The sequence below is a fragment of the Sphingopyxis sp. J-6 genome, from assembly GCF_046603995.1.
In the GTDB taxonomy this organism is placed as follows: Bacteria; Pseudomonadota; Alphaproteobacteria; order Sphingomonadales; family Sphingomonadaceae; genus Sphingopyxis.
Window position 1 is genome coordinate 1747805 of sequence record NZ_CP145810.1, and the last position, 55174, is coordinate 1802978.

59 protein-coding genes (2 of these 59 cut by a window edge) are annotated in these 55174 nt (G+C 66.1%); 33 read left to right on the forward strand and 26 right to left on the reverse strand.

The window, feature by feature from the left end; all coding sequences use genetic code 11:
• A protein-coding gene (gene cpaB / locus V6U71_RS08355; protein WP_054587545.1) for a Flp pilus assembly protein CpaB crosses the window boundary here: on the reverse strand, window positions 1–570 show its 5' portion. The gene continues 471 nt to the left of window position 1, outside the view; 570 of the gene's 1041 nt are visible here — the first part of the coding sequence; its start codon is at window positions 568–570; its stop codon lies beyond the left edge, outside the window.
• A 48-nt stretch (window positions 571–618) separates the two neighbouring features.
• On the reverse strand, window positions 619–1107 hold the full coding sequence (locus V6U71_RS08360) for an A24 family peptidase (protein WP_054587546.1): 489 nt from the start codon (window positions 1105–1107) through the stop codon (window positions 619–621).
• A 95-nt stretch (window positions 1108–1202) separates the two neighbouring features.
• Here V6U71_RS08360 and V6U71_RS08365 point away from each other — a divergent pair, with 95 nt between their 5' ends.
• Window positions 1203–2333, forward strand: a complete 1131-nt coding sequence (locus V6U71_RS08365) for an NAD(P)/FAD-dependent oxidoreductase (protein ID WP_411341806.1) — start codon at window positions 1203–1205, stop codon at window positions 2331–2333.
• Between the two features lie 75 nt (window positions 2334–2408).
• Window positions 2409–2585 (forward strand): YegP family protein, encoded by a 177-nt coding sequence (locus tag V6U71_RS08370; protein WP_411341807.1) that lies wholly within the window; start codon window positions 2409–2411, stop codon window positions 2583–2585.
• A 17-nt stretch (window positions 2586–2602) separates the two neighbouring features.
• Here the strand turns inward: V6U71_RS08370 and rnhA are convergent, their stop codons facing one another.
• From rnhA to ispH, 3 genes are read right to left on the reverse strand one after another with little or no spacing between them, the layout of a single operon-like run.
• Complete coding sequence (gene rnhA / locus V6U71_RS08375; RefSeq protein WP_054587547.1) at window positions 2603–3061, reverse strand: ribonuclease HI; 459 nt, start codon at window positions 3059–3061, stop codon at window positions 2603–2605.
• Window positions 3058–4017: a homoserine kinase gene (thrB, locus tag V6U71_RS08380; protein ID WP_411341808.1), complete on the reverse strand. Its 960-nt coding sequence runs from the start codon at window positions 4015–4017 to the stop codon at window positions 3058–3060. The genes rnhA and thrB overlap by 4 nt, the downstream gene beginning before the upstream one ends.
• Window positions 4017–5003, reverse strand: a complete 987-nt coding sequence (gene ispH / locus V6U71_RS08385; protein ID WP_411341809.1) for a 4-hydroxy-3-methylbut-2-enyl diphosphate reductase — start codon at window positions 5001–5003, stop codon at window positions 4017–4019. Before ispH ends, thrB begins: the two co-directional genes overlap by 1 nt.
• A gap of 209 nt (window positions 5004–5212) precedes the next feature.
• Between ispH and V6U71_RS08390 the strand changes: the two genes are divergently transcribed.
• The 9 genes from V6U71_RS08390 to tatC all read left to right on the forward strand — a co-directional run bounded on the left by V6U71_RS08390 (window position 5213) and on the right by tatC (window position 12442).
• Entirely contained in the window at window positions 5213–5824 is a 612-nt protein-coding gene (locus V6U71_RS08390; protein WP_411341810.1) for a hypothetical protein, read from the forward strand.
• Window positions 5825–5963: 139 nt separating this feature from the next.
• Window positions 5964–7691 carry an arginine--tRNA ligase gene (argS, locus tag V6U71_RS08395; RefSeq protein ID WP_411341811.1) on the forward strand — a complete coding sequence of 576 codons (1728 nt, stop codon included), beginning with the start codon at window positions 5964–5966 and terminating at the stop codon, window positions 7689–7691.
• Window positions 7691–8470, forward strand: coding sequence for an SPOR domain-containing protein (locus tag V6U71_RS08400; protein ID WP_411341812.1), 780 nt, complete (start codon window positions 7691–7693; stop codon window positions 8468–8470). The genes argS and V6U71_RS08400 overlap by 1 nt, the downstream gene beginning before the upstream one ends.
• Before the next feature lie 108 nt (window positions 8471–8578).
• Complete coding sequence (gene nagZ, locus V6U71_RS08405; RefSeq protein ID WP_411341813.1) at window positions 8579–9586, forward strand: beta-N-acetylhexosaminidase; 1008 nt, start codon at window positions 8579–8581, stop codon at window positions 9584–9586.
• The gene (locus V6U71_RS08410) at window positions 9586–10353 is read left to right on the forward strand and encodes a segregation and condensation protein A (protein WP_411341814.1); all 768 of its coding nucleotides are present in this window, start codon (window positions 9586–9588) and stop codon (window positions 10351–10353) included. Before nagZ ends, V6U71_RS08410 begins: the two co-directional genes overlap by 1 nt.
• Window positions 10350–10949, forward strand: a complete 600-nt coding sequence (scpB, locus tag V6U71_RS08415; protein WP_411341815.1) for an SMC-Scp complex subunit ScpB — start codon at window positions 10350–10352, stop codon at window positions 10947–10949. The genes V6U71_RS08410 and scpB overlap by 4 nt, the downstream gene beginning before the upstream one ends.
• Before the next feature lie 25 nt (window positions 10950–10974).
• Window positions 10975–11208 (forward strand): twin-arginine translocase TatA/TatE family subunit, encoded by a 234-nt coding sequence (locus tag V6U71_RS08420; protein ID WP_411341816.1) that lies wholly within the window; start codon window positions 10975–10977, stop codon window positions 11206–11208.
• Window positions 11209–11240: 32 nt separating this feature from the next.
• Window positions 11241–11639 (forward strand): Sec-independent protein translocase protein TatB, encoded by a 399-nt coding sequence (gene tatB, locus V6U71_RS08425; protein WP_411341817.1) that lies wholly within the window; start codon window positions 11241–11243, stop codon window positions 11637–11639.
• A 47-nt stretch (window positions 11640–11686) separates the two neighbouring features.
• Window positions 11687–12442: a twin-arginine translocase subunit TatC gene (gene tatC, locus V6U71_RS08430; protein ID WP_411342327.1), complete on the forward strand. Its 756-nt coding sequence runs from the start codon at window positions 11687–11689 to the stop codon at window positions 12440–12442.
• 21 nt (window positions 12443–12463) lie between these two features.
• Here the strand turns inward: tatC and V6U71_RS08435 are convergent, their stop codons facing one another.
• Together V6U71_RS08435 and mgtE are read right to left on the reverse strand one after the other, a co-directional pair.
• Entirely contained in the window at window positions 12464–12559 is a 96-nt protein-coding gene (locus V6U71_RS08435) for an entericidin A/B family lipoprotein (protein WP_407696738.1), read from the reverse strand.
• Window positions 12560–12821: 262 nt separating this feature from the next.
• Complete coding sequence (mgtE, locus tag V6U71_RS08440; RefSeq protein ID WP_411341818.1) at window positions 12822–14279, reverse strand: magnesium transporter; 1458 nt, start codon at window positions 14277–14279, stop codon at window positions 12822–12824.
• A 178-nt stretch (window positions 14280–14457) separates the two neighbouring features.
• On the opposite strand from mgtE, the gene V6U71_RS08445 reads away from it, so the two are divergent.
• Window positions 14458–14907, forward strand: coding sequence for a peptidylprolyl isomerase (locus V6U71_RS08445; RefSeq protein WP_054587559.1), 450 nt, complete (start codon window positions 14458–14460; stop codon window positions 14905–14907).
• 35 nt (window positions 14908–14942) lie between these two features.
• Here the strand turns inward: V6U71_RS08445 and V6U71_RS08450 are convergent, their stop codons facing one another.
• Complete coding sequence (locus V6U71_RS08450; RefSeq protein WP_411341819.1) at window positions 14943–16067, reverse strand: NAD(P)H-dependent flavin oxidoreductase; 1125 nt, start codon at window positions 16065–16067, stop codon at window positions 14943–14945.
• Between the two features lie 97 nt (window positions 16068–16164).
• On the opposite strand from V6U71_RS08450, the gene nadC reads away from it, so the two are divergent.
• The 3 genes from nadC (at window position 16165) to V6U71_RS08465 (ending at window position 18027) form a co-directional block, all read left to right on the forward strand.
• Window positions 16165–17013 carry a carboxylating nicotinate-nucleotide diphosphorylase gene (nadC, locus tag V6U71_RS08455; protein WP_411341820.1) on the forward strand — a complete coding sequence of 283 codons (849 nt, stop codon included), beginning with the start codon at window positions 16165–16167 and terminating at the stop codon, window positions 17011–17013.
• Entirely contained in the window at window positions 17000–17719 is a 720-nt protein-coding gene (locus V6U71_RS08460; RefSeq protein WP_411341821.1) for a ribonuclease T2 family protein, read from the forward strand. Before nadC ends, V6U71_RS08460 begins: the two co-directional genes overlap by 14 nt.
• Before the next feature lie 83 nt (window positions 17720–17802).
• On the forward strand, window positions 17803–18027 hold the full coding sequence (locus tag V6U71_RS08465) for a hypothetical protein (protein WP_411341822.1): 225 nt from the start codon (window positions 17803–17805) through the stop codon (window positions 18025–18027).
• A gap of 9 nt (window positions 18028–18036) precedes the next feature.
• Here the strand turns inward: V6U71_RS08465 and V6U71_RS08470 are convergent, their stop codons facing one another.
• Window positions 18037–19308 carry an MFS transporter gene (locus tag V6U71_RS08470; RefSeq protein ID WP_411341823.1) on the reverse strand — a complete coding sequence of 424 codons (1272 nt, stop codon included), beginning with the start codon at window positions 19306–19308 and terminating at the stop codon, window positions 18037–18039.
• A 147-nt stretch (window positions 19309–19455) separates the two neighbouring features.
• Between V6U71_RS08470 and pgsA the strand changes: the two genes are divergently transcribed.
• The 3 genes from pgsA to V6U71_RS08485 are packed head-to-tail and all read left to right on the forward strand — an operon-like array spanning window position 19456 to window position 20726.
• Window positions 19456–20028 carry a CDP-diacylglycerol--glycerol-3-phosphate 3-phosphatidyltransferase gene (gene pgsA / locus V6U71_RS08475; protein WP_411341824.1) on the forward strand — a complete coding sequence of 191 codons (573 nt, stop codon included), beginning with the start codon at window positions 19456–19458 and terminating at the stop codon, window positions 20026–20028.
• 3 nt (window positions 20029–20031) lie between these two features.
• On the forward strand, window positions 20032–20289 hold the full coding sequence (moaD, locus tag V6U71_RS08480; protein ID WP_411341825.1) for a molybdopterin converting factor subunit 1: 258 nt from the start codon (window positions 20032–20034) through the stop codon (window positions 20287–20289).
• Window positions 20286–20726 carry a molybdenum cofactor biosynthesis protein MoaE gene (locus V6U71_RS08485; protein ID WP_411341826.1) on the forward strand — a complete coding sequence of 147 codons (441 nt, stop codon included), beginning with the start codon at window positions 20286–20288 and terminating at the stop codon, window positions 20724–20726. The genes moaD and V6U71_RS08485 overlap by 4 nt, the downstream gene beginning before the upstream one ends.
• Here the strand turns inward: V6U71_RS08485 and V6U71_RS08490 are convergent, their stop codons facing one another.
• Window positions 20727–21632 (reverse strand): hydrogen peroxide-inducible genes activator, encoded by a 906-nt coding sequence (locus V6U71_RS08490; protein ID WP_411341827.1) that lies wholly within the window; start codon window positions 21630–21632, stop codon window positions 20727–20729.
• Between the two features lie 136 nt (window positions 21633–21768).
• Between V6U71_RS08490 and V6U71_RS08495 the strand changes: the two genes are divergently transcribed.
• Window positions 21769–22236, forward strand: a complete 468-nt coding sequence (locus V6U71_RS08495) for a hypothetical protein (RefSeq protein WP_411341828.1) — start codon at window positions 21769–21771, stop codon at window positions 22234–22236.
• Here V6U71_RS08495 and trmFO read toward each other — a convergent pair.
• A complete protein-coding gene (gene trmFO / locus V6U71_RS08500; protein WP_411341829.1) occupies window positions 22233–23582 on the reverse strand; it encodes a methylenetetrahydrofolate--tRNA-(uracil(54)-C(5))-methyltransferase (FADH(2)-oxidizing) TrmFO in 1350 nt (449 codons plus the stop codon). The two genes, V6U71_RS08495 and trmFO, sit on opposite strands and share 4 nt — an antisense overlap.
• Before the next feature lie 51 nt (window positions 23583–23633).
• Here trmFO and V6U71_RS08505 point away from each other — a divergent pair, with 51 nt between their 5' ends.
• Entirely contained in the window at window positions 23634–24323 is a 690-nt protein-coding gene (locus V6U71_RS08505) for a lysoplasmalogenase family protein (protein ID WP_411341830.1), read from the forward strand.
• On the opposite strand, the gene V6U71_RS08510 is transcribed toward V6U71_RS08505, so the two are convergent.
• A complete protein-coding gene (locus V6U71_RS08510; protein WP_411341831.1) occupies window positions 24324–24785 on the reverse strand; it encodes a host attachment family protein in 462 nt (153 codons plus the stop codon). It lies immediately after the preceding gene.
• A gap of 50 nt (window positions 24786–24835) precedes the next feature.
• Window positions 24836–25678, reverse strand: coding sequence for a TauD/TfdA dioxygenase family protein (locus tag V6U71_RS08515; protein WP_411341832.1), 843 nt, complete (start codon window positions 25676–25678; stop codon window positions 24836–24838).
• A 164-nt stretch (window positions 25679–25842) separates the two neighbouring features.
• Here V6U71_RS08515 and V6U71_RS08520 point away from each other — a divergent pair, with 164 nt between their 5' ends.
• The 3 genes from V6U71_RS08520 (at window position 25843) to V6U71_RS08530 (ending at window position 27843) form a co-directional block, all read left to right on the forward strand.
• Entirely contained in the window at window positions 25843–26226 is a 384-nt protein-coding gene (locus V6U71_RS08520) for a glycine zipper 2TM domain-containing protein (RefSeq protein ID WP_411341833.1), read from the forward strand.
• A 147-nt stretch (window positions 26227–26373) separates the two neighbouring features.
• The gene (locus V6U71_RS08525) at window positions 26374–26934 is read left to right on the forward strand and encodes a peroxiredoxin (protein WP_411341834.1); all 561 of its coding nucleotides are present in this window, start codon (window positions 26374–26376) and stop codon (window positions 26932–26934) included.
• Between the two features lie 120 nt (window positions 26935–27054).
• Entirely contained in the window at window positions 27055–27843 is a 789-nt protein-coding gene (locus V6U71_RS08530; RefSeq protein WP_411341835.1) for a hypothetical protein, read from the forward strand.
• A gap of 15 nt (window positions 27844–27858) precedes the next feature.
• Here the strand turns inward: V6U71_RS08530 and V6U71_RS08535 are convergent, their stop codons facing one another.
• The gene (locus tag V6U71_RS08535; protein WP_411341836.1) at window positions 27859–28167 is read right to left on the reverse strand and encodes a DUF952 domain-containing protein; all 309 of its coding nucleotides are present in this window, start codon (window positions 28165–28167) and stop codon (window positions 27859–27861) included.
• On the reverse strand, window positions 28164–30878 hold the full coding sequence (gene gyrA / locus V6U71_RS08540; protein ID WP_411341837.1) for a DNA gyrase subunit A: 2715 nt from the start codon (window positions 30876–30878) through the stop codon (window positions 28164–28166). Before gyrA ends, V6U71_RS08535 begins: the two co-directional genes overlap by 4 nt.
• A gap of 371 nt (window positions 30879–31249) precedes the next feature.
• Between gyrA and V6U71_RS08545 the strand changes: the two genes are divergently transcribed.
• Genes V6U71_RS08545 through V6U71_RS08555 form a run of 3 tightly spaced genes read left to right on the forward strand, consistent with a single transcriptional unit; the run spans window position 31250 to window position 34833 of the window.
• Window positions 31250–32461 carry a hypothetical protein gene (locus V6U71_RS08545; RefSeq protein WP_411341838.1) on the forward strand — a complete coding sequence of 404 codons (1212 nt, stop codon included), beginning with the start codon at window positions 31250–31252 and terminating at the stop codon, window positions 32459–32461.
• Window positions 32462–32521: 60 nt separating this feature from the next.
• A complete protein-coding gene (locus tag V6U71_RS08550; RefSeq protein ID WP_411341839.1) occupies window positions 32522–33463 on the forward strand; it encodes a hypothetical protein in 942 nt (313 codons plus the stop codon).
• Window positions 33460–34833 (forward strand): sensor histidine kinase, encoded by a 1374-nt coding sequence (locus V6U71_RS08555; protein WP_411341840.1) that lies wholly within the window; start codon window positions 33460–33462, stop codon window positions 34831–34833. Before V6U71_RS08550 ends, V6U71_RS08555 begins: the two co-directional genes overlap by 4 nt.
• 59 nt (window positions 34834–34892) lie before the next feature.
• Here the strand turns inward: V6U71_RS08555 and V6U71_RS08560 are convergent, their stop codons facing one another.
• The gene (locus V6U71_RS08560; RefSeq protein WP_411341841.1) at window positions 34893–36176 is read right to left on the reverse strand and encodes a citrate synthase; all 1284 of its coding nucleotides are present in this window, start codon (window positions 36174–36176) and stop codon (window positions 34893–34895) included.
• Window positions 36177–36212: 36 nt separating this feature from the next.
• Entirely contained in the window at window positions 36213–37667 is a 1455-nt protein-coding gene (gene gltX, locus V6U71_RS08565; protein ID WP_411341842.1) for a glutamate--tRNA ligase, read from the reverse strand.
• A 68-nt stretch (window positions 37668–37735) separates the two neighbouring features.
• On the opposite strand from gltX, the gene V6U71_RS08570 reads away from it, so the two are divergent.
• Window positions 37736–39910 carry a ComEC/Rec2 family competence protein gene (locus V6U71_RS08570; protein ID WP_411341843.1) on the forward strand — a complete coding sequence of 725 codons (2175 nt, stop codon included), beginning with the start codon at window positions 37736–37738 and terminating at the stop codon, window positions 39908–39910.
• Here V6U71_RS08570 and lexA read toward each other — a convergent pair.
• The 9 genes from lexA to V6U71_RS08615 all read right to left on the reverse strand — a co-directional run bounded on the left by lexA (window position 39864) and on the right by V6U71_RS08615 (window position 49245).
• Window positions 39864–40541, reverse strand: coding sequence for a transcriptional repressor LexA (gene lexA, locus V6U71_RS08575; RefSeq protein ID WP_054726550.1), 678 nt, complete (start codon window positions 40539–40541; stop codon window positions 39864–39866). The two genes, V6U71_RS08570 and lexA, sit on opposite strands and share 47 nt — an antisense overlap.
• Before the next feature lie 66 nt (window positions 40542–40607).
• A complete protein-coding gene (locus V6U71_RS08580; protein ID WP_411341844.1) occupies window positions 40608–41798 on the reverse strand; it encodes a molybdopterin molybdotransferase MoeA in 1191 nt (396 codons plus the stop codon).
• Window positions 41795–42265, reverse strand: coding sequence for a cyclic pyranopterin monophosphate synthase MoaC (moaC, locus tag V6U71_RS08585; RefSeq protein ID WP_411341845.1), 471 nt, complete (start codon window positions 42263–42265; stop codon window positions 41795–41797). Before moaC ends, V6U71_RS08580 begins: the two co-directional genes overlap by 4 nt.
• Window positions 42262–43056, reverse strand: coding sequence for an indole-3-glycerol phosphate synthase TrpC (trpC, locus tag V6U71_RS08590; protein ID WP_411341846.1), 795 nt, complete (start codon window positions 43054–43056; stop codon window positions 42262–42264). The genes moaC and trpC overlap by 4 nt, the downstream gene beginning before the upstream one ends.
• Entirely contained in the window at window positions 43053–44051 is a 999-nt protein-coding gene (gene trpD / locus V6U71_RS08595) for an anthranilate phosphoribosyltransferase (RefSeq protein ID WP_411341847.1), read from the reverse strand. Before trpD ends, trpC begins: the two co-directional genes overlap by 4 nt.
• Entirely contained in the window at window positions 44048–44638 is a 591-nt protein-coding gene (locus tag V6U71_RS08600; RefSeq protein ID WP_411341848.1) for an anthranilate synthase component II, read from the reverse strand. The genes trpD and V6U71_RS08600 overlap by 4 nt, the downstream gene beginning before the upstream one ends.
• Before the next feature lie 69 nt (window positions 44639–44707).
• Complete coding sequence (locus V6U71_RS08605) at window positions 44708–45715, reverse strand: NADP-dependent oxidoreductase (protein ID WP_411341849.1); 1008 nt, start codon at window positions 45713–45715, stop codon at window positions 44708–44710.
• A 64-nt stretch (window positions 45716–45779) separates the two neighbouring features.
• Window positions 45780–47291, reverse strand: a complete 1512-nt coding sequence (locus tag V6U71_RS08610; protein ID WP_411342328.1) for an anthranilate synthase component I family protein — start codon at window positions 47289–47291, stop codon at window positions 45780–45782.
• Between the two features lie 13 nt (window positions 47292–47304).
• Window positions 47305–49245 (reverse strand): peptidylprolyl isomerase, encoded by a 1941-nt coding sequence (locus V6U71_RS08615; protein WP_411341850.1) that lies wholly within the window; start codon window positions 49243–49245, stop codon window positions 47305–47307.
• Between the two features lie 177 nt (window positions 49246–49422).
• Here V6U71_RS08615 and tpiA point away from each other — a divergent pair, with 177 nt between their 5' ends.
• From tpiA to V6U71_RS08645, 6 genes are all read left to right on the forward strand, one after another.
• Window positions 49423–50172, forward strand: coding sequence for a triose-phosphate isomerase (gene tpiA, locus V6U71_RS08620; RefSeq protein ID WP_411341851.1), 750 nt, complete (start codon window positions 49423–49425; stop codon window positions 50170–50172).
• 96 nt (window positions 50173–50268) lie between these two features.
• Complete coding sequence (secG, locus tag V6U71_RS08625; RefSeq protein WP_411342329.1) at window positions 50269–50703, forward strand: preprotein translocase subunit SecG; 435 nt, start codon at window positions 50269–50271, stop codon at window positions 50701–50703.
• Between the two features lie 118 nt (window positions 50704–50821).
• Window positions 50822–52453 carry a CTP synthase gene (locus V6U71_RS08630; protein ID WP_054726578.1) on the forward strand — a complete coding sequence of 544 codons (1632 nt, stop codon included), beginning with the start codon at window positions 50822–50824 and terminating at the stop codon, window positions 52451–52453.
• 26 nt (window positions 52454–52479) lie between these two features.
• Complete coding sequence (locus V6U71_RS08635; protein ID WP_411341852.1) at window positions 52480–53163, forward strand: Crp/Fnr family transcriptional regulator; 684 nt, start codon at window positions 52480–52482, stop codon at window positions 53161–53163.
• Window positions 53164–53233: 70 nt separating this feature from the next.
• Window positions 53234–53782 carry a hypothetical protein gene (locus V6U71_RS08640; RefSeq protein ID WP_411341853.1) on the forward strand — a complete coding sequence of 183 codons (549 nt, stop codon included), beginning with the start codon at window positions 53234–53236 and terminating at the stop codon, window positions 53780–53782.
• Between the two features lie 389 nt (window positions 53783–54171).
• Window positions 54172–55174 carry the 5' portion of a lipoprotein-releasing ABC transporter permease subunit gene (locus tag V6U71_RS08645; protein ID WP_411341854.1) on the forward strand. 248 nt of this gene lie beyond the right edge of the window, so only the first 1003 of its 1251 coding nucleotides appear in the window; its start codon is at window positions 54172–54174; its stop codon lies beyond the right edge, outside the window.

The window sequence follows — 55174 nt, forward strand, 5'->3', positions numbered from 1 at the left end:
GCGCTGGTCGGTGGCAAGGACGCGAACGTTGCGAACGATCGTCTCGGCCGTGTAGAGTTGCGAGTCAGGATAGGAGCTGCCTTCCTTGATCTCGATTTCCTGGGCAAGGACCACGTCGACGCGGTCGCCCGGAAAGACGAAGCCGGCGACGCCCTGTTCCTGCGACACCTTGACGGTGACCGCGCGCATGCCCGGGCCAAGCGCTGCAGCAAGGAAGCCGCGGTCGTCGGGATGGACGAGTGCGCCCTGCGTGACCGGCTGGCCGGCAGTGATGGGATAGCGGACCACGGTACCGACCAGCGTGTTCACGTCGGTCTTGTCCTTCAGGAAATAGGCCTTCTCGACCAGTTCCTTCGGCCACGGCTGGAAACGGAAGCTGTCGGGGCCGACGATCGTCCCCACCGGAAGCTGCCGCGTTGCGACGAGGATCATCGGACCGTTGATTTCCGGTGCAGCGGCGGCGCGAGCCTCCGGTGTCGATGATCCCCGCATCATCAGGTTGACCCCGAACGCCGCACCGATCGCAATGACCAGCGCGCCGACGATCAGCATTATCTTTCGCGTATCCATGACGATTTTTCGCCTCCTAACACCCACCGGACGCGGCGGTGCTTACCCTCAGGTCGAACCGATAGACTGAAACTGGTTAAGATATTGTTGGTGAAGCACCCAAAGCCCTGCGGCCGCGATCGCGACCCCGTAAGGCACTTCGACCGGGCCTTGCGACCGGCGTATTTTCATCTGCACGAGCATGACGGCCGACAGGATGCCGCCCCCGATCGCCATGACGGTCAACGTCGGCATGAACAGGGGCAGTGGCACCCAAAGCATCACGGCACCGATCATCTTGACGTCGCCGCCGCCCATCGCGCCGATCGCGAACAGACCGACGAAGGCCAGAAATACTGCAAAGGCGGCGCCGAACTGGATCGGCACATCGGGCCAGACGGGCAGGCCGATCGCAATCCAGAACGGAATGGCGAGCAGCGCCATCGCTGCGTTGAGGCCGTTGGAGATCGTCCGCGAGCGAAGATCGCTGATCGCGGCGGCAATCATCAACGCGGCCAGCAAGGCCATCAGGGCAAGAGCGAGCGAGCCGTTTTCCATGCATTTCCTCTAGCAACCATGGCTTACCAAAGAGTAACCATGCCGACGGGCCCGCGCGGCTTGCATTCCGCGGACCAGCCGATATGCGGGCGGCCATGACCGCCGCCGCGCCTTCGTCCACCGATGTCTTGATCGTCGGCGCCGGAATCGCAGGTGCCAGCCTTGCCGCGGCGCTCGCGCCGTATCGCCGGGTCACGATGATCGAGGCGGAGGATATGCCCGGCCGCCACGCAACCGGCCGGTCGGCGGCGTTCTGGCATGAAAGCTATGGCGGGGCGGGGGTGCAGCCGCTGTCGGCGGTGTCCTTTGCGCTGCTCGACAAGCCGCCGGCGGCATTTTCGGATCGCGGTTTCCTGTTGCCGCGTACCGCATTGACCCTCGGGCGTCAGGACGAAGCGGCGGCAGTGGATGCCTTTGTCGCCGAATTTTCGGGGCAGGGCGTCGATGTGACCCGGTTCACGGGTGCCGGCGTTGCAGCGAAGATACCCGGCCTCCGGCCGGCGTGGACCGAAGGCGCATATGAACCCGCATGTCGCGATATCGATGTCGGCGCGCTGCACGCCGCCTATTTGCGCGCGGCGAAGCGGGCGGGGGCATCGCTTGTGACGCGCGCGCCGCTTCGGTCGGCGCGGCGTACCGGCGCCGGCTGGGAGGTCCGCACGGCGGCGGGGACGATCGCGGCCGCGATGATCGTCAATGCGGCGGGAGCATGGGCCGACGAGGTGGCGGCGCTTTGCGGTATCGCACCGATCGGGATCCAGCCGCTTCGCCGTACGGTCCTGCAGGTGCGCCTCGGCGTGGCGGTACCCGCAGACCTGCCGCTCGTCGTCCATGTCGGCGGCGATTTCTATTTCAAGGGCGAGAGCGAAGGCCGGGTGTGGCTGAGCCCGCACGACGAAACGCCGATGGCGGCTTGCGACGCGGTACCCGACGAGCTCGACGTCGCGCTTGCGATCGACCGGTTGCAGTCGGTGGTCGACTGGCCGGTCGCTGCGGTCGAACGCAAATGGGCCGGACTGCGCAGTTTCGCGCCCGACCGCATGCCGGTTTTCGGCGCCGACGTACGCGAGCCGGACTTCATCTGGTGCGCGGGGCAGGGGGGCGTCGGCATCCAGACGGCGCCCGCTATTTCAGCGCTGCTCGCCGCTCAACTGGGCGCGCCCGCGCCCGGGGGCGCGATCGCCGCGGTCGATCCTTTGCCCTTTGCGCCAGCACGTTTCGGGTGACCGCTTGCGCAGGCGCTCCGGCGAGCTAAGTTCGATCATGGTCGCTGTTCGAGCGACTCCCGCAGCGGAGGTTCCATGGCCCATTATTTCGAGATCAAGAAAAACAAGGCCGGCGAGTTCGTCGCCTATTTCAAATATAACAACGAACCGATCTTCTGGACCGAAGGCTATTCGAGCAAGGCGTCGGCGAAGAATGCGATCGAATCGATTCTGAAAAACGGCCCCGGCGCCGAAGTTCGCGACGAAAGCTGACCGTTTTGCGCGGGCGTTCAGCGCGCCCGCGCAACCTCCAGCGCGGCATCGCTGGCAAGCTGGTCGGCCAGTTCGTTGTCGCCGTGACCGGCGTGGCCCTTGACCCACAGCCATTCGATGTCGTGCCGTTTCGCCTCGGCGATCAGCCGTTGCCAAAGGTCGGCGTTGGCGACAGGTTTCTTCGCGGCGGTCTTCCAGCCGTTCTTCTGCCAGCCGAACACCCATTTGGTGATGCCGTCGCGGACGTAGACGCTGTCGGTCGACAGTTCGACGCGGCAGCGGCGCTTGAGCGCCGCCAGCGCTTCGATCGCCGCCATCAGTTCCATGCGGTTGTTCGTGGTGTCGGGCTCACCGCCCGACAGCTTCTTTACGACATCGCCCCAGCGGAGCACGGCGCCCCAGCCGCCCGGGCCGGGGTTGCCCTTGCACGCGCCGTCTGTCGCGACGATCACCGTCTTTGCCGGCGCGTCGCTCATGCGGCGAACAGGCTGGCGGCGTCGGCTGCCTGATAGCGGCGCAGGCGATTGAGGAAGGGGACGGGGTCCTTGCGGGTGACCAGCGCGTCGGCGGGCGTATGCACCCAGTCGTGCGCACGGGTCAGCAGGAAGCGCAGCGCCGCACCGCGCGCGAGCAGCGGCAGGGCGGCAATTTCCGCGTCGGTCAGCGTGATTTCGCGGGCATATCCCTGCATCAGCGCCCGTGCGAGTGCGCGGTCGCATTCGGCACCGTCGCCCGAAAAGGTCCATGATGCGTGGGTAACCGCGACGTCGTAGGCGCGGTAGTCGGTCGCGGCGAAATAGAAGTCGATCAGGCCGGTCACCCGGTCGCCGAGCATCAGCACATTGTCGGGAAACAGATCGGCATGAATGACATGCGCTGGAAGATCGGCCGGCCAATGCGCGTCGAGCCAGGAAAATTCGGTATCGACGACGGCCTGCAAGCCCGGGATGACAGCATCGAGATCGCCGGTGGCCTCGGCGACGCCGCGCCAGTGAAGATGGCCCATGCTGTTTTCGCGCGCGCCGGGAAAGCTGGCGACCGCGCGATGCATGGCGCCGAGCGCCGCACCCGCCGCTTCGCACTGGGCGGGCGTCGGATGGGTCAGCGATATGCCCGACAGAAACTGGATGATGCAGGCGGCGCGGCCCGAGATCTGCTGGATCGCTTCGCCGTTCCGGTCGCGGATCATCGCGGGGACGGGACAGCCCTGATCGGCTAGGTGGCCGAGCAGGTCGACGAAGAAGGGCAGGTCGCTCGCCTGCACGCGCTTTTCGTAAAGCGTCAGGATGAAGCGTCGGCCGGTCGTTTCGAGCAGGAAATTGCTGTTCTCGACGCCTTCGGCAATGCCTTTGCACGACAGGACGGTGCCGATGTCGTAGCGGGCGACGAGAGCGGCCAGATCGTCGGGATCGACCTCGGTATAGACGGCCATTAGTTCGGTGCCGGTTCGAGCCCGCGGGGCAGCTTGAAGATCATGTTTTCCTCGGCGGTGACGACGACGTCCTCGACGATCGTCCGGTGCGCCGCGATCGCGTCGATCACTTCGCGGACCAGCTCTTCGGGGGCGCTGGCACCGGCGGTGACCCCCAGCGTGCCGATCCCGTGCAGCCATGCCGGGTTGATGTCTTCCCCGCGCTGGACGAGATGCGCGGGTGTACCCATCCGCTCGGCGACCTCGACGAGCCGGACGCTGTTCGAGCTGTTCGGCGCCCCGATGACGATCACCCGGTCGCACTGACCGGCGATGGCCTTCACCGCCTGCTGGCGGTTCGACGTCGCGTAGCAGATGTCCTCGCCGCGCGGGCCGGAGATTTCGGGGAAACGGTGCTGCAACGCGGCAACGATGTCGCGCGTGTCGTCGACCGACAGCGTCGTCTGGGTGAGGAAAGACAGTTTTTCCGGATCGGCGGGCGTGAGGGCGGTGACGTCGTCGACCGATTCGACCAATGTCATGGCACCGTCGGGAAGCTGGCCCAGCGTCCCGATCACCTCGGGGTGGCCGGCGTGGCCGATAAAGATGATGTGGCGCCCGGCCTCGTTCGCGCGTTCGGCTTGGCGATGGACCTTCGATACCAGCGGACAGGTCGCGTCGATATAGTCGAGCCCGCGCATTTCCGCCTTTGCCGGAACCGCCTTGGGAACGCCGTGGGCGCTGAAGACGACCGGAACATCGTCGGGAATCTGGTCGAGCGATTCGACGAAAATCGCACCTTTGGCCTTCAGCGTTTCAACGACATAGCGATTGTGGACAATCTCGTGCCGGACATAAACCGGCGCGCCGAAGCGCTCGATCGCCAGTTCGACGATGCGGATCGCGCGGTCGACGCCGGCGCAAAAACCGCGCGGCGCGGCGATCAAAACCTTGAGTTCTGCCGTTTGGCTGCCTTTTGGCGGTGCAAAGTTATGCGGAGCGTTCATTAAGCGGGCGCTCTAGCGCAGCATCGCATATGGGGTAAAGGAGCTTCGCACCGTTGCGCCGCGTTCATCGCACCGATAAGAAGCGGCGCGCATGACGCTCGGGACATTCGTTCCGACGCATCAGCGCCAGTTTGGAAAGCCCGTTCATCATGATGTCCATTTCGTCTCCGTCCCGCAAATTCCTGGCCCTGCTGTGCGGAACGGCAGCCATGGCGACGGTGGCGGGCTGTGCGAAGGACAATGAGATCGATGTCTCGGGCGGCGTTGGCATTACCTCGACGCGCAGCGCCTGCCCGTCGGTGGCGGTGCCGCTGCAGACGGGCGACATCACCCTGTTCGACCCCGCGACGAGCCGCGACGCGAGCGCGATCGACGTCGTCGCGATGATCACCAATGTGACGCCGCAGTGCAACGACGAGGGCGAGAAGGTCTATCAGCTCGCGAATTTCGACGTCGTCGCGACACGCCGCGATGCCGGCCCCGCTCGGACCGTGACCCTGCCTTATTTCGCGACCGTCGTGCAGGGCGGGACCGTCGTCGTCGCCAAGCGGCTCGGCAATGTCGCGGTCACCTTTGCCGACGGGCAGACGCGCGGTACCGGGCGCGGCCAGGCGTCGGCCTATGTCGACCGCGCCGCCGCGACGCTGCCCGCCGACATCATGGAACGCATCACGCGCAAGCGTAAGGCGGGCGATCAGGACGCCGCGATCGACCCGCTCAGCGTCCCCGAAGTGCGCGGGGCGGTCCAGCGCGCCAGCTTCGAACTGCTCGTCGGCTTCCAGCTGACGCAGGAACAGCTCGAATATAACGTCCGACGATAAGGGGCGCGGCGGCGCTTTTCCTGCGCCGTTCGCCGATGCTCCCTGCGACGCTTTTCCGGCGGCGCAGGGCTTTTCGCGTTGCGCAAGCTGCGTTAGGGCGCTCGCAACGCCTCACTCCATTTGAAGATTAGGATCCGCCGTGACCCTGTTCAGCCGTTTTTCCGACCATATCGGCGCCGCGCTCGATGCGCTTGCCGCGAAAAATGCCGTGCCTGCCGGGCTCGACCGCAGCGCGGTCAGCGTCGAACCGCCGCGCGATCCCGCGCATGGCGATGTCGCGACCAACGCCGCGATGGTGCTCGCCAGGCCGGCAGGAATGAACCCGCGCGCGCTTGCCGAACTGCTCGTCGCCGAACTCGGCGCGCTCGATGAAGTGACCGAGGCGAGCGTCGCCGGCCCCGGCTTCATCAACCTCCGCCTCGTCGACGATAGCTGGCGCGGCGAGTTGGCGCTGATCCACGATCAGGGCGGCGAATACGGCCGTTCGGCAATGGGCGCGGGGCGGCGCGTCAACGTCGAATATGTCTCGGCCAATCCCACCGGTCCGATGCACGTCGGCCATTGCCGCGGTGCGGTCGTCGGCGATGCGCTCGCCGCGCTGCTCGAATATGCTGGGCACAAGGTCATCCGCGAATATTATGTCAACGACGCCGGCGCGCAGGTCGACGTGCTCGCGCGTTCGGTGCACATGCGGTACCGCGAGGCGCTCGGCGAGGATATCGGCGCGATCCCCGAGGGGCTCTATCCCGGCGACTATCTGATCCCGGTCAGCCAGAAGCTGGCGACGGAATATGGCGACCGCTTCGTCGGAGCGCCCGAAAGCGCCTGGCTTGGCCTGTTCCGCGCCGAGGCGGTGAGCGCGATGATGGATATGATCCGCGCCGACCTCGCCAAGCTCGGCATCCATCACGACCTGTTTTCGTCGGAAGCCGAACTGCAGGCGGCGGGCAAGCCCGACGACGCGGAAAAATGGCTGCGCGCGCACGACCTCGTGTATGACGGCGTGCTCGAGGCGCCGAAGGGCGAAACCCCCGAGGATTGGGAGCCGGTCGAACTGCCGCTGTTCCGATCGACCAAATTCGGCGACGATCAGGACCGGCCGATCAAGAAATCGGACGGTAGCTGGACCTATTTCGGCGCCGACCTCGCCTATCATTTCCAGAAGAGTCAGGATGCCGACGAGCTGATCGACATCTGGGGCGCCGACCATGCCGGGACGGTGAAGCGGATCAAGGCGGCGGTCGCGGCGCTGACCGGCGGCGAGAAGAAGTTCGACGTCAAGCTGGTCCAGATGGTCCGGCTGCTCAAGAATGGCGAGCCGTTCAAGATGTCGAAGCGCGCCGGCAATTTCGTCACCCTCGCCGATATCGTCGACGAAGTCGGCAAGGATGCGGTGCGCTTCACCATGCTGACGCGCAAGGCCGACGCGCAGATGGATTTCGATTTCGCCAAGGTGGTCGAGGCATCGCGCGACAATCCGGTTTTCTATGTCCAGTATGCGCATGCGCGGATCGCATCGCTGAAGCGCAAGCTTGCCGATGCGGGCATCGCGGCCGCGATGCCGAACCCGGCGCGGCTCGACGGCTATGAGCTCGGCCTCGTCAAACTGCTCGCGCAATTCCCGCGAATCGTCGAATCGGCCGCCTCGGCGCGCGAACCGCACCGTATCGCTTTCTATCTGGGCGAGGTCGCCGCGGCCTTCCACGCGTGGTGGAATATGGGCAACGACAAGCCCGAGGCGCGGGTGATCATCGCCGACGATCCCGAATTGACTGCGACGCGGCTTTATTTGGCCGATGGAATCGGGCAAGTCATCCGGAACGGGCTGCACCTGATGGGGGTCGAGGCGCTCGAGGAGATGGTTTGATGGCCGACGACAGCAAGGGGCAGGGGGACGCCGGACTGGGTCTGGAAGACGAGGACCGGCTGCCCTGGCTCGAAGCCGCCGACGAATATGACGAGGATGGCGAGGTATCGCCGGTGCGCCTGCTGGTCATGGTGCTCGGCGGGTTGCTGTTGATCGGCGCGGTGCTCGGCGGCCTCTGGTGGGTCCAGAACGGCGGCGCGCGCGGGCAGGGCGAACTGATCGCGGCGCAGCAGGGCGATTACAAGGTCGTGCCGAAGAACGACGCCGCCAAGACCTTCGAGGGCGAAGGCGATGCGAGCTTTGCCGCCAGCGAGGGCGTCTTGCCCGGTGGTAAGGTCGATCCGAGCCGCATGCCCGAGGAGCCCGCGGTAACCCCCGAAGAACGCGAGGCAGCAGCGAAAGCCGCGAAGAAGGCGGCCGCGGACAAAGCCGCAGCCAAAAAGGCCGCAGCGGCCAAACCCGCCGCGAGCGACAAGGGCAAGCCGGCCGCGACCTCGGTCAAGACCGCCGATGCGGCCGCGAAGGATGCGCCCGCCGCTTCGGGCGGCGCGATGATCCAGCTCGGCGCCTTCAGCAGCGAGGCGGCCGCCGCCAAGGCGTGGACCAACCTGTCGAAGCGGTTCGCCTATCTGGCCGACCTCGGCAAGTCGGTGTCGCCGGCGACAGTGGGCGACAACAAGGTCTATCGCTTGCGCGTTTCGGCAGGTTCGGCCGCCAACGCCGCAAATCTGTGCGGGAAATTGCGTGTTGCCGGCGAAAATTGCGTCATCGTCCGCTGATTCGGCCCGCTTGGCCGCAGCACTCATTGGTTCGGTAACCGGGCCGTGCCATCATGCGCGCATTGGATGGCGCACGAGGGGGTGCCAGCCGATGGAGGTTGACGCACGATGATACCGGCGATCTTTGGCCTGTCTGGCCTGACCCTGACCGATAACGAACGCGCCTTTTTCCGCGACAGCGACCCCGCAGGCTACATCCTGTTCGGGCGCAATATCGAAAATCGCGAACAATTGCGGCGGTTGACCGACGATCTTCGGTCGCTCGACGGGCGCAGCAACCTGCCGATCCTGATCGACCAGGAAGGCGGGCGCGTCGCGCGGATGAAATCGCCCGAATGGCCCGATTTCCCGAGCGGCGCCGCGTTCGACGCGCTGTACGAGCGCGCCCCTGCGAGCGCGATCGAGGCGGCGCGGCTCAATGCCATGGCCCTTGCAGTGATGCTCGCCGAGGTCGGTATCACCGTCGATTGCCTGCCGCTCCTCGATGTGCGCCAGCCGGGCGCGAGCGACGTCATCGGCGACCGCGCGCTCGGCAGCGAGCCGATGCGCGTCGCGGCGCTCGGCCGCGCCATCCTCAGCGGCCTGCAGGCCGGCGGCGTGGTCGGTATCGTCAAACATATTCCGGGGCATGGCCGCGCGATGGCCGATTCGCACGAGGCACTGCCCGTCGTTTCGGCGCTCGACCGCGACCTGCAGACCGACCTTGCGCCCTTTGCGGCGCTGCGTGATGCGGCGATGGCGATGACCTGCCATGTCGTATTCGAAGCATGGGACCCGGATCGCCCCGCGACATTGTCGCCGCTGGTCATCGACAGCGTGATCCGCCAGCGCATCGGATTCCATGGCCTGCTGATGACCGACGATCTCGACATGAAGGCGTTGTCGGGCGACGTGCCGTCGCGCGCTGCCGACGCGATTGCGGCGGGATGCGACATCGCGCTCAATTGCTGGGGCAAGATGGACGATATGATCGGCATCGCCAAGGCGCTCGACCCGATCAGCATGATATCGCTCGCGCGCCTCGAAGGCGCGATGGACCGCATCGCCGGAGCGCATGATCCGCGCCAGTTCGCGACGCTGGTCGATCAGCGCGACGCCTTGCTGGCCGTCGCCTGATGGAAGAACTGCCGCTCGACTTCGAAGTGGCACCGACGGCGGAGCGCGACGATGCGCTGCAGCTCAGTCTTGATAGCTGGGAAGGTCCGCTCGACCTCCTGCTGACGCTGGCGCGCAGCCAGAAGGTCGACCTCCGGCAGATTTCGATCCTCGCGCTGGTCGAGCAATATCTGGCCTTCATCGCGGAAATGCGCGCGAAGCTGGAGGTTGCCGCCGATTATCTGGTGATGGCGGCATGGCTCGCCTATCTGAAATCCGCCCTGCTGCTGCCCAAGGATCCGGCCGAAGACCCGTCGCCCGACGAACTCGCGCTGCGCTTGCAGCTTCGGCTCCAGCGGCTCGCCGCGATGCGCGAGGCGGCGGCGCGGCTGCTGGCGCGCGACCGGGTCGGCCGCGATGTTTTCCTGCGTCCGAAGCCCGAGGGGCTCCACGATGTGAAGCTCCGCCGTTGGGACGCCAGCCTCTATGATCTCCTGTCCGCCTATGGTCAGGTCAAGCTGCGCACCGAACCCGTCGTCCATATGGTCGCGCGGCGGCCGGTGGTCACACTCGACGCCGCGCTCCACCATCTCCAGCGGTTGATCGGGGTAAAGCTCGACTGGGCCGAACTTTCCGATTTCCTGCCGCCCGATTATCGGGGACCCTTGCGCCGCTCGGCAATTGCGTCGAGTTTCGTGGCTGCACTCGAACTCGCGCGGCAGGGCCGCATCGACCTCAGGCAGGACGGCGCGTTCGAACCGCTTTATCTGAAGGCCGCATCCGCATGAATCCGATCGACGATCTCGAACGCGCGATAGAAGCGATGCTGTTCGCCAGCGACGAACCGCTCGACGCGCGGCAGGTCGCGGGACGGCTGGGCGACGAAAAGACGCCGGGCGAGATTCGGGCGATCATCCAGACCATCGCCGCGCGCCATGCCGGCAGCGGGATCGAACTGGTCGAGCGCGGCGGACACTGGCATTTCCAGACCCCTGCCGATCTGGCGCATCTGCTCCGCCGCGAACGCGACGATCCACGGAAACTGTCGCGCGCCGCGTCGGAAGTGCTGGCGATCGTCGCCTATCACGAACCCGTGAGTCGCGCGGAGATCGAGGCGATCCGCGGCGTCCAGACGTCGAAAGGCACGCTCGACGTGCTGATGGAGGCCGAATGGATCGCGCCCGCGGGACGGCGCGAGGTGCCGGGGCGGCCGCTGATCTACAAGACGACCGACGCTTTCCTGCAACATTTCGGCCTCACCAGCCGCAAGGACCTGCCGGGAATCGAGGATTTGCGTGCGGCGGGTCTGCTCGACCCGGTCGACCTCGCTTTCGAGGAAGCGATAGGAGAGCTGGACCTAGTAAAAGACGGCGAAGACGCCTAGATGGGCGGCCTGAGGAGAAATTAAGATGGGTAGCTTCAGCATCTGGCACTGGCTGGTAGTCGGGATTCTTGTCCTGCTGCTGTTCGGCAAGGGCCGTTTTTCGGACATGATGGGCGATGTCGCCAAGGGCATCAAAAGCTTCAAGAAGGGCATGACCGACGACGACGACGCGCCCGTACCGCCAAAGCATATCGAGGGCCAGCGTGCGCCCGATACGACCCCGATGTCGACGCCGACCAACGAGCACGACAAGCTCTGATCGCCGTCCGCCTGCGGGGGAATTAGTAAGCGATGTTCGATGTTGCGCCCACCGAGTTGCTGCTCGTCGTGGTGGTGGCCTTGGTCGTCATCGGTCCCAAGGACTTGCCCAAGGCGATGCGCTTTGTCGGCAAATGGATGGGAAAGGCGCGCGGAATGGCGCGCCATTTCCGGTCCGGGCTCGATACGATGATGCGCGAAGCCGAGCTCGAAGAACTCGAAAAGCAGTGGCGCGAGCAGAATGAAGCGATCATGCGCGAATTTCCGCGCGTCGACGTCAACAGCCCCGAGCCGGCGACCGCAGCGACGAAGCCGGCACCTGCGGATGAAACCGCAGGCGACGCCGATCAGGCGGCCGCGGCGAAGAAGCCGGAAACCGCCGAACCCGCCGAGACGCATGCCGTTCCGCCCAAGGACGGGCCGCTGCCGTGACCGTCGAGACGCCCGTCACCGCCGATGAGGATGGCGCCGGCGGCAAGATGCCGCTGCTCGATCATCTGATCGAACTGCGCTCGCGGCTGCTGAAATCCTTGCTCGCCATCGGCCTCGCCTTTGGCGTCTGCCTTTATTTCGCCAAGCCGATCTTTGGCATTCTGGTTCAGCCGCTCGTCCGCGCCGGGCAGGGCAAGCTCATCTATACCCAGTTGTTCGAGGCCTTTTTCGTCGAGATCAAGGTGGCGCTGTTCGCCGCGATGATGATCGCCTTTCCGGTGATCGCGAACCAGCTTTGGAAATTCATCGCGCCGGGGCTTTACCGGCAGGAAAAGAAGGCGTTGCTCCCGTTCATTCTGGCGACGCCGGTGCTGTTCGCGATCGGCGCGAGCTTCGCCTATTTCATCACCGTCCCGATCGCGCTCAAATTCCTGCTTGGCTATCAGGGCAATGTCGGCGGGATCACGCAGGAAGCGCTGCCGTCGGTCGGCAATTATCTGAGCTTCATCATGCAGTTCATCATGGCGTTCGGCATCGCCTTCCTGCTGCCGATCCTGCTGATGCTGATCGAGCGGTCGGGGCTGGTGACGCGCGAGCAGCTCGTTTCGGCGCGGCGCTACATGATCGTCGCGGCCTTCGCGATCGCCGCGGTGTTCACGCCGCCCGATATTTTGAGCCAGCTCCTGCTCGCGGTGCCGCTGGTGTTCCTGTACGAGCTGTCGCTGTTCGCGATCTGGTTCACCCAGCGCCGACGCAAAACAGGCGCCGAAGCGGCGCCTGTCGAACCTCTCGAAGAGGTTTAGGGTAAGCGGGTCAGAACCCGGTCAATGGATGGCGTCGCTGCCAGCCTGACCGACCGACTCGATATCGCGGCCAGCTCCCTTAACGGTATTGCAGCCAGCGACCAGAAAGCTTGCCATCAATGCCAGGATGATTGCGCGAAAACTCGTCATCGTTCCTCACCTTATTTTTGTTCCAGAGTGCAAAATGGCCCGGCACGCTTCGAGGGGGGGGGAGGGAATGCGGGCCGGGCCAATGTTGCTGAGCAGCGCTGCGGGGGGGCGATGATCGCTGCTCGAATGGGAAACGAGCAAATCGGCGAATAAGTTCCCGAAAAAAATGCGGCCGATGCACTTTTTTTCGTGAATCTTTTGAATCGCTTGGATTCCAATGGTTTGGATCTCAGAGAGTGGTGAGCCCGCTGAGCACGGCGAGGCCGAGGAAGGCCAGAAAGCCCATGGAATCGGTCGTCATGGTGACGAAGATCGAACTCGCGACGGCGGGATCCTGATCGAGCCGGTCGAGGAGCAGCGGGATGGCGACTCCGGCAACCCCGGCGACGAAGATGTTCACGATCATCGCCGCCGCGATCACCCCGCCGAGCATCGGATTGCCGAACCACAGCCCGGTCGCGGTGCCCGCGATCAGCGCGATCGTCCCGCCGTTGAGCAGCGCGATTTTCATCTCGCGGAACACCGCGCGCCAGCTATTCGAGTCGGTAAGCTGGTTCATCGCCAGCGCGCGCACGGTCACCGCGAGCGTCTGGGTGCCGGCATTGCCGCCGACCCCCGCGACGATCGGCATCAGCGCCGCCAGCGCGACCATATGTTCGATCGCGCCACCGAACAGCCCGACGATCGTCGAGGCGACGAGCGCGGTGCCGAGATTGGCGACCAGCCAGCGTACGCGCGCGCTGTAGGTTTCGCGGATCGGTTCGTTGATGTCGCCGTCGCCGGCGCCCGACAGGCGCAGGATATCCTCGCCGGCCTCTTCCTGGATGATGTGGACGACGTCGTCGACGGTGATCATCCCGACGAGCCGGCCCGCCCGGTCGACCACCGCCGCCGAGATCAGCGCATATTTCTGGAAGCGCAGCGCGACCTCTTCCTGATCCATGTCGATCGGGATCAGCGTCTGTTCGCGCTTCATCACGTCGCTGATCGCGATATCGCGCGGGGTGCGCAGGATCCAGCTGAGCTGGCAGGTGCCGACCGGCCTGTGCATCGGGTCGACGACAAAGATTTCCCAGAAATCGCTGGTCAGATCGGTGTCTTCGCGCAGCCGGTCGATGACGTCGCCGACGGTGACATGTTCGGGCACCGCGACCAGGTCGCGCTGCATCAGGCGGCCCGCCGATTCCTCGGGGAAGGAGAGGGCATCCTCGATCGCGGCGCGATCCTCGGGCTCCATCGCCTCGAGCACCGCCTGCTGCTCGTCGGCCTCCATATCCTCGATGATCGCGACCGCGTCGTCGGTATCGAGTTCGGACGCCAGTTCGGCCACTTGCTCCGGCGCGAGAAGATCGATCAGCTCTTCGCGCACATAATCGTTCATTTCCGCCAGCACATCGGCGGACAGCATGTCGCCGAGCACTGCGGCGAGCATCGGGCGCTCGTCGGCGCGCGCGAGTTCGAAGAGGTCGGCGATGTCGGCGGGGTGCAGGCGGCCGATACGCTCGCGCGCCGCTTCGCCTTCGCCGGCCTCGGCTAGCTCGATGACGTCGCGGACGAATTCGGGCTTCAGCCGGTCGTCCTCGTCGAGTTCGGTTTCGGGTTCGCGCGCCGCGGAATCGCGGTCTAGTTCGCGATCGTCGGTAACCAGCATGTCTTCGGGGGGCAGGGAATCTTCGCGTTTGTCCATCGCGCGGTCCTCCCTGTCTTGTGCCGGCAAAGCGCCCGGCGGGCCGTGCCTTCCCCTAGGCTCGCCGCCTCGATAACGCAATGTCGTGCGCGGCGGACGCGGCAATTAATGCGTGGCATTGCCGCTATCGCCCGCTATGGCACGGCCAACGTCAACTCCCCTTCCACAGGAGCATTTCATGTCCGATCAGACCCTCACCCTGTCGCTGTCGACCGGCGATGTTGTCATCCGCCTGCGTCCCGACCTGGCGCCCAAGCATGTCGAGCGCATCACCCAGCTCGCCAGCGAAGGCTTTTACGACGATGTCGTCTTTCATCGCGTGATCCCCGGCTTCATGGCGCAGGGCGGCGATCCCACCGGCACCGGCATGGGCGGCAGCAAGCTTCCCGACCTGCCGCAGGAATTCAGCAGCGAACCGCATGTCCGCGGCGTCTGCTCGATGGCGCGCGCGCAGAACCCGAACAGCGCGAACAGCCAGTTCTTCATCTGCTTCGAGGACGCACGCTTCCTCGACAATCAGTACACCGTCTGGGGCGAAGTGACCGAAGGCATGGAAAATGTCGACGCGCTGCCCAAAGGCGAGCCGCCGCGCGAGCCCGGCAAGATCGTCAAGGCGACGGTTGGCTGAATGGAAAATCCCCGCTTTGGCGGGGATTTTTTTGGCTAGTCGCCGATAAAGCCGTTGAGCCGTTCGCAGGCGGCGATCCAGTCTTCTTTGAACTCCTGCACGACCTGCCCGGCCCCCATCGCCTCGTTCATCAGGCCGACGCCCTGGCCGACCCAATAGGTGGCGAGTGCCTTGGCACCTTCGTGGCCGCCCTCGGACAATTTATCGACCTTCCGCAACGCCGGTTCGCTGACCAGCGACTGGAGCGGCATCGGCAGCGGTTTAGGCGCGCCCTCTGCCTCCCAAGCGTCGGTCCATGGCGAACGAAGCTGGCGCGAGGGTTTGCCGGTGCGGCTTTTCGAGCGCACCGTGTCGCGCGACGAGGCGGCGAGCATCTTTTCCTTAACTATGGGGTTGGTCTCGGCCTCGGCGGTGGTCAGCCACACCGAACCGGTCCAGGCGCCATGCGCGCCCATTGCCATCGCCGCCGCCATCTGGCGCCCGGTGACGATGCCGCCCGCGGCGAGAATCGGCGTGTCGGCGCCGACCGCCGCGACGGCGGCAGCCACCTCGGGCACCAGCACCATCGTCGCGACCTCGCCGCAATGGCCGCCGGCCTCGCCGCCCGCGACGACGAGGATGTCGACGCCGGCGCGCACCTGCGTCAGCGCATGGTCGCGCGTGCCGACGAGCGCCGCGACCGGGACATTGTGCCGCTTGCCGAGTTCGAGCATCAGCGGCGGCGGCACGCCGAGCGCGTTGGCGATCAGCTTGATCGGATGGCGGAACGCGACCTCAAGCAATGCCGCGGCCCCGGCGTCGCTCATATTGTCGCCGAGGCTGGAACTGACGCCGCTAAGGCTGTCGCCCTCGACACCGTGCTTTTCGAGGAGGTCGGCGACGAAGGCCTTATGCGCATCGGGAATCGGCGGCAGGGCACCTTTTTCCTCGCCCTTGCCGGCGAAGCTGTTGGGGACGATCAGGTCGACGCCATAGGGGCGCCCGCCGATATGGTCGTCGATCCACGCCAGCTCTTCCTCGAGCCGTTCGGGCGGCAGCGACGCGGCGCCGAACACGCCCATGCCGCCGGCCTTCGACACCGCGACGACGACGTCGCGGCAGTGCGAGAAGGCGAGCAGCGGAAACTCGATGTTGAGCATGGCGCAGATGGGGGATTGCATAGGGACCTCTCCATATCTCTCTATTTGCACCCATGTCAGCGTCAGTTGACGTAAACGTCAAGTTGATTTGCGCGAGCCAGCGTTTAACGCGGGGGCCATGACCGATTTCACGCTCCCCGACTTCGACCTCGATGCCTTCGTCCGTGCCACTCTGGCCGAGGATCTCGGCGCGGGGGGCGATATCACCTCGATGGCGACGATCCCCGCCGATGCGTGTTTCGACGGCGTGATGGACAGCCGCGACGCGATCACCGTCGCAGGCCTGCCGATCGCCGAGCGCTTCTTTCGCGCGCTGGCGCCCGACATGGATATCCGGATCCTCGTCGAAGAAGGGGCAGAGGTCCAATCGGGCACCGACCTCATCCGCCTGTCGGGCAATGCGCGGGCGATGTTGACCGCGGAGCGGTCGGCGCTCAACACCGTCCAGCATCTGTCGGGGATCGCGACGATGACGCGCGAATATGTCGATGCGATCGCCGGCACCGGCGCCATCCTGCTCGACACGCGCAAGACGATTCCCGGGCTTCGTATCCTCGAAAAATATGCGACGCGCATGGGCGGGGCGACCAACCATCGTATGGGCCTGTGGGACGCCGCGATGATCAAGGACAATCATGTCGCGGTCGCGGGATCGGTCGAAGAGGCGGTGCGCCGCGCGGCCGCGGCCGGGATCGCGAACATCATCGTCGAGGTCGACCGCGTCGACCAGATCGAACCGGCGCTCGGTGCCGGGGCGACGCATCTGCTGCTCGACAATATGGACCTTGCCGCGCTTCGCGAATCGGTGGCGCTCGTCGCCGGCCGGGTACCGACCGAGGCGTCGGGCGGGGTGCGGCTCGACACGATCCGCGCGATCGCGGAGACCGGGGTGACCTATGTCTCGGTCGGCCGCCTGACGCAGTCGGCGCCTGCGGCCGACATCGGGCTCGATTTTGCGCTGGCCTGAGGTCGCTGCGCTAGCGCTGCTTCTCGCGCCCACCGCCGCCAACGCGCAGGCATTGGCGTGCCGGATTCCCGATCGCATCCCGGTTCCGAGGCTGGAACAGCCCAAGCGCAGCGAGCCGGCGCGCAAGCCGCCGGTCGCCGGATATCTGCTGAGTATGAGCTGGTCGCCGCAGCATTGCGCGACCGTGCGGAATCCCAAGGATGCGCGCGACCGCTTCCAGTGCGCGGGCGAGAATGGTCGCTTCGGCTGGGTGCTCCATGGCCTGTGGCCCGAGGCGGCGAATCCGGGCTATCCGCAATGGTGCCGTCCGGCGAAGATCGTGCCGCAGCCGGTGCTGCGCCGCCACCTGTGCATGACGCCGTCGGCGCAGCTGCTCCAGCATGAATGGGCGAAGCACGGCACCTGCATGAGCCCGCACCCCGCCGCCTATTTCCGCTCGGCCGAAATATTGTTCAGCGCGGTGCGCTTTCCCGACATGCCGGCGCTGGCGACGAAACCGCAGACGGCGGGGAGCATCCGCCGCGCCTTTGCGGCGGCCAACAAGGGGGTTTCCGAATCGATGATCGCGGTGGCGGTCGACGACAAGGGCTGGCTCAAGGAAGTGCGCCTGTGCCTCGGGCCGCGGATGCGACCGCAGCGGTGCAAAGGCTTCCAGACCGGCGCCCGCGACCAGCGCGCGGTGCGGGTGCGGCCGCTGCCGCGCTGAAACTTTGTCCCGCGATGGAACGCCGCGCGCGTTAACCCTTTTTTAACCTTACCCAATCGTTAACGCTGTCCTAGCGTACCGGCATGGACAGCGACGATCGCATCGATATTCGGGGTCTCGTTCGCGCGCACGGCGCGCGGCAGCTCTCCATTGCGCGCCTCGGCGCGCCCGACGACTGGAAGGGCGAACTGCGTCGGGCGCTGGCGGTGCAGCGCACCCCGCAAGCGATCTGGACGCGCGGCGACCTGCGCCTGTTTCTGGAGAGTTTCGCGATCTTCTTTACCGCGACGATGATGTTCCTGCTCTGACGGCAGCGCTCAATCGCAGGCCTTGTGGAGCTTCCACGCGAGCCATGCCGACACGAGGCACATGGCCGCGACCATCAACAGCGTATCGCCGATCGTCAGCCCCGCGCCGATCAGGACGCTGAGCAGTAATGTCGCCGCGACCATGAAGCCCGAATTGACGATATTGTTCGCGGCGACGGTGCGCGCGGTTTGCGATTTCGATACGGTCGTGGTGAGGAAGGCATAGAGGGGTACGACGAACATCCCGCCGGCGATCGCGATGCCGAGCAGGTCGAGGATGATGCGGTCGCCCGCAGCCAGCGACAGGAATTCGCGCCAGTTCATCAGCGTGTTGTCGGCGTGGACCCAATGGGTGACCGACCACCAGAGGTCGAGCACGAACAGCGCCATGACGATCACCGAGCCCGGCGAATAGCGCGCCGAGACATGCCCCTTGAGCAGCCGGTTGACGATGATCGACCCGATCGCGACGCCGACCGAGAAGATCGCGGTGAACAGTGTCGCGACGGTGTTGTCGCCGCCGAGCGCATTTTTGACCAGCGGCGGGAATTGCGCCGCCAGAATCGCCCCGATCGCCCAGAAGAAGCTGATCGACACGATGGCGAGGAACAGCCGCGGAATGTGCATCGTCGAATTGACGATCTGCCATGACGAACGAAAGACATTATGGTCGATGACCAGTCCCTCGGCTTCCTTTTCGGGCGGGGCTGCCGGAACATAGCTGGCGGTCAGGCGGCCGACGATGGCGACGAGGATGATGCCAGGGATGGCAAAATGCGGCGGTGTGAGCCCGCCGACGATGCTGCCGCCGAGAATCGCGATATAGGTCCCAGCCTCGACCCAGCCGGTGCCCGCGAGCACCTCGTCCTCGTGCAGATGCTGCGGCAGGATCGCATATTTGATCGGGCCGAAGAAGGTCGAGTGCATGCCCATCGCGAAGAGCGCGAGCAGCATGACGGGCACGATATGGAACCAGATGCCGATGCCGCCGACGATCATGATGAAGATTTCGGCCGTTTTGATGAGGCGGATCATCTTCGTCTTGTCGGTGCTGTCCGCAAGCTGGCCCGCGAGTGCCGAAAAGAGGAAGAAGGGCAAGATAAACAGCCCGCCCGCCAGCGCGTTGAACCACGCCTCGGTCTCCGGATCCTTGTAGATCGTGAAGGTGACGAGGATCACCATCGCCATCTTGTAGAAATTGTCGTTGAAGGCGTTGAGGAATTGGGTAGCGAAAAGGGGCAGGAACCGGCGTTGCTTCATCAGCGCGAAGGAACCGGTCATTGAAAACCCAATCTTGTAAACCAACTATCCGATACCGTGTCACCCATGGGGCAAAGCGGTTGTGACCCCGGGGGCTTATCGGGTAGGGCTGTCGCGGTCAAAGGCCATTTTGGAAACAGTTCGCCTCGCTGGCGGGAATCAGGGGTCATGCTCAGCCTTCCCAATCTTCTGACCTTGTCGCGGATCCTGGCGGTTCCCATCCTGCTCTTCCTGCTGTGGCCGGGCGTGATCGAAGGATCGCACCAGCCGAAGCCGATCGACTATGCCTTCGCTTTCGGCCTCTACTGCCTGATGGGCGTGACCGATTATTTTGACGGCTATGTTGCACGCTCACGCGGCATCGTATCGCGGCTGGGGGCTTTTCTCGATCCGATCGCCGACAAGATCATGATCGCGGCGGTCATCCTGCTCCTCGTCTTCACGCGCGATATCGCGGGCTATCACGTCATCGCCGCGCTGATGATCCTGCTGCGCGAGATCATCGTGTCGGGGCTGCGCGAGTTTCTCGCGACGTTGCAGGTCTCGATGCCGGTGACCCAGCTTGCGAAATGGAAGACGACCTTCCAGCTCGTGGCGTTCGGCGCGCTGATCCTCGCGGGCGCCTTGCCCGCGATGGCGTGGATCAAGCTGGTCGGGCTCGCCTCGCTGTGGGGCGCCGCGGTGCTGACGCTGATCACCGGCTGGGATTATCTGCGCGTCGGCCTCAAGCATATGGATTGACCGATGACGCTGACGGTCAGCTATTTCGCCTGGGTACGCGAACGGATGGGGGTTGCCGAGGAAGAGATCGTGCTGCCCGCGGGAGCCGCCACGGTCGGCGATCTCGTCGGCTGGCTCGCGGCGCGCGACGAACGCGGTGCCCGCGCCTTTGCCGAACCCGGACGGATTCGCGCCGCGCTCGGCGGGGCGATGGTCGGCGCGGCCGCTCCGCTCGGCGATGCGCGCGAGATTGCGCTGTTTCCACCGGTGACCGGCGGATGATCCGCGTCGAGGTCGGCCCCGCGGCGATTTATGTCGCCGCCGAACTCGCCGCGCATGATGCGGGCGGGCACGGCGCGAGCGCGAGCTTTATCGGCCGGGTGCGCGGCGACGGCGGATTGACCGAACTTTTCCTCGAACATCATCCGGTGCTCACCGCGACCGGGCTCGAGGAGCTTGCGACCGAAGCCGCGGCGCGCTGGAAACTGGGCGCGCTCACCCTGATCCACCGCGTCGGCGCGATGGCACCCGGCGACACGATCGTCCTCGTCCTCGCCAGCAGCCCGCATCGCGGCGAGGCGCTGGCGGCCTGCGAATTTCTGATCGACCGTCTGAAGACCGACGTCATGCTGTGGAAGCGTGAAAGCTTTGCCGACGGCCGCGTGCAATGGGTCGAGCAGCGCGAGGGCGATCACACGCGCGCGGAGCGCTGGGACTGATCAGTTCGCCTTATGCTTGCGAAAAATGTCGGCGAGCATCCGGAATTCGTCGGCGCGCGGGCTGCCCTTGCGCCACACCAGCGCGATCGTCCGCCAGTCGTGATCGGAGGCAAGGGGGCGGGTGTCGATGTCGGTATGGTCGAGAATGCCGGCCTCGATCGCCATTTGCGGCAGCATCGTGATGCCGAGCCCGTTGTCGACCATCTGCACCAGCGTGTGGAGCGACGTCCCCATCATCCGGGCGCCGGCGCGCAGTTCGGGCCGGTTGCACGCGGCGAGCGCATGATCCTTCAGGCAGTGCCCGTCCTCGAGCATCAGCATTTGCGCGGGGTCGATCTGGTCGGCGCTGACCATCGCGGGCAGGTCCTCGCTCTGGTCGCCGGGGAAGGCGACGAACAGCGCGTCGTCGAACAGATTTTCCGCCTCGACGTCGCCGCAAGCATAGGGAAGCGCGAGGAGCACGCAGTCGACCGCGCCATGATGTAGCGATTCGCAGGCCTGTGCGCTCGGCTCCTCGCGGAGGAACAGCTTGAGCGACGGACGCTCCTTGCGCAGCCGCGGCAACAAGCCCGGAAGCAGGAAGGGCGCGATCGTCGGGATGACGCTCATCCGGAGTTCGCCGACCAGCGGCGCGGCGGCGGCCGCTGCCATATCGGCGAGCTCTTCGGCTTCGCGCAGCACGCGGTGCGCCTTTTCGACGATCGCATTGCCGAGCATGGTGAAGCGGACGACGCGGCGCGTGCGTTCGACCAGCGTCTGGCCGAGCAGCGTTTCGAGTTCGCGAATTCCCGCCGACAGCGTCGATTGCGTCACATTGCACGCATCCGCCGCACGCCCGAAATGCCCGTGTTCGTGCAACGCGACGAGATATTGCATCTGCTTGAGCGAGGGCAGGTAGTTTTGCATTGATCGAGTATAGCTATGGATGGCCTGATCTTGAACAGCTTTATCGATTAAAAATTCGCGGCCAAAATGGTGGCGTTTATTGCGGCTGGCTGTCGCGGCATGATAATTAGCCCGATCGATGGGTGCGGAGGGGCGGATGGCGATTTCCCGATTTCTGATCGGCGGCGTGGCGAGTGCCTTGTTGCTCACCGGCGGGCTGTTCATGTGGAAGGGCTATAGCCAGATTGCCGAGGAAGAGGTGCTGCCCGAACCGCCGCCGGCGCTGCCCGCCATCCCCCTTGCGGGGGCGAATGCACCGAAGCGCGGTCCCGCGCCGCCGGCGTTGCCCGCCGCGAAAGAGGCGTCGCGCGAGGAGCGTCGCTTCAACCGCTACGACCGCGACCGCAACGACCGGGTCAGCCGGGTCGAGATGATGTCGACGCGCACCGCCGCCTTTCGCAAGCTCGACAAGGACGGCAACAATCTGCTGACCTTCGAGGAATGGGCGTCAGCGACGGGCGAGCGTTTCGCCAGGGCCGACGGCGACCGGTCGGGCGACCTGACGCGGGTGGAGTTTGCGACGACGGCGCCCAAAGCGGCGGCGAAGCCGAAATGTAGCTGCTAGGCGGCGACGCCCTCGGCCAGTTTTAACCACTCTGCCAACGCCGTCCCCGCGCGCTGCGTGTAGCCGAGCTTGCGGTCCTTCTTACGGACATCCTCGGCGAGCGGCGGAAACAGGCCGAAATTGACGTTCATCGGCTGGTAGCTCGCGGCATCGGCACCACCGGTGATATGGCCGAGTAGCGCGCCCAGCGCCGTTTCGGGCGGCGGCGGAGGCAGGGTGCGGCCGCCGAGCTCCGCGATCGCGAAGCGAGCGGCGACAAGGCCGATGGCGGCGCTTTCGACATAGCCCTCGCAGCCGGTGATCTGCCCCGCAAAGCGGATATGCGGTGCCGATTTCAGACGAAGCTGCTGGTCGAGCAGTTCGGGCGAACGGATGAAGCTGTTGCGATGCAACCCGCCGAGCCGCGCAAATTCGGCCTTTTCGAGGCCGGGGATGGTGCGGAACAGTTCTACCTGTGCGGCATGTTTCAGCTTGGTCTGGAAACCGACCATGTTCCACAGCGTGCCCAGTGCATTATCCTGCCGGAGCTGGACGACCGCATAGGGCCAGCGCCCGGTACGCGGATTGTCGAGCCCGACGCCCTTCATCGGGCCGAAGCGCAGCGTTTCGGGGCCGCGCTCAGCCATCACCTCGATCGGCATGCAGCCCTCGAAGTAAGGCGTGTCCTTTTCCCACTCCTTGAATTCGGTCTTGTCGCCGTCGACGAGTCCCTGGACGAAGGCGTGATATTGCTCCTTGTCCATCGGGCAGTTGATATAATCCTTGCCGTCGCCGATCGGCCCGACCTTGTCCCAGCGGCTCGCCATCCACGCGACGTCCATGTCGATGCTGTCGCGGTAAACGATGGGCGCGATGGCGTCGAAGAAGGCGAGAGCGTCCTTGCCGGTGGCTTCGCCGATGCTGGAGGCGAGGCCCGCCGCGGTAAGCGGGCCGGTCGCGACGATCGTCATGCCTTCCGACGGCAGCGTGTCGATGCGTTCGCGGACGATGGTGATGTTCGGGTGATTTGCGAGCGCATTGGTGACGCCGCCCGAGAAAAGGTCGCGGTCGACCGCGAGCGCCGAACCCGCGGGAACTTTCGTGGCGTCGGCCTCGCGCATGATGATCGAACCGAGCGTGCGCATCTCGCGGTGAAGCAGGCCGACCGCGTTGCTGTCGCCGTCGTCGCTGCGAAAGCTGTTCGAGCACACCATTTCGGCGAGCGTGTCGCCCTGATGCGCCGGGGTCATGTCGCCGCCCCCGCGCATTTCGGAGAGGCGCACGCGATAGCCTGCCTCGGCGAGCTGCCAGGCGGCTTCGGACCCCGCGAGGCCGCCGCCGATGATATGAATGTCGTGCGCCACCATTGATCCTAATCGTTGACTTGCGGTTCGTCCGCCGCGCACTAGGCGGGTTAGGTGCAAGATGCAAAGGGGCGGGCGATGGGCGGCGAACAAGGTTGGGATCGGGCGCGGTGGCTGTGGTGGCTGGCTTTGGCCGGCGGGATCAGTTTTTTCGTTGCCGTGTTCCAGCGGCTCGACGGCCCCGCGATCTGGGCGTGGAAGACGACGGGCGTCGCGTTCCTCGCACTCTGGGCGGCGGCCAATGCGCGCGAAAGAAATGGCTGGCTGATAGCGGCGGTGCTCGGTTTCGGGGCGCTCGGCGATTTTCTGCTCGACGCGAAGGGGCTGATCGCGGGTGCCGCAGCGTTCGCCGCGGGCCATGTGATTGCCATTATCCTGTATCTTGCTAACCGGCGCGCGCAGACGACGCCGTCGCAGCGCCTGCTTGGCTGGCTGACGATGCCGGCGACGCTCGTAATCGTCTGGGCGATGCTGAGTCCGGCGCCGGGCTGGTGGCACGCTGCGGTCTATTCGCTGTTCGTCGCCGCAATGGCCGCCGCGGCATGGGCAAGCCGCTTCCCACGCTATCGCACCGGCATCGGGGCGATGCTGTTCCTTGCGAGCGACCTGTTCATCTTCGCGGGTGAGGGCGGGGTATTGCCCAAATCCGTCACGTTGTGGCTCGTCTGGCCGCTCTATTTTGCGGGGCAGGCGCTGATCGCATGGGGTGTCGTCAGCACGCTCGCCAAGGAAGCGCGCGCCTGATCACGACGGCGGCGCGGCTTCGCCGACGAGCAGAGCTTCGATATCGGGGATCGGCCGGTCGGTCATTTCCTTGACATGCTCGCCTGCCAGCCGGGCGCTGACTTCCTTGTGCCACAGCGGGCGAAGCTCGCCCATCGTGCGCGCGGGCGCGATCACGACCAGATCGTCGAATTCGCCGGCGAGTGCCATCGCATTCACCTTGTCGGCAAGTTCGCGCGCGAAACGATCTTCCTCCTGCTGGTGGAAATCGGTTTCGCCCATCGTGCCGCCGGGCAGACCGGTACCTGCCGGAGCGGGGGACTGGCCTGCGGCGTCGGTCTTGATGTCGCTATCCTTGCGGTCCTCGCGGGTCCGGTGCGACGCGGTGCGCAGGTCGATCTGCTGCTCGTCGCCGTCATTGCGCAGAAACAGCGCCTTGCGGCCGTCGGCGACGAGGACGAGGGTGTTATTGGGGAGGGTCATGATCGTGCTCCTTCTATCGGAGCAACGCGCGGGTTCGCTGCGAAGTTTCCCTACCCGTCCCAAGCAGCGATCGTCGTCCGGTGGAGCAGGCGGTCATAGCCGTCGTAGCCGCCGGTCGCGCGGTGCAGGACCGACCGATTGTCCCACATGATGAGCATGTCGGGTTCCCATATGTGGCTGTAGCGAAATTCCTCGCGTCCCTGCCATTGAATAAGCTCATAGAGCAAAGGCAGCGCCTCGGTATCGTCGAGCCCGTCGAAGCCGATGATATAGCCCGCGCAGCCGAACAGCCCCTTGCGGCCCGTTTCGGGATGGTCGCGGACGAACGGATGGAGCTGTGTTTCGAGCGCTTCGTCGCCGGAGTGGATGTCCATGCTGCGATTCTTGTCATTGGCGCCGTACATGCCCTGCGGCGCATAGCCGGCGCGGGCGCTGTGAATGGCTTGCAATCGCTCGACGCGGGCGCGGAGGTCCGCGGGCATCGCGTCGAGCGCCGCGTGCTGATTGGCAAATTCGGTGTTGCCGCCGACCGGAGGAATGGTGATCCCGAACAGGCAGGTGCCCGCCGGCGGTCGCGCCTGAAAGCTCCAGTCGCTGTGCCAGTTTTCGGCGAACAGCGGTGCGGTCTCGTCGGCCTTGCGTTTCACCGCGATGATATGCGCGCGGCCCGGGATCGGGCGGATGAAGGGATCGTCCCCGAAGCCGCCGAAATAACCGGTGAAGCGTTCGAGATCGTCGTCGTTCATCTTCTGGTCGGGAAACGCCAGGACATGGTGCTCGAGCCATGCCGTCCGGATCGCGGCGACGGTTTCAGGGGTGAGTGGCCGGGTGAGGTCGATGCCGGTCACACGGGCGCCGCACGCCTGGCCGCTGGGGGTGATGCTGATCGTCATGGCGCGATGCTGCGCCGCTCGGCGCGCAAGGTCAATCGGCGCGATAGACCGCCCCGAAAGCTGGTCGAGCCGATGCGTCCGGCGTCCGCGGGCATGATCAATTCAGCCACGCGCCATCTTTGCCGACCTAATTTGATCGACGGGGACCAACACGGAGAAGACACATGTTCCTGTTCAAGAGACTGGCGTTGACGGCGCTGATCGGTGCCAGCGCGCTTGCCGCGCTGCCCGCCGAAGCCGATGCGCGCGACCGCCACCATAGGCACAGCTATTACAGCGACCGCGGCAACGACCGTTATCGCGATTACCGGCGCGACTATCGGCGTGATTATCGCCGCGACTACCGGCGCAGCCACAATCGCGACCGCCGCTACTATAACTGCCGTCGCGGCAGCGGCACGACCGGCCTGATCGTCGGCGGTGCAGCGGGCGCGCTGCTCGGCCGCGAGGTCGACCGTTATGGCGACCGCCTGCCGGGCACGATCATCGGCGGGGCCGCCGGCGCGCTGATCGGCCGCGAGATCGATCGCGGCGGCCGCCGCTGCTGACCGGGCGATAGTCGGATGGCGTCCGTGCCGCGCGTCTTGCGAGGCCGCGCGCGGCGCCAGCCGATACCGGCCCGATTGCGGCCGGCGAATATGGCGGTAGAGTGGGGTGTCGGGCGGAAGCGATTCCGCCGCGCGAGGAGGCCGCTGATGAAGATGCTGATGAAATTTGCGATGACGGTTGGTCTGGGCCTGTCCGTCGCGGCCATCCCCGTGCAAGGTATTGCGGCGCTCCAGCAAGGAGCGAAGGCGCCGGACTTCACACTCAACGCGGCGCAGGCCGGCAAGGAATTCAGCCTTTCGCTGAAGCAGACGCTGCGGGGCGGGCCGGTCGTGCTCTATTTCTTTCCGGCCGCCTTCACGCCCGGCTGCACGGTCGAGGCGCATCTGTTTGCCGAGGCGAACAGCCAGTTCAATCAGCTCGGCGCGCGCGTCATCGGGGTGACGGCGGGCAATATTCACCGCGTCGCCGAATTTTCGCGGTCGGAATGCCGCGACAAGTTCGCAGTCGCTGCCGATCCGGGCGCCAAGGTTGCGGCGAAATATGACGCGACCATGCAGGCCCCCGACAAGACGACGCTCTCCAACCGGACCTCCTATGTGATCGCGCCGAACGGCACGATCCTGCTGAGCTACACCGACAGCAAGCCGCAGGCGCATGTCGAAAAGACGATGGCGGCGGTCCGCGCGTGGAACGCGAGGCGGCGCTAGTCCGGATATGAACATGACGGCGGGCCGGGGCGCCCCCGTGCTTGTCAAAGACCTGGCGCATCTCTATCCCGCGCGCATGGCGCCCGGGACATATCGACCGGCGGATTTCCTCACCAAAGATTGCTTCATCTGAGCCCTGTTCCCAACCCTTACTACGTCGAACCGCTCGGCATCGGGGCGGGCCGCCGCGCGCTTTCGCTGAGTCTCGCGGTGATGATTCCCGCGCTCCTCCTGCTGCTGTTGCTGACCTTCGGCGCGGTGACGCTGCCCATGGAAAAACAGGCGTCCGTGAGCGTAGTGAGCCTCGAGGCCAGCGAGATTGCGGAGCAAAGCAGCGAACCCGCCAGCCCGAAGCAGGAACAGAGCGAAAAACCCGCATCGTCGCCGCAGCCTACGCCCGCGGCCGCGCCGTCGATGCCTCTGCCGCCCCCGCCCGTCGCCGCACCCGAGGCGCCGCCGTCGGCGCCCGCACCAGCCCAGCCGCAGCCTCCCCAGACGAAGTCCACGATCGGCGTTCGGATGCGAGACGGGCCGGTCGGTCCGCCGAACACCGGCGGCTCGTCCGCCTATCGCGATAGCGAACGGGTGGGAACAGCGCCCAACGGCGAGGCCCTCTACGCTGCGGCCTGGTATCGCGAACCGAGCGATGGCGAATTACGGGGCTATCTGTCGACCGCCAGCGGGCCGGGCTGGGGGCTGATCGCGTGCCGGACAGCGCCCGATTACCGCGTCGAAGATTGCGTCGGTCTCGACGAATATCCGAACGGATCGCAGATCACGCGCGCGGTGCTCGCCGCGGCGTGGCAGTTCAGGGTCCGGCCGCCGCGCGTCGGCGGGCAATCGATGGTGGGTGCCTGGGTACGGATCCGGATCGACTATGGCGTCGGACGGCGATCGGGCGGCGGCTGAAAAAAAACGCGGCGCTCAGTCGCGCTTTTGCAAGCTCACCACGGCGTGGATCGGCAACTCCGCATAGATGTGCGGGAATAGCTCGCCGCCGCGCGCTTCTTCCCAGCGGACCGCGTCGCCGAGCTGGATCAAATCCACCTCGGCGATCATCAGGCAGCTTTGCCCCGCGAAATGCTTCGCGATGGTGGCTTCGAGCTGCTCCGCGGTCGACAGGTGGATATAGCCGTCGGCGATATCCACCGGGGCGCCGCGGAACACGCGCTCGCGTTCGAAATCGGCCCATTGCTGCTGGGTCAGCACCTTGAAGGCCGTTGCGGCGGTCATTCGGGCGATGCTTCCGCTTCGGAGGCTTCGGCCGCGGTTTCGGCGGCTTCGCCTTCCTCCTCGTCGCCTTCCTCGATGAGCGCCGCCGAGACGACATGTTCGTCCTTGGCGACATCGAACAGGCGCACGCCCGCGCTGCCACGGCCGATGACGCGCATCGAATCGAGCCCCATGCGGATCAGCTTCGCCTGATCGGTCACCAGCATCAGCTGATGTTCCTTGGTGGCCGGGAAACTGGCGACGACCGGGCCGTTGCGGCCGATATTGTCGATGTTGGTGATCCCCTGACCGCCGCGGCCGGTGCGGCGATATTCATAGGCCGACGACAGCTTGCCATAGCCGTTGGCGCAGACGGTAAGGATGAACTCCTCGCGGGCGGCGAGCTCTTCCATGCGGTCGGCGGGCAGCGTCGGTTCGTTCTCATTATCCTTCCACGGCGCGGCGCGGAGATAGGCTTCTCGCTCGTCGCTTGTCGTGCCGACCTTGTGGAGGATCGAGAGCGAGATCACCTCGTCGCCGTCGGCGAGGCGCATGCCGCGCACACCGGTCGAATTGCGGCTCTGGAACTCGCGGACATCGTCGCCTGCGAAGCGGATCGCCTTGCCCTGTCGCGTCGCGAGCAGGACATCGTCGCTTTCGTCGAGCAAAGCGACGCCGATCAGCCGGTCGTCCTCGTCCTCGCCCTCGAACTTCATCGCGATCTTGCCGTTCGAGGGCACGTTGGTGAAGGCGTCCATGCTGTTACGACGCACATTGCCCTTTGCGGTTGCAAACATGACGTGCAGCTTGCCCCATTCTGCCTCGTCCTCGGGTAGCGGGAGCACGGTCGAGATGGTTTCGCCCTGCGCGAGCGGCAGCAGGTTGATCATCGGGCGGCCGCGCGTCGCGGGCCCGCCTTCGGGCAGGCGCCACACCTTCATGCGATAGACCTTGCCCGCGGTCGAGAAGAACAGCACCGGCGTGTGCGTCGAGGTGACGAACAGGTTGGTGACCACATCCTCGTCCTTGGTCGCCATGCCGGCGCGGCCCTTGCCGCCGCGGCGCTGGGCACGGAAGGTTTCGAGCGGGGTGCGTTTGATATAGCCGTCGAGGGTAACGGTGACGACCATCTCCTCGCGTTCGATCAGATCCTCGTCATCGATGCCGTCGGCGGCGGGGGCGACGAGCGTCTTGCGCGGCGTTGCAAATTCGTCGCGCACCGCGACCAGCTCTTCGCGCATCACGCCATAGAGTTTGACGCGGTCGGCGAGGATCGAAAGCAGTTCCTCAATCTCGGTCGCCAACTCACCGAGTTCCTTACCAATTTCATCGCGGCCAAGCGCGGTGAGGCGGTGGAGGCGGAGGTCGAGGATTGCCTTCACCTGCACTTCGGACAGGCGATAGGTCGCGCTTTCCTCCATCTCGCCCTCGATCGCCTCGACGAGGCGGATGTAGGGGGCGATTTCGCCGATCGGCCATTCGCGTGCGAGCAGCGCTTCGCGGGCCGCCGCGGGCGAGTTCGATCCACGGATGATGCGGACGACTTCGTCGAGATTGCTGACCGCGACGACGAGACCGAGCAAGATATGTGCGCGGTCGCGCGCTTTCGCGAGTTCGAACTTGCAGCGGCGGGTGATCACTTCCTCGCGGAAAGTGATGAAGGCCGAAAGAATATCCTTCAGCCCGAGCATTTCGGGGCGGCCGCCGCGGATCGCGAGCATGTTGGCGGGGAAGCTCGACTGCGCCGGGGTATGGCGCCAGAGCTGGTTGAGCACGACCTCGGCGGTGGCGTCGCGTTTCAATTCGATGACGACGCGGACGCCCTCGCGGTTCGATTCGTCGCGGATGTCGGCGACACCCTCGATGCGCTTGTCGCGCGCCGCCTCGGCGATCTTCTCGACCAGGCCCGACTTGCCGACCTGGAAGGGAATCGACGTCAGAACAATCGACTGGCGGTCGTTCCTACCTTCCTCGATGATGTGCGTCGAGCGCATCATGATAGAGCCGCGGCCGGTGGCGTAAGCGTTGCGCGCGCCGCCCTGGCCGAGCATCATCGCGCCGGTCGGGAAGTCGGGACCGGGGACGATCGCCATCAGCTCCTCGAGCGTGATGTCGGTGCCGCCCGCTAGCTGGCGGTCGATCATTGCGAGCGTCGCGTCGATCACTTCGCCCAAATTGTGCGGCGGGATGTTGGTCGCCATGCCGACCGCGATGCCGCCCGCACCGTTGACGAGCAGGTTCGGGAAACGCGCCGGGAGTACGGTCGGCTCGTCGCGGCTCGCGTCATAGTTGGGCTGGAAGTCGACGGTGTCCTTGTCGAGGTCGTTCAGCAGCACCATCGCGGTCTTCGCGAGCCGCGCTTCGGTATATCGCATCGAGGCCGGCGGATCGGGGTCCATCGAGCCGAAATTGCCCTGACCGTCGATGAGCGGAACGCGCAGCGACCAGTCCTGCGTCATGCGTGCGAGTGCGTCGTAGATCGCGCTGTCGCCATGCGGGTGATAGTTACCCATCACGTCGCCGACGATCTTGGCCGATTTCTTGTACGGACGGCCCGGAACGAAGCCGCCTTCCTGCGCCGCGTAGAGGATGCGGCGGTGCACCGGCTTCAGCCCGTCGCGCACGTCGGGCAGCGCGCGGCTGACGATCACGCTCATCGCGTAATCGAGGTATGAAGTCTTCATTTCGTCGACGATATTGATCGGCGAAACGCCGTCGTCGGACGGTTGCATAGGCGTATTTTCTTCGGTCAAGACCCGGCCTTTTTTCTGCTTATCGGGAGATGCTTTTTGCCTAGCCCATGGGGGTGCGAAAGGCCAGCGATTCGGGCGATTCCGGCCAGATTTTTTGTCTTCTGCGCTTCGCATGCGCGAGGTCCGAAAACGCTGTGTTTTCTGTGCGTTGGATTGACGTCATGGCGTCCATTCCATCCGTCATCCCGGCAGAGGCCGGGATCTCGACCCCGGCTCTCTGCGCACCGGCGGGATCCCGGCCTATGCCGGGGCGACGAGGGGACGAAAGAACGGCCGCTGCGGGCTTGCCAATCGCGCCTCCGCCCCTAAAGCTTCCGCGCGATGATCTATTGCCTGCCTGGGGGGCGCCGGTGACCCTGATCGCGCTCGTCGGCGCCGGTGAAATGCTGCCCGACGGCGGATTGCGCGCGCTCGTCACCGTTGCTGGCGAGACGTTGATCGAGCGGCAGGCGGCGCGCCTCGCCGATGTCGGGGTCACGCATATCGCCGTCGCGGTCGGCGCGGTGCCAGCCGAATTGCTCGCCACATGCGATCGCATCCGCCGCCGCGGGATGAAGGTCACCCCGGTGCGTGCGGCCGCCGACCTGATGGCGCTCGTCGAGGATGACGACCGGATCATCCTCGTCGCCGACGGTTTGCGTGCGGGCGGCACCCATTATGCAGCGATCGCGCGTCCCGGTTCGCCGGCGATCCTCGTGACCGGCGATACGGTGCTGACGCAGGGGTTCGAGCGGATCGATGCGACGCGGCGCTGGGGCGGGCTGGCCTGCATCTCGCCGCCCATGGTCGCCGAACTGGCGAGTATGCCCGGCGAATGGGACATGATGCTCACCCTGCTGCGCCTTGCGGTGCAGGCGGGCGCGAGACGGCTCTATTGCGAGCCAGCGCTGTTCGAACAGGGCGAGATCGCGATCGTCGTCGACCGGCCGACCGCAGCGCTGATCGAACAGTCGAGCCTGCAGCAGGTCGAATATGGCGGCATGGGGCTGGGGCGCTCGGCGGTCATGATGCCGCTGATCCGGCTCGCGGGGCCATTACTCGTCAAATCGCCGACGACGGCGCGATACCTGCCCTATGTCACCGCACTGCTCTGGGTCATCGTCGCGCTGCTCGCGGCGAGCGGCCTTGCCGCCGCCGGAGCGCTCGTCGCGATCCTCGGCGGCTTTGGCCTTACTGCGATGCGTTTTCTGTCGGCGTTCCGCGCCGAAAGCGCGGCGCAGGACCGGGTGCGCGAGGTGATCCGCACCTTCGCGTGGGTCTTGCTCGCGATTTTCCCGTGGCTGCTGTCGCTTGCCGGTCCCGGACACAAGATGCCGCTGTTTTCGGAAGCGGCGCTGGCGCCCTGCCTTGCCGCCGCAATCCTGCTTGCGCGCTGGCTTTACGAGGATTCGGGCGAGCGGCGGCGCTTTCACTGGCTGCTTCCCGATGCCGATCAGGCGTGGATCATGCTCGCGCCGGCGTTGCTCTTCGGCTTTGCGCCGCTGATGTTCGCGATCCTCCCGTTGCTGGCGCTGCTCCAGATATTGCTGTGGGTGCGCCTTGCACGACGCCCGGATGCTTGAAAAACAATGTGGTTCAAGGTTTAGAGCGCATTAACGCCAAACTGTTATTGGCGGGCGCGCATGGTTGATTCATTCTCCTCGCCCGGCATCGACCTGCCGTCGCCGACCTTGTCGGCGCGCCTGCACGAACTTGCACAATATCTCGCAGCGCCCGCGATGGGCCGCCTGACCGAAGAACAACGCGCGCTGTCGCTCGGGATTGCGCGCCGGCTGGTGGCCGACACCGCCGCCCGGCTCGACACGGGGATCGATCAGGGCGCGCTGTGGCACGACTGGCTGCGCAGCGGATTGCCCGGCGCGGATCGCTTTGCTGTGGCGTGTTTCGCGCGGGCCGAGGAGCATCGCTGGCGCGAACAGGCGGCGCAACGTGCAGGATCGCCGCCGATGGCGGACGACGAAAGCGAAGGCGCCGACGGCGCGACCGAGCTGCCCGTTGCCGGCGCGCCGCTGTCCGACGTCGAAGGGGCCTTTCTGGCCTTGCAGATCGCCGACCGACGCCGCTTCGACGCGCTGGGAAATCCGGGCATTGCGATTGCCGATCTCGACGCCGACCTCTTTCGCGCGCTGCTCCTCGATATCGCGGCCTGGCGGCTCGTACAGACGGGCAAGACCGACAGCCTCGCCGAGAGGTTGGGCGAAGCGGTACGCGCCGCGCTTGCGCGACAGGCCGACGAAGCCGGGATCGATCAGGCCGCACGCACCTATCACGACATTCTGGTGGCCGACGCCGCGCGCCTGCCCGAAGCGGTGACGATCGCGATTGCGCGCCACGACTGGCCGACGGTCATCGCACTTGCGGCGGCCGCGCATCGCCGCCCCTATGGCGACATGGCGCTGGCGCTGCTCGCAGCGGAGGCGGCGGCCCTCCCGTCGTTACTCGCTCCGCTGCGCGTCGATCGCACCGCGCTGGCGCCGCTCGAGGCATCGCTGTCGATGCTGGCCGATCGCGCGGTGGCCGGCGGCGTAGCCGGGGACGATTATCCGCCGGAGCGGGGCGCATGAGCGCGCGGGTCGTCCGCGGCCGGATCGACCGTTCGGGCGCGCTGGTCAGTGCCGACGGTCCGCTCCTGCGATTGCAGCAACGCGCCGGCGCCGGTCTCGACAAGCCACTGGCGCTGCCGCACCTCGCGCGGCTGGTCGCGCTCGCGCAGCGCCTGCAGCGCGATATCAGCCGCCCGCTTTATGCCGCAGACGATCATAGTGACGTCCATGCGCTCGTTCGCATCGTGCCCGATGCCGATGGTGCCAGCCTCGAGATCAGCGACTGGCGGACGCGTCCGGTATCGCAGCCGCAGGCTCCGGCGATCGCCGACACCGCGCTCGCGCCGCAGGGCTGGGCGTGGGAATGCGACCAGCAACTGCGGATGATCGCGCTGCGCGCCGGCATCCACGCGCCGCCTGTTCCTGCCGGGTGGGAAGGACGCTCGCTGTCTGAACTGTTCGAACTCCAGCCCGACGATGACGGCCATTTCCCCGTCCTGCGCGCTCTCGCGCGGCAATCGCGTTTCGATACCCAGCGCGTCCGTGCCGATGGCCCCGCCTCGCGGATCGCGATGACGCTGGCGGGCGATGCGCTGTTCGACGCGACGGGGCGGTTTACGGGATTTCGCGGCGTCGCGCAGCTCGCCGAGGCGGCGGCCGAAGTGCCGCAAACGGCGACGCTGGTGGACCCGGCTTTCGGATCGCTGCCCTTGTCGGACCCGCAATTCGGACGCCGGATCGATGGCGCGTTGCGCGGGCCGCTCAGCCGGATCATCGCGACCGCAGAGACGATATCGGGCCAGTTCGACGGCCCGATCCGCGCCGATTATGCGCGTTACGCGGGCGACATCGCGCATGCCGGGCGCCATTTGCTCGGTCTGGTCGACGATCTTGCGGATCTCCAGAATATCGAACGGCCGGGTTTCAAGGCGGCCGCCGATGAAATCGACCTTGGCGACCTCGCGCGGCGCGCGGTCGGGCTGCTCGGCATGAAGGCCGAGGAAAAGAGCATCCGCATCGACGCGCCGCGCGTCGATGACAAGATGCCGGCGACGGGCGAGTTCCGTCGCGTCCTGCAAGTGCTCTTGAACCTGCTCGGAAATGCGATCCGCTATTCGCCCGATCATTCGCAGATATGGATTCGCGTCGACCGCGAGGGCGACCGGGCGATGGTGACCGTTGCAGATCAGGGGCAGGGTATCGACGCCGACCAGCAGGCGGTGGTGTTCGAGAAATTCGAGCGGCTGGGGCGGACCGATAGCGGGGGTTCGGGGCTCGGCCTCTATATCGCGCGCCGCCTTGCACGGGCGATGGACGGCGAACTCACGGTCGACAGCGCTCCGGGGCAGGGCGCGCGCTTCACCCTGAGCCTGCCGGCGCGCGACACCTGAATCGAAACGGCGGCACAGTTTCCTGCGCCGCCGCTCCTGAAATTTAGCCGGGTCGGCGCTTAGCGCTTGTCGACCGGCACATAGGCGCGCTGCGTCGGGCCAGTGTAAAGCTGACGCGGGCGGCCGATCTTCTGCGCGGGGTCCGAGATCATCTCATTCCACTGGGCGACCCAGCCGACGGTGCGGGCGAGGGCGAAGAGTGCGGTGAACATCGTCGTCGGGAAGCCGATCGCCGACAGGATCACGCCCGAATAGAAATCGACGTTCGGGAACAGCTTCTTTTCGACGAAATAGCTGTCGTTGAGCGCCATTTCCTCGAGCTGCAGCGCGACTTCGAAGACGGGGTCGTTGACCTTCAATGCGTCGAACACTTCGCGCACCGTCTTCTGCATCACCGTCGCGCGGGGGTCGTAGTTCTTGTAGACGCGGTGGCCGAAGCCCATCAGGCGGAACGGATCGTCCTTGTCCTTGGCACGCGCGATATATTCGGGGATGCGTTCGGGGCGGCCGATTTCGCGCAGCATGTTGAGCGCCGCTTCGTTCGCGCCGCCGTGCGCCGGGCCCCAGAGGCAGGCGATGCCGGCGGCGATGCATGCGAACGGATTGGCGCCCGACGAACCCGCGAGGCGGACGGTCGAGGTCGACGCATTCTGTTCATGGTCGGCGTGGAGAATGAAAATGCGGTCGAGCGCGCGTTCGACGGCGGGGACGACCTCATACTCCTCCGCCGGGACGCCGAAGGTCATGCGCAGGAAGTTGCCGGTGTAGGAGAGCTTGTTGTCGGGATAGACGAAGGGCTGGCCGACCGAATATTTATACGCCATCGCCGCGATCGTCGGCATCTTGGCGATCAGCCGATGGCTGGCGATCATGCGCTGGTGCGGATCGTGGATTTCGGTCGAGTCGTGATAAAAGGCCGACAGCGCACCGACGACGCCGCACATGATCGCCATCGGGTGCGCGTCGCGGCGGAAACCGCGGTAAAAGGTCGCGAGCTGCTCGTGCAGCATGGTGTGGCGGGTGATCGTGTTATCGAAATTCGCCAGTTCATCGGCGTTCGGCAATTCGCCGTTCAGCAGCAGGTAGCAGACTTCCATGAAGCTCGAATGTTCGGCGAGTTCGCCGATCGGGTAGCCGCGATGCAGGAGCACGCCTTCGTCGCCGTCGATATAGGTGATCTGCGATTCGCAGCTCGCCGTCGAGGTAAAGCCCGGATCATAGGTGAAGGCGCCGGTCTGGGCGTAGAATTTGCGGATATCGACGACGTCGGGTCCGACGGTGCCTGACAGGACAGGGCTGTCGACGGTCTTGTCGCCCAGCGTGATTTTTGCAGTGTCGGTCATATATATTTCCCTGTTCTGACGGCGGGAGTAGCGTGGCTACGCCCCTGCCGGAAAATGTTGCGCTGCGTCAAGTCGCGCCAGACTGACATCGCGTCCGAGCAATAGCAGCACGTCGAAAATTCCCGGGGAAACGGTCCGGCCGGTTAGTGCAGCGCGTAGGGGTTGCGCGAGTTTTCCGAGCCCCAGTCCGGCGGCTTCGGCTTCGGCGCGCACGGCGGCATCCAGCTCTTCTGTCGTCCAATTGTCCAGCGCGCGCAGCCGCTTCGTCACAGCGGCCAGCAGGCCTTCGGGCGAGGCCCTTAGCACCTCTGCCGCCTTTTCGTCCACTGGCAACGGGGCGCCCAGGAACAAGAAAGTTGCGCCATCGGCGATTTCGTCGATCGTTTTTGCACGTGGTTTGAGCGAATCCATTGCGCGAACGAGCAAATCGCGCTCGGCGGTATCGAGTGCGCGGCCGATGAGCTTTTCGACGCGCGGCGCGATGAGGCCGGCCAGCCGCGCGTCGTCGGCTTCGCGAAGATAATGGCCGTTGAGGTTCTCGAGCTTCTTGAAATCGAAACGCGACGGCGAGCGGCCGACATGGTCGAGATCGAACCATTGCACGGCCTGGTCGCGGCCGATGATCTCGTCGTCGCCATGGCCCCAGCCAAGGCGGAGGAGGTAATTGTCCACCGCTTCGGGCAGATAACCCATTTCGTCACGATAGGCATCGACGCCGAGCGCGCCGTGGCGCTTCGACAGCTTGGCGCCGTCGGCGCCGTGGATCAGCGGAACATGGGCATAGGCGGGCTCGCGCCAGCCCATCGCGCGGATCAGCGCGAGCTGGCGGAAGGCGTTGTTGAGATGGTCGTCGCCCCGGATGACGTGCGTGATGCCCATATCGTTGTCGTCGACGACGACGCTGAGCATATAGGTCGGTGTGCCGTCGCTGCGCAGCAGGACGAAATCGTCGAGTTCGGCATTCTGGACCGTGACTGCGCCCTGCACCTTGTCGTGGATCGTGACCTCGCCGTCCTGCGGCGCGCGCAGGCGGACAACGTGCGGGGCGGCGGGATCGCCGTCGTCGCGGTCGCGCCAGGGGCTGCGGACGCGGAAGGGCAGGCGCTTTTCCTGCGCTTCGGCGCGCATCGCGGCGAGTTCGTCCTGCGTCAGATAGCAGCGATAGGCCTCGCCCTTTGCGAGCAGTTTGGCAGCGACTTCGGCGTGGCGCGGGGCGCGGGCGAACTGGAACACCGTCTCGCCGTCCCAGTCCAGATCGAGCCACTGCATCCCGTCGAGGATTGCGTCGATCGCGGCGTCGGTCGAACGGGCGCGGTCGGTATCCTCGATACGGAGCAGGAATTTGCCGCCATGATGGCGCGCAAACAGCCAGTTGAAGAGCGCGGTGCGCGCGCCGCCGATATGGAGATAGCCGGTCGGCGAGGGCGCAAAGCGCGTCACGACGGCGGCGCCGGTGGCTTCGTTCGGATCGGTCTGGTTTTCGGTTGCCACTACGGCCTCTTTCACTCACTCTGCCGCCCCCGGACAGGTGCGGGGACGGGGTCGGGGGAGCCCCTAGCATGGCGACAAGGCAGCTTCAAACGCCGTTTGATGGCCGATGGGCGGGTGGCCGGGCGCGGCTGCTAGCGAATATCGAGGCGCGGCTGGAAGCCGAGCGCGAGCGCATCGGATTGTGGCTGCCCGTCGCGTTCGGGGCGGGGATCGCGGCGTGGTTCGCGCTTCCCGCGGCAGCCCACTGGATCGGATTGTTGCTGTCGCTCGGCGGCGGGCTGCTCGCGGGGTTGCTGATCGGCTGGCAGCGGCGCCTGGGCCGGATAGTCGTGATCGGCTGTACCGTCATGGCGCTGGGCCTGCTGCTCGTCTGGGCGCGCGCAAGCTGGGTCGCGGCGCCGGTACTGGCGCGGCCGGTGACCACCGAGTTTTCGGCACGGGTCGAGCGCGTCGAGCCGCTTCCTGCCCGCGAGCAAGTGCGCATCCTTGTCCACCCGCAGCAGCGTGCCGACCTGCCGCCGCGCCTGCGGCTGACGCTTGGCAGCGAGCAAGCGGCGGGATTGTCCGGCGGCGAACTGGTTGCGGTGCGGGCGCGGCTGATGCCGCCGCCGCCCGCCAACCTGCCGGGCGGTTATGATTTCGCGCGGCGCGCCTGGTTCGACGGGATCGGCGCGGTCGGGACGGTGCTCGGCGACGTCGCACGCGCGCCGGGGGCGGCCGAGAGCACCCCGCCGCTGCGCATGCGGCTAAGTGGGCACATCCAGCAGCAGGTCGAAGGATCGGCGGGCGGCATCGCTGCGGCACTGGTCACGGGGGATCAGGGCGCGATCAGCGAGGCGGATTCGGAAGCAATGCGGCGTAGCGGCCTCGCGCATCTGCTGTCGATCAGCGGGCTCCATGTGACCGCGGTCGTCGGCTTCACGATGTTCCTGCTGATCCGGCTGCTCGCGCTGAGTCCGCGGCTGGCGCTGCGCGGCGTCGTGCTCGCGGCGGCGGCGGGCGGCGCGGCGCTTGCGGGGGTCGGCTATACATGGCTCAGCGGCGCCGAGGTGCCGACGATCCGCTCGTGTGTCGCGGCGCTGCTCGTACTTGCGGCGTTCCTGCTCGGGCGCGAGGCGCTGACGCTGCGCTTGGTCGCGGCGGGGGCGCTGATCGTGCTCGTCTGGCGGCCCGAGGCGCTCGCGGGGCCAAGCTTCCAGCTCAGCTTTGCGGCGGTCACCGCGATCATCGCGCTGCACGAAAGCCCGCGGATGCGCCGCTTCCTCGAACGGCGCGACGAGCGCTGGATCGTCCGCGCCGGCCGCGGCGTCGCCGGGCTGCTGATTACCGGTTTTGTCGTCGAAATCGCACTGGCGCCTATCGCCTTGTTCCATTTTCACAAGGCGGGGCTTTACGGCGCGCTCGCCAATGTCGTCGCGATCCCGCTCACGACTTTCGTTATCATGCCCGCCGAAGCGCTCGCGCTGTTGTTCGGCAGCGTCGGGCTCGGCGCGCCCTTCTGGTGGGTGGCGAAAAAGGCGCTCGCCTTGCTCCTGCTGCTGGCGCACGGCGTCGCCGGCGCGCCGGGAGCGGTCGCGACCTTGCCGTCCTTCCCGCCCGGTGGATTCGCGCTCGCGGTTTTCGGGGGATTATGGCTGCTGCTGTGGCGGACGTCATGGCGGTTGGCCGGCGCCGTGCCGCTCGCCATCGGGATCGCCTCGCTGCTCGCGCAGCCGCGGCCCGATATATTGGTCACCGGCGACGGCCGTCACATCGCGGTGGCGGTGCCGGGCGGCGGCTATGCGCTGCTACGCGATCGAGCGGGCGATTTCATCCGCGATTCGCTGTCCGAAGCGGCGGGGGTCGATACCCCGCTCGTCGCGCTCGCCGAACTCGATCATGTGTCGTGCAACCGCGATTTCTGCCGCTGGCGGCAACAAGCGGGCAATGGGGCCACAGGCAATGCCGGGCGCATTATTCTCGCCGCGCGCGGCCGCGACCGGATCGACGGCGCCGATATGGCAGCGGCCTGCGCCGCTGCCGACGTCGTGATCAGCGACCGCTGGCTGCCGCACGAATGCGTCGCACGCTGGCTGACGATCGACCGCGACAGCCTGACCGAAACCGGCGGGCTGGCGCTATACCTCGGCAAGGAGCCACGCGCGAGCACCAGCTTGCGCGCCGGTGACGCGCATCCGTGGCGCCGGCCCCAGCAGGTCAGTGGTAACGACGAAGCAGTCCCGACAGGCGCCCTTGCACGATGACCCGCTCGGCGGGGTAGCGCTGCGGCTCATAGGCGCTGTTCGCCGGATCGAGCCGGATCATCTGACCTTCGCGGCGGAAATATTTGAGCGTTGCATCCTGCCCGTCGACGAGCGCGACAACGATATCGCCCTCGCGTGCGGTGCTGGCCTTCTGGATCAGCGCATAGTCGCCGTCGAAGATTCCCGCTTCGACCATCGAATCGCCCGAAACTTCGAGCGCATAATGTTCGCCCGCGCCGAGCAGTGCCGCCGGGACCGCGAGATTATTGTGATCCTCGAACGCCTCGATCGGCACGCCGGCAGCGATCTTGCCGTGCAGCGGAACTTCGATGATGTCGTTCGCCGCGATCGGGCGCATCGCAGGCGGACTCTTGCGCAGCGGCACGACATTTTCGCGTGCGGGCGCAGCCTTTGCCGTTTCGGGCAGCTTCACCACTTCGAGCGCACGGGCCCGGTTGGGAAGGCGGCGCAGGAAACCGCGTTCCTCGAGCGCGCTGATCAGCCGGTGGATGCCCGACTTGGATTTCAGACCCAGCGCTTCCTTCATTTCCTCGAACGACGGCGAAATGCCGCTTGCGTCGAGCTTTTGCTGGATGAAGTGAAGCAGTTCATGCTGCTTGGCGGTCAACATCGATCATTCTCCGTCAGGACCAGAACCGGACATAATGAGAACGATAGTGGAACAGACCGGAACTTGTCAAGCGATGTCGATATAGTCGGCGATCTCGCCGGCCGCGCGCGCGGGCGCGCCGATTTCGCGGATGAGCAGGGCGTCGGCTTCGACCAGCGGCGCGGTCTGACCGCTGTCCTGACTGTCGAGGGCGCGGAGCGCACTGCCTTCGATCCGGGCGCGCAGATAGTCGCGGCGGCTTCCCCCGGCGGCAAGCGTTGCGGCGAGCGGTGCCTGGCGGATTGGGGGAAGCGGATGTGCTGCGCCCGCAAGATGGCGGATCAGTGGCAGCAGGAAGAGCGTCGCGGTGACGAAGGCCGAGCCGGGGTTGCCGGGCAGCCCGAGGAGCAGCGCGTCGTCGACGCTTCCCGCGATCAGCGGCTTGCCCGGCCGCATCGCGATCTTCCAGAAATCGAGCCGGCCGCCAGCGTCGTCGAGGGCGCCGCGAACATGGTCATGATCGCCCACGGACGCACCCCCGACGGTGACGATGACGTCATGGTGTCGCGCCAACTCCTTGATAGCATTGGCAATCGACATGCGGTCGTCGCGCATATGGAGCGGCAGGTCGACGTCGGCGGGAGCGGCGGCGAGCATCGCCGCGAGCATCGCGCCGTTGCTGTTCGGGATCTGGCCGGGCGCGAGCGCGCGGCCCGGCGCGATAAGCTCGTCGCCGGTGGTCAGGATTGCGACACGCGGCCGCGATCCGACGCGAACCTCGCCCGCACCGCCCATGATCCCGGCGGCGATCGCGCCGGCGCCCATATGCGTTCCGGCGGCAAGCAAGCGCGTGCCGGCGGCGAAATCGCCGGCGCGTTCCCGAATATGGCGCCCCCGGGTGCCGGGGCCGTCGCCGGTCAGCGTCAAGGCGGTGCCCGCTGCCGCGACATCTTCCTGGAGGACGACGGTGTCGGCACCGTCCGGAAGCATCGCGCCGGTGAAGATGCGCATCGCCTCGCCGGCGCCCACCGCCCGGTCCGGGGCCGCGCCAGCGGCGACCTCGCCGGTGATCGTCCACGGCCCCGGCATATCGGCAAAACGGATCGCATAGCCGTCCATCGCCGACAGCGGCGCCGCGGGCTGGTCGCGCGATGCGACGACATCCTGTGAAAGATAGCGTCCAAGCGATTCGGAAACGGCAATATTTTCTGTCGCCAGCGGAGCGCGGAGCGCGAGCAGGCGCGCCTGCGCTTCCTCGACCGGCAGCAGGCCGCTCATCCGGCGCGCCAGTCGCCCGAGCGGCCGCCACTCTTTTCGAGCAGGCGGATGTCGCTGAGGATCATCGCGCGGTCGAGCGCCTTGGCCATGTCATAAAGGGTAAGCAGCGCGACCGATGCGGCGGTGAGCGCTTCCATCTCGACCCCGGTCGGCCCGGTCGTTGCCGCGACCGCGCGCACCGAAATGCCGCCTTCTTCCCAGTCGAATTCGACACTGACCTGCGTCAGCGCGATCGGGTGGCAGAGCGGGATGAGGTCGGCGGTGCGTTTCGCCGCCATGATGCCGGCGATCCGCGCGGTCGACAGCACGTCGCCTTTCGGCGCATTGCCGCTGCGGATCGCTGCGAGCGCCTCGGCCGACATGGCGATGCGCCCGCCCGCCACGGCGCGGCGTCCGGTTGCCGCCTTGCCGCCGACATCGACCATATGCGCCGCACCCGTTTCGTCGAGGTGCGTCGGGCGGGTCATGCCGCCGCTCCGGTGAGCAGCGCCTTTGTTGCCGCCGTGACGTCGGGCTGACGCATCAGGCTTTCGCCGACGAGGAAGCCTCTGACGCCACTGGCTGCCAGCCGTTCGCAATCGGCATGGCTGGCGATGCCGCTTTCGCCGACGAGCAAGGTGCCTGGCGGGACCAGTTCGGCGAGGCGTTCGGTGACGCCCAGATCGGATTCGAAGGTGCGGAGATCGCGGTTGTTGACGCCGATCAGCCGCGACGTCAGCTTGCCCAAGGCACGCTCGAGTTCGGCCTCGTCATGGACTTCGACGAGCACGTCCATGCCGCGCTCGACCGCCGCCGCCTCGATGTCCTGCATGACGCCGTCTTCGAGCGCGGCGACGATGATAAGGATCGCATCGGCACCGATCGCGCGTGCCTCGGCAACCTGCCAGGGATCGATCATGAAATCCTTGCGCAGCGCGGGCAGGGCACAGGCAGCGCGCGCGGCGACCAGATAATTCTCGTGCCCCTGAAAATAGGGCGCATCGGTCAGTACCGACAGACAGGCAGCGCCCCCGGCCTCATATTGGCGCGCATGATCCGCCGGATTAAAATCCTCCCGGATCAGTCCTTTGGATGGCGATGCTTTCTTGATTTCGGCGATCAGGCCAAAGCCGCCGGCGTCGATTTTAGCCTGAAGCGCGGCGGCAAAACCGCGGACGGGACCCGCGTCGATCGCATCGAGATCGGCGAAGGAGTGCACCGCGCGGCGCGCGGCGACCTCTTCGGCCTTGGTGGCAAGTATCTGGGTGAGCTTGTTCATTTATAGGCGATCCAGCAATTGAGCAGCGCGTTGGCAAGGCCCTTGTCGATCGCCTCGGCAGCCTCCTCGACACCTTCGAGCAACGTGTCGGCGGCGCCGGCGACAACGAGCGCTTCGGCAGCGTTATAGAGCACGGCGTCGCGGTAGGCGCCGGGTTCGCCTTGCAGCAGGGCGCGCAGCGCTTTCGCGTTATATGTCGCATCGCCGCCGCGAAGCTCGTCGAGCGATCGTGTCGGAAGACCGGCATCGGCGGCGATGCTGCGTTGCATCCGGACCCCCTCGGGCGTGATCACCGCGACCTCGTTGCCGCCGGCCAGCGACAGCTCGTCGAGCCCCTCGTCGCCCGAAATGACGCGCGAATGGTCGGTGCCGAGCCGGTGGAGCGCTTCGGCATAGACGGGGACATAGGCGGGGCGGGCGATGCCGATGAGCTGGCGCGTGACGCGCGCGGGATTGGCGAGCGGACCCATGAGGTTAAAGATCGTCCGTCGCCCGATTGCCTTGCGGATCGGCATGATGCGCTTCATCGCGGGGTGACGCGTCCCGGCGAAGAGGAAGCAGATGCCGAGATCGGCGAGCTGCGCCTCGGCCTGCCGGTCGGCGCGTTCCATGTCGAGGCCAAGTGCTTCCAGCGTATCGGCGGCGCCGGACTTCGAGGAAGCGGCTCTATTTCCGTGCTTTGCGACGGGAACTTCGCATGCGGCAACAACAATCGACACGGCGGTCGAGACGTTGAGCGTATGATGGCCGTCGCCGCCGGTGCCGCAGACGTCGATTGCGCCGGCGGGCGCCGCGACAGGGATCAGCCGGTCGCGCATCGCCTGCGCGGCGGCAGCGATTTCGACCATCGTTTCGCCGCGATCGGAGAGGGCGATCAGAAATTCGGACACCTGTTCGTCGGTCGCGCCGCCATCGAGCATCGTCGCGAAGGCATCGGCCGCTTCGTCGTGATCGAGCAGCGCCGAGGGGTCGGGAAAGGGACCGAAGCGGCTCATGCCGCCTTCCGTTCGCCGACCGGGAGCCCGGCGATCTTCAGGAAATTGGCGAGCATCGCATGGCCGTGCTCGGTCGCGATGCTTTCGGGGTGGAACTGGACGGCGTGGATCGGGAGGTCGGTGTGGCGGAATCCCATCACGGCGCCATCGTCGCTCGTCGCGTTGATGACGAGGCTGGCCGGGATGTCGACGACTTCGAGGCTGTGATAGCGCGTCGCGGTGAGCGGCGAGGGCAGGCCGGTGAACAGCCCGCTGCCGTCGTGGCACACCGGCGACGTCTTGCCGTGCATCAGGTGGCCGCGCTGGACGGTGCCGCCGAAATGCTGGCCGATCGCCTGATGACCGAGGCAGACGCCAAGCAGCGGCCGCGCGGCGTCGGCGCAGGCGGCGACGAGATCGAGGCTGATCCCCGCCTCGTTGGGCGTGCAGGGGCCGGGCGAGATCAGGATCGCATCAGCGCCGCTGGCCAATGCAGCCGCGGCGGTCAGCGCATCGTTGCGCTCGACGCGCACCTCGGCGCCCAGCTCGATCAGATAATGAACGAGATTGAAGGTGAAGCTGTCGTAATTGTCGATGACGAGGATCATGGCGGCGCACTACCGGTTTTGCGGGGTTTGGGGAAGGGATAGAAGCTTTTCGGACTGCAATGCGGGCTTCTAGCTTTCCATGCGCACGACGATCTTGCCCTTGGCCCGCCCCGATTCGAGATAGGCGATCGCATCGCCGATTTCCGCGAATGGGAAGATGCGGTCGATCACCGGTTCAAGCTTCCCGTCGACGATCAGTTGCGCCAGTTCGGCCAGTTCGCTGCCGCTAGGGTGCATGAACAAATAGCGATAGGTCACGCCATGTTTGCGCGCCTTGGCGCGCAACCCAAAGCTCGCAAACCAGAAGAGGGCGGCCAGGCCCGCGCCGCGTCCGAGATCCTTTCGTGCGGTCAGCGGTTCGGGCATCCCGGCGACCGATACGACCATGCCGCCGGGTTTGACGACGCCGAAGCATTTTTCGAGCGTGTCGCCGCCGATCAGGTCGAAGGCGCCGTCCATGTCGCCTATTTCGTTTTCGAAATTCTGGGTTGTGTAGTCGATCACCCGGTCGGCGCCGAGCCGTTCGACGAGCGCGCGTCCGCGCGGCGACGCGGTCGTGGTGACTTCGGCGCCGAGCCATTTGGCGATCTGGATCGCAAAGGTACCGACACCACCGGCGCCACCGGGGATGAAGACGCGGCTACCGGGCTTCAGTCGCAGTTCGTCGCGGAGCGCTTGAAGCGCGGTGAGTCCGGCGAGCGGGACACCCGCGGCGGTTTCGAAGTCGATCGACGCCGGCAGGAGGGCGAGGTGGCTTGCAGGAATGGCAGCATATTCGGCGAAAGCGCCCATGCGTCCTTTCGGCACGCGCGCGAATACGCGGTCACCGGGTTTGAATGCGGCTGCGCCGTGGCCGCAATGTTCAACCGTGCCGGCGAGTTCGTTGCCCATAACGACCGGAAGGTCGTAGCCTTGCACGACCTTCAACATGCCGTCGCGCGTTTTGAAATCGACGGGATTGAGGCCGGCAGCGTGGACGCGGACCAGCACATCGCCGGCGCCGGGGACAGGGCGTGCAACCTCTTGCAGGCCGGTCGTTTCCGGACCGCCGTAGCGATTGAGTACAAAGCCCTGCATTCGCATCACTCCGCCGTCAGTTTCGCGAGACGCCCCTCCCGTGAAGAGGAGGGGATCGATTTTCTTACTGCCCATACCCCGGCGTTCCCGCCAGTCGCACCGCCTCGCGCGCCGCGGCGAACAGCGCGCCGGCCTTCGCTTCGCATTCGCGCTGTTCATAGGCGGCCTCGCTGTCGGCGACGATGCCGGCGCCGGCCTGGACGTGCATTTCGCCGTCCTTGACGATCGCGGTGCGCAGCACGATGCAGCTATCCATATTGCCGTCGGGAGCGAAATAGCCGACGCCGCCGGCATAGGGCCCGCGCGCATCGGCTTCGAGTTCGGCGATGATCTGGCAGGCGCGGACCTTGGGGGCGCCGCTGACGGTGCCCGCCGGGAAGCCCGCGAACAGCGCGTCGATCGCGTCCTTGCCCTCCGCGATGCGGCCGATGACGTTCGACACGATGTGCATGACGTGGCTGTAGAATTCGACGGTATAGCTGTCGGTGACGACAACGCTGCCGCCGGTCGCGGCGCGGCCGACGTCGTTGCGGCCGAGGTCGAGCAGCATCAGATGCTCGGCGCGTTCCTTGGGATCGGCGAGCAGCGATTCGCGGTTTTCGAGATCCTCGGCGCTGGTCTTGCCGCGCGGGCGGGTGCCGGCGATCGGACGGATGGTGATTTCGCCGTCGCGCACCCGGACCAGAATCTCCGGCGACGAACCGATCAGCGCGAAACCGGGCAGGTCGAGGAAATAGAGGAACGGCGAAGGATTGATCCGCCGCAGCGCGCGGTAAAGATCGAAGGGCGGCAGATCGAACGGCGTCGAAAAGCGCTGCGACAGCACAACCTGAAAGATATCGCCCGCCGCGATATAGTCCTTCGCGGTGGCGACCATGGCGGCATAGTCCCCGGGCGTCGTCGCGGGTATCGGAACGATGTCGCCCGGCACCGCATCCGTGGCCGCGCGGTCGGCGTGCGCGCTGGCGCTGGCCAGCCGCGCCGCGATATCGTCGAGCCGTTCCTGCGCGGCATCGATCATCCGGTCGATCGGCGCGGCCGCATCGGGCCAGATCGGCGCGATCAGGAAAAGTTCGTCGGCCAGCCGGTCGAAGACGAGGATCGTCGTCGGGCGCACGAAGACCATATCGGGCAGGCCGAGCCCGCTTCCCGGCGCACGCGGGATGCGCTCGACAAGGCCGATGGTTTCATAGGCGAAGAAACCGACGAGCGTGGTCAGCGCCTTCGGCAGGCCTTCGGGCACGTCGAAGCGGCATTCGGCCACGAGATCGCGCAGCGCCTGCAGCGCGCCGCCGGCGATCGGTGCGAACGCCTCTTTGTCGCGCCGCCAGTTGCGGTTGATCCGCGCCGTGTCGCCGCGCGCTTCGAGCAGCAGGTCGGGATCGAGGCCGATCATGCTGTAGCGGCCGCGCGTCTCGCCGCCCTCGACCGATTCGAGCACCCAGTCGCCGCGCCCCGGCTCGATGAGCTTGAGCGCCGCCGATACCGGCGTTTCGATATCGGCGATCAGCCGCTGCCACACGACCGCGCCGCGGCCCTGCGCCAGCGCCTCGAGCGCGGCGGCTCTGCCCTCCAGCACCCGCGCCGCCTTATTCGGCGACCGGCGCCGTGCCGGTGAGTTCGCGGCGGAGCTGGTCGACCAGTTGCTTGTTGATCGTCACCCCGGCGCGGCGCTTGGCCTCGGCGACGAGCTGTTCGACGAGTTCGTTGCCGAACGCGGCGCCGAGCGGGCGCGCGATATAGGCGGCGGCGCGCGGATCGACCGACTTGATGTCGGGGCGGTTCACTTCGTTGAGCGCAATCACCATCCAGCCGCGGTTGCCCGGGATTTCGAGCGTCTTCACCGTGCCCTTGGCCATCGAGAACAGCAGCGCGAGTTCGGGCGGCGCGCCCTTGCCGTCGCGGTCGAGGTCGCCGCGGCGGCCGCCGATCGTCTGGACATTGCCGATGTTCGGCCCGGCGGCACTCACCGCCTCGGCGAGCGACTTGCCGCCTTCGACCGCCTTGACGATGCCGCGGGCCTTGTCGCGCGCCACCTTCTGCCCCTCGGCAAAGCGCCAGTCGGCGAGCAGGTCGCCGCGGATCTGCGCGAAGGGCGGTGGCGCCGCGGCGGTGATCGATTTCACCGCAAAGACGGCGAATTTTTCGTTTTCGACCAGCGTCGCGATCTCGCCTTCGCCTTCGCCACTGCCGAGGAAGGCCTGGGCGATCATCGGCGCCATTTCGGGCGGCAGGGTGAAGGCGGGCTGCGCCGGGGCGCGGCCGCTCGGCAGCAGCGCCGGGGTCTCGACGAGCTGGAGCTTGCGGTCGGCGGCGACTTCCTCGATCGACGCGCCGCCGTTCACGGCGTCCTGGATCGCGTTGTAATAATCGACGATCGCCTCGTTCGCCTTGTTCTTTTCGAGTTCGGTGCGGATTTCGGGGGTCGCGTCGGCGAGGCTGCGCGCCGGATTGGCGGTGACGCTCTCGACCCGCGCGATCGCCCAGCCAAGGCCGGTTTGCGTCGGACCGAGCAGGTCGCCGCGCTTCGCGGCAAAGGCGGCTTTCGCCGCTGCCGCGGTCGTCGTCGCCGCATAGGCGGTCTGGGTCAGCTCGCCCGTCGTCGAGGCCGAAAGGCCGGCCGCCTGCGCCGCGGCGGCGAGCGGGGTGCCGCCGCGAACCTTGGCCGCGATGGCGTTGGCAGCGGCCTGGTCGGGGACGATCACCTGCGCGAAACGCCGCGTTTCGGTCGCCGCGAAATTGGCGGCGTTGTCCTTATATATCTTGGCGATTTCGGCCTCGGTCACCGCGGGGACCGGCACCGCGCTGCGATCGAACAGCGCATATTGGATGACGCGCCGCTCGGGGACGGTGAAGCGCGCCTTATGCTGCGCAAGATATTTCTGCAGCACGGCGTCGCCCGGATCGGCGGTCGGCGCAAAGGGGCTGGCGGGGATGAAGGTCGCCTGTCCGTGCCGCTGTTCGAGCGGCAGCACCGCATAGGGTTTGGCCATGGACGGGGCGACGGCCGGGATCCCCCCGATCGGTTTTGCAAGCTGCTGGCTGAGCAGCAGCGTTTCGATTTCGCCGCGAATCTGGTTCTCGTTGAGCCCGCTTTCGGCAAGATAGGCTTCGTAGCGCTTCTGGTCGAAGCTGCCCGACACGCCGGAGAATGCATCGGCGATCTGTGCGTCGATCAGCCGCTTGCTGACCCCGAAACCGAGGTCGCGCGCAAGCTGGCGGACCGCAGCGTCGTTGATCAGCTGCTTCAATATGCCGTCGAGCGCACCCGATTCGACGAAGGCTTCGCGCGTCAGTCCCGGCTGGTCCTGCCGCGCCCGGTTATATGCTTGCTGGACGCGCGCGCGCAGTTCGCCGACGCCGATTTCGGTGTCGCCGACCTTGGCGACATTGGCGCCGCCCAGCCCGCCGAAGGTCGAGTTGCCCGTCACATCGCCGAGCGCGAAGGCGACGCCGACGAGGACGACGAAGCCGAGCGCGATGGCTTTACCGACGGTGGATCCGAAGAGGCGGCGAATGGCGGTGATCATGAAGCGGGCATTCTTTCGGCGGGGCGCACGGGGCGCGGTTGCGCGTTGCTTTAGGCGGGAGGCGGCGCGGCATCAAGGCGGGAAAGGGGGTTTTCGCAGGCGCCGACCCCGCTTGCCACTTCCCCATGATGACCGCTAGGGCGCGGTCAACATTTGATTCAAGCAAGGAGCGGCACGATGGCGCGGCGCAAATATGTGGTCGGCAACTGGAAGATGAACGGGCTGGCGGCCGCGATCGGCGAGGCGCAAGCGATTTTCGCTGCGGCGAAGGCGCATGACGGCGTCGATGTCGCCCTCTGTCCGCCGTTCACGCTGGTCGGCGCCATGGTCGCAGCGGCGCAGGGCGCAGCAGTCGGCGGGCAGGATTGTCACAGCGCCGCGTCGGGCGCTTTCACCGGATCGGTCGCGGCGCCGATGTTGGTCGATGCGGGCGCCAGCCTGACCATCGTCGGCCACAGCGAACGGCGCGACGGGTTCGGCGAAAGCGACGAGGATGTGCGTGCGAAGGCCGAAGCTGCGCTGGCTGCGGGGCTGGCTGTCATCCTTTGCGTCGGCGAACCGCGCGAGGTCCGCGAATCGGGCGGCGCGATCGACCATGTGCTGGCGCAGGTCGCGGGTTCGGTTCCCGATGATGTTGACGCCGACCGGCTCGCCATCGCCTATGAGCCGATCTGGGCGATCGGTACCGGGCTTGTCCCGACCGTCGGCGATGTCGAGGCGATGCACGGCGCGATCCGCGGCGCACTTGCGGCGCGTTTCGGCGATACCGCGCAGGAAATGCGCCTGCTCTACGGCGGTTCGGTCAATGGCGAGAATGCCGCCGAACTGCTCGGCGCGGCCGATGTCGACGGGGCGCTGGTCGGCGGCGCGAGTCTGACCGCGGGCAAATTCGTGCCGATTATCGAGGCCGCCGCGGCGCTTGGCTGAGCCTTGTGGGTTGAAGCGGCGCGCCTTCGTCTCTATGTGCGCCGCGGGCGTGGACCAAGTGAGGCCGCGCGAGTTCGGGAAAATATGATGTCCAACCTGTTCACCTTCCTGCTCGTCGTCCAGGCGCTCGTCGCCGCCACGATGATCGGCGTCATTCTGATGCAGAAGTCGGAAGGTGGCGGCCTCGGCGTCGGCGGCAGCCCCGCAGGCCTGCTTTCGGCCCGCGGCGCGGCGGATTTCCTGACCCGCGCGACGACGATCCTCGCAACGCTGTTCGTCGGCCTGTCGATCGTGCTGGCGGCAATGGCTTCGGTCGGCCGTGGCGGATCGACGATCGACACGTCGCTGTCGAAAGCGGCGCAGCAGCAGTCGGCACCGTCGTCGTCGCTGACCGGCCCGGCGCAGCAGCCCGCACAGGGCGCTGCAGCCCCGGCGCAGGCGCCGGTGAGCGACGATCCGCTGGCAGCGGCTGCCGCAGCAGCCGCGGCAAAGGACGCCCCGGCGCAGCCGCAGGCGCCCGCGAAGAAGTAAAGCCGATCCAGTGGGGGCTCAGGCCTCCACCCCCAATCCCGCGCGGCGGAATTATTTCCGCCGTTTGCGATTCGACGGCTTGCGCCGTCCCCCTCCTGTTGAGTAAGTCTTTCCTCCCATGGCGCGGTTCATTTTTATCACCGGCGGCGTGGTCTCCTCCCTTGGCAAAGGTTTGATGGCGGCTAGCCTTGCGGCTCTGTTGCAGGCGCGGGGTTACCGTGTCCGCATCCGGAAATTCGATCCCTATCTGAACGTCGATCCGGGCACGATGTCGCCCTATCAGCATGGCGAGGTCTATGTGACCGACGACGGGGCGGAGACCGACCTCGACCTTGGCCATTACGAACGCTTTACCGGCGTCGCGGCGCGGCAGAGCGACAATGTCACCTCGGGCCGCATCTATCAGCAGATCATCACCAAGGAACGCCGCGGCGACTATCTGGGTGCGACGGTGCAGGTCGTCCCGCATGTGACCGACGCGATCAAGGCGTTCGCGCGCACCGACATCGACGATCTCGATTTCGTGCTTTGCGAAATCGGTGGCACCGTCGGCGACATCGAATCGCTGCCGTTCATCGAAGCGATCCGCCAGCTCCGCAACGAAGAGGGGCGCGAAAACACGCTGTCGGTCCATGTCACGCTGGTGCCATACATCGCGGCGGCGGGTGAATTGAAGACCAAGCCGACGCAGCACAGCGTCCGCGAGCTCGCTTCGCTGGGCGTCCAGCCCGATATCCTGCTCTGCCGCTGCGAAAAGCCGCTGCCCGAGGGCGAGCGCGCGAAGATCGCGCAATTCTGCAACGTGCGGAAGGAAGCGGTGATCCCGGCGCTGGACGCCGACAGCATCTATGCGGTGCCGGTGCAATATCATGGCGAGGGGCTCGACAGCGAGGTCCTGCGCGCGTTCGGTATCCACGACGCGCCCGACCCCGACCTGTCGCGCTGGTACGACATCATGGACCGCAAGCAACATCCCGAAGGCGAGGTCACGATCGGCGTCGTCGGCAAATATGTCTCGCTGCCCGATGCGTATAAGTCGCTCAACGAAGCGCTGGTGCATGGCGGCATGGCGCACCGGGTCAAGGTCAACATCCGCTGGCTCGACGCCGAAATGTTCGAGCAGGACGAGGATCTGGCGGCGAATCTCGAGCCGCTGCATGGCATTCTTGTCCCCGGCGGCTTCGGCGAGCGCGGGTCGGAGGGCAAGATCGCCAGCGTCCGCTTCGCCCGCGAACGCAACGTCCCCTTCTTCGGCATCTGCCTCGGCATGCAGATGGCGTGCATCGAAGGCGCGCGGAACACGAGCGGGATCGACAAGGCGTCGAGCACCGAATTCGGTCCGACCGAGGAACCGATCGTCGGCCTGATCACCGAATGGATGAGCGCCGAAGGGCTGCAGAAGCGCGGCGCGAACACCGACCTTGGCGGCACGATGCGGCTCGGTGCCTATGAAGCGAAGCTGTCGCCGAACAGCCATGTCGCGAGCGTCTATGGCGCGAACGAGATCAGCGAGCGCCACCGCCACCGTTACGAGGTCAACGGCGCCTATCGCGACCGGCTGGAAGCCGGCGGGCTCGTCTTTTCGGGCATGTCGCCCGACGGCATGTTGCCGGAAATCGTTGAGCGGCCCGACCATCCGTGGTTTATCGGGGTGCAGTTCCATCCGGAACTCAAGTCGAAACCCTTCGACCCGCACCCCTTGTTCGCGGGATTCATCGAAGCAGCGGTCAAGCAGAGCCGTCTGGTCTAGGACCGGCGGCAGAAAAGGGTCAGGGCATGGATCACGCGAAACTCGCCGAATTGCAGGGCCCCGAGAGTATTTTTTCCGGCCTGTCGATTCAGGACTGGGCCGATATCGCGGGCCGTGCGGTCCAGATCAATTTCACCAAGGGCAAGGAACTGCTGGCCCAGGGCGACACGGGTGACAGCCTGCTGATCCTGACCGAAGGGGCCGCGCGCGTGTCGATGTTGACCGCGAACGGGCGCGAGATCGTGCTCGCCTATGCCGAACCCGGCGCGGTGCTCGGCGAGATCGCACTCCTCGACGGGGGCGAGCGCACCGCATCGGTGACTGCGACCAGCGCCGGCAGTGCGCTCCAGCTCGGCCGCAACGCAATGCGCGATTTCGCGACCAGCCATCCCGAATTCGCTTGGTCGCTGATGCAGCAGCTCGCGCGCCGCCTGCGCACCGCCGACCAGACGATCGAAAGCGACCGCGCTTATGCGTCGGGGCCGCGGCTTGCCCGCTATCTCAAGCGGCTGATTCGCAAGGATGCCGAGGCATCGCAGCGCGTCGAACTGAGCCAGACCGAACTCGGCAATTTTGCGGGGATGAGCCGCGAGCATATCAACCGCCAGCTCAAGAGTTGGGAAGAATCGGGCGTGATTTCGCTCGAACAGGGCCGGGTGCGCGTACTCGACGCTGATATGCTCGAGGATATCAGCGAAAGCGAGGGGTAAAGGCCGTCGGCTCCCGCATGATTGCGACGCCGGTCCGACCCGTTGTCTTCGTTCCCTAAGGAGCGTGGCGGTGAGTTTGTTTCGCCGGGTTTTGAATCTGGTCGACAAAGATGTCGCCGCCAACTCCAAGCCCATTTCGCTCGCGGGGATGATCATCCCCTTTTTGCCGTTCATGCTGTTTACCGATGGCCCGCCGATCAAAAATTATCCGGTTTTGAGCGGGCTGGCGCTGACGACAAGTGTCGGCTGGGGATTGTTCGTCTTATGGCGCCTTCTGCGCCACCTGAAAGGCGAACTCAGGCCGCATTATGAGGCGTACGGGGCGGCCCGGATCTGGTCGATCATGGTCGGCACCATAATATTCATCCTCCTTTTGGTCGCAGGCCAGATCGGGTTCGCGAACAAGATTGGTTGGCCGGAGGCGTATGGATTTGACTGCCACGGGCGCGGCTGCCTCCTGCAGGATCTCTATCATAGCCCGTCGCTGCTGAGCGGCGGCAGCTTTTACGAATTGGCTCTGTTCGCGTTTCTGTGGGCGGTTCCGGTCATCATTGTCGCCGCCATCGCCTATGCCTTGTTCAAAAAGCATCGCGCGAAAAAGTCGCAATGGAAAGACTGACGAGGGGCTGCGTTGCGTGCTGAAGCCGTCGATTCGGGCCCTGGTCCAGGAATCACAACGCCCGGGCCTCTTTAGAGACCCGGGCGCCTGTGACGAACATCGCCATCCCCCTTTGCGCAGGCCAGGCGAATGGCCTGCACTCCCTGGAGCCGGGCCTTTGGGCCGCGTTGAACCAGAAGTCATCGGGCTAGGGCGATCGGGCGGGCTTGTCACCCTTTGCGAACGATCCCAGACGGTTTTTGCCTCGCCCTGTGGCCGATGGGCAACATATTTTGCGAATCGCTCGCAACTTTGTCGCGACTCCGGCGGCCATTGCCAGCGCTTCCGGCGCTCCCTAAAGCGGGCGGCATGACCGCAATGCGCCCTGCGCCGAAAAGGCCGTCCGCCTTATGATCCTGCGTCCGTACGAACGCACCATCTTCAAGCGTTACCTGCTTCCGCAACGCGGCGAAGGCTTCATCTTCGTCGCCGCGGCATTCAGCTTCACCGCCGTGATGCTGGGGGTTGCGGCGCTGGTGATCGTGATGAGCGTGATGAACGGCGTCCGCGCCGACCTGTTCGACAAGATCGTCGGGCTCAACGGCCATGCCGTGGTGCAGGGCTTCGGCGGCCGGCTCGACGATTGGCAGGGCGTGCTCAAGGAAGCGAAGGCGACGCCCGGCGTCGTGTCGGCGACGCCGCTGATCGAACAGCCCTTGCTCGCGACCTTCAGCGGGCGGGTCGAGGGCGTGCTGGTGCGCGGCATGACGGTTCCCGACATCCGCAAGAACGAGACGTTGGGCGGCAAAGTATTGCAGGGCAGCCTCAATTCGCTGACCCCCAATTCGGGCAATATCGCGATCGGCAGCGAACTGGCGCGCAACCTTGGCGCGACGGTCGGTTCGAACCTGACGATCATCAACCCCGCCGGCCGCTCGACGCCCTTCGGCACGGTGCCGCGCGAGATCAGTTATCGCGTGTCGGCGGTGTTCGAGATCGGCGTCTATGATTTCGACAAGGCCTATGTCGTCATGCCGATGGAGGATGCGCAGATCCTGCTGCTGACCGGCGACCAGATTGGGATGATCGAGGTCAAGGTGACCGACCCCGACAAAGTCGGCACGATCCTGCAGCCGCTGGCCGAAAAGGTCGCCGCGCAGGCGATCATTTCCGACTGGCGGTCGATGAATGCGAGCCTGTTCGAGGCGCTGTCGGTCGAGCGCGTCGCGATGTTCGTGATCCTGTCGCTGATCATCCTCGTTGCGTCGTTCAACATCATTTCCTCGCTGATCATGCTGGTGCGGGCGAAGACGCGCGACATGGCGATCCTGCGCACCATGGGGGCGCCGCGCGACGCGGTGATGCGGATATTTATGGCCATCGGGCTTGCGATCGGCGTTTCGGGCACGCTCG

Coding starts and splice junctions, on each gene's coding strand:
- V6U71_RS08360 (WP_054587546.1), bottom strand. CDS start 1,107: ATGGAAAACGGCTCGCTCGCTCTTGCCCTGATGGCCTTGCTGGCCGCG.
- V6U71_RS08365 (WP_411341806.1), top strand. CDS start 1,203: ATGACCGCCGCCGCGCCTTCGTCCACCGATGTCTTGATCGTCGGCGCC.
- V6U71_RS08370 (WP_411341807.1), top strand. CDS start 2,409: ATGGCCCATTATTTCGAGATCAAGAAAAACAAGGCCGGCGAGTTCGTC.
- rnhA (WP_054587547.1), bottom strand. CDS start 3,061: ATGAGCGACGCGCCGGCAAAGACGGTGATCGTCGCGACAGACGGCGCG.
- thrB (WP_411341808.1), bottom strand. CDS start 4,017: ATGGCCGTCTATACCGAGGTCGATCCCGACGATCTGGCCGCTCTCGTC.
- ispH (WP_411341809.1), bottom strand. CDS start 5,003: ATGAACGCTCCGCATAACTTTGCACCGCCAAAAGGCAGCCAAACGGCA.
- V6U71_RS08390 (WP_411341810.1), top strand. CDS start 5,213: ATGGCGACGGTGGCGGGCTGTGCGAAGGACAATGAGATCGATGTCTCG.
- V6U71_RS08400 (WP_411341812.1), top strand. CDS start 7,691: ATGGCCGACGACAGCAAGGGGCAGGGGGACGCCGGACTGGGTCTGGAA.
- nagZ (WP_411341813.1), top strand. CDS start 8,579: ATGATACCGGCGATCTTTGGCCTGTCTGGCCTGACCCTGACCGATAAC.
- V6U71_RS08410 (WP_411341814.1), top strand. CDS start 9,586: ATGGAAGAACTGCCGCTCGACTTCGAAGTGGCACCGACGGCGGAGCGC.
- scpB (WP_411341815.1), top strand. CDS start 10,350: ATGAATCCGATCGACGATCTCGAACGCGCGATAGAAGCGATGCTGTTC.
- V6U71_RS08420 (WP_411341816.1), top strand. CDS start 10,975: ATGGGTAGCTTCAGCATCTGGCACTGGCTGGTAGTCGGGATTCTTGTC.
- tatB (WP_411341817.1), top strand. CDS start 11,241: ATGTTCGATGTTGCGCCCACCGAGTTGCTGCTCGTCGTGGTGGTGGCC.
- tatC (WP_411342327.1), top strand. CDS start 11,687: ATGCCGCTGCTCGATCATCTGATCGAACTGCGCTCGCGGCTGCTGAAA.
- V6U71_RS08435 (WP_407696738.1), bottom strand. CDS start 12,559: ATGGCAAGCTTTCTGGTCGCTGGCTGCAATACCGTTAAGGGAGCTGGC.
- mgtE (WP_411341818.1), bottom strand. CDS start 14,279: ATGGACAAACGCGAAGATTCCCTGCCCCCCGAAGACATGCTGGTTACC.
- V6U71_RS08445 (WP_054587559.1), top strand. CDS start 14,458: ATGTCCGATCAGACCCTCACCCTGTCGCTGTCGACCGGCGATGTTGTC.
- V6U71_RS08450 (WP_411341819.1), bottom strand. CDS start 16,067: ATGCAATCCCCCATCTGCGCCATGCTCAACATCGAGTTTCCGCTGCTC.
- nadC (WP_411341820.1), top strand. CDS start 16,165: ATGACCGATTTCACGCTCCCCGACTTCGACCTCGATGCCTTCGTCCGT.
- V6U71_RS08465 (WP_411341822.1), top strand. CDS start 17,803: ATGGACAGCGACGATCGCATCGATATTCGGGGTCTCGTTCGCGCGCAC.
- V6U71_RS08470 (WP_411341823.1), bottom strand. CDS start 19,308: ATGACCGGTTCCTTCGCGCTGATGAAGCAACGCCGGTTCCTGCCCCTT.
- pgsA (WP_411341824.1), top strand. CDS start 19,456: ATGCTCAGCCTTCCCAATCTTCTGACCTTGTCGCGGATCCTGGCGGTT.
- moaD (WP_411341825.1), top strand. CDS start 20,032: ATGACGCTGACGGTCAGCTATTTCGCCTGGGTACGCGAACGGATGGGG.
- V6U71_RS08485 (WP_411341826.1), top strand. CDS start 20,286: ATGATCCGCGTCGAGGTCGGCCCCGCGGCGATTTATGTCGCCGCCGAA.
- V6U71_RS08490 (WP_411341827.1), bottom strand. CDS start 21,632: ATGCAAAACTACCTGCCCTCGCTCAAGCAGATGCAATATCTCGTCGCG.
- V6U71_RS08495 (WP_411341828.1), top strand. CDS start 21,769: ATGGCGATTTCCCGATTTCTGATCGGCGGCGTGGCGAGTGCCTTGTTG.
- trmFO (WP_411341829.1), bottom strand. CDS start 23,582: ATGGTGGCGCACGACATTCATATCATCGGCGGCGGCCTCGCGGGGTCC.
- V6U71_RS08510 (WP_411341831.1), bottom strand. CDS start 24,785: ATGACCCTCCCCAATAACACCCTCGTCCTCGTCGCCGACGGCCGCAAG.
- V6U71_RS08515 (WP_411341832.1), bottom strand. CDS start 25,678: ATGACGATCAGCATCACCCCCAGCGGCCAGGCGTGCGGCGCCCGTGTG.
- V6U71_RS08520 (WP_411341833.1), top strand. CDS start 25,843: ATGTTCCTGTTCAAGAGACTGGCGTTGACGGCGCTGATCGGTGCCAGC.
- V6U71_RS08525 (WP_411341834.1), top strand. CDS start 26,374: ATGAAGATGCTGATGAAATTTGCGATGACGGTTGGTCTGGGCCTGTCC.
- V6U71_RS08535 (WP_411341836.1), bottom strand. CDS start 28,167: ATGACCGCCGCAACGGCCTTCAAGGTGCTGACCCAGCAGCAATGGGCC.
- gyrA (WP_411341837.1), bottom strand. CDS start 30,878: ATGCAACCGTCCGACGACGGCGTTTCGCCGATCAATATCGTCGACGAA.
- V6U71_RS08550 (WP_411341839.1), top strand. CDS start 32,522: ATGGTTGATTCATTCTCCTCGCCCGGCATCGACCTGCCGTCGCCGACC.
- V6U71_RS08555 (WP_411341840.1), top strand. CDS start 33,460: ATGAGCGCGCGGGTCGTCCGCGGCCGGATCGACCGTTCGGGCGCGCTG.
- V6U71_RS08560 (WP_411341841.1), bottom strand. CDS start 36,176: ATGACCGACACTGCAAAAATCACGCTGGGCGACAAGACCGTCGACAGC.
- V6U71_RS08570 (WP_411341843.1), top strand. CDS start 37,736: ATGGCGACAAGGCAGCTTCAAACGCCGTTTGATGGCCGATGGGCGGGT.
- lexA (WP_054726550.1), bottom strand. CDS start 40,541: ATGTTGACCGCCAAGCAGCATGAACTGCTTCACTTCATCCAGCAAAAG.
- V6U71_RS08580 (WP_411341844.1), bottom strand. CDS start 41,798: ATGAGCGGCCTGCTGCCGGTCGAGGAAGCGCAGGCGCGCCTGCTCGCG.
- moaC (WP_411341845.1), bottom strand. CDS start 42,265: ATGACCCGCCCGACGCACCTCGACGAAACGGGTGCGGCGCATATGGTC.
- trpC (WP_411341846.1), bottom strand. CDS start 43,056: ATGAACAAGCTCACCCAGATACTTGCCACCAAGGCCGAAGAGGTCGCC.
- trpD (WP_411341847.1), bottom strand. CDS start 44,051: ATGAGCCGCTTCGGTCCCTTTCCCGACCCCTCGGCGCTGCTCGATCAC.
- V6U71_RS08600 (WP_411341848.1), bottom strand. CDS start 44,638: ATGATCCTCGTCATCGACAATTACGACAGCTTCACCTTCAATCTCGTT.
- V6U71_RS08605 (WP_411341849.1), bottom strand. CDS start 45,715: ATGCAGGGCTTTGTACTCAATCGCTACGGCGGTCCGGAAACGACCGGC.
- V6U71_RS08615 (WP_411341850.1), bottom strand. CDS start 49,245: ATGATCACCGCCATTCGCCGCCTCTTCGGATCCACCGTCGGTAAAGCC.
- tpiA (WP_411341851.1), top strand. CDS start 49,423: ATGGCGCGGCGCAAATATGTGGTCGGCAACTGGAAGATGAACGGGCTG.
- V6U71_RS08630 (WP_054726578.1), top strand. CDS start 50,822: ATGGCGCGGTTCATTTTTATCACCGGCGGCGTGGTCTCCTCCCTTGGC.
- V6U71_RS08635 (WP_411341852.1), top strand. CDS start 52,480: ATGGATCACGCGAAACTCGCCGAATTGCAGGGCCCCGAGAGTATTTTT.